This is a genomic window from Microbulbifer zhoushanensis (assembly GCF_021729055.1).
GTDB classification, from domain to species: Bacteria; Pseudomonadota; Gammaproteobacteria; order Pseudomonadales; family Cellvibrionaceae; genus Microbulbifer; species Microbulbifer zhoushanensis.
In genome coordinates this window covers 57672-115342 of sequence record NZ_JAJSAO010000008.1, presented here as the reverse complement: position 1 = coordinate 115342, position 57671 = coordinate 57672, and the positions used below count along the sequence as shown (strand labels likewise).

Here is a 57671-nt window from a genome sequence, read left to right as displayed (position 1 = left end):
TAATCCCGATCTTTGCGCTGGCCAATGCGGGAATCCCGGTCGACAGCTTCACGAGCTCGGATGCAGTGCTTAATCCCATCACCCAGGGGGTGATCCTGGGACTGGTGTTCGGCAAGCTGGTGGGTATTGTCGGCGCCACCTGGATCGGCTGGAAGCTGGGGCTGGGCCGGCTGCCCCGTGCTGCCAGTTTCCACCACATCATCGGGGTGGCACTGCTGGGGGGTATCGGTTTCACCATGTCGATCTTCATCGCCGAGCTTGCGTTTTACGGCGAAGATGAGTTGCTGGTGCAGGCCAAGGCCGGCGTGCTGCTGGCGTCAGTGGTGGCCGGTGTCGCGGGCTACCTGGTATTGCGCAAGGCGCCGGTGTCCGACGAGCTCAGTACACTTACCGATACAGACGAGGGTGAGGAAATGACGCCAGCCGAGGCCGCCGAGCCGGGCGGTGCCGGGGATCAGGGGCGCTGATCGGGAACGCCGCTGCCGCGGATCTCACCGACCAGCCGCTGCAGGCGCTGGAAGTGGCTGCCTTTCCAGTAAATGCGGCGGCAATCCCCGCACTGCAGGAAATCACCGTAGTAGCGCCGGGTGCGCGGTTGCAGGTATTCCTCGATCGCCTGCCTGGCGACCGGCGATAGCAGCCCGTTGCAAACCATGCAGCGAGTGAAAGGGCGCAGCATGCTGGCCAGCCGGAAATGCCCTGCCACCTCGTGCAGTTGCCGGCGTGGCCGGGTGGCTCGCACATAGTAGCCACGGCGCAGTGCCTTCCGTTTCAGCAGGTCGCGGTCGCGGGTCAGCAGGGTGCGGTCCTGCTCCAGGGAAATCTCCAGCAATTGCCGGTCGTGGTAATTGCCCTCAAACAGGCTGTCGAAGCCCAGCAGGCGCAGGTAGCGGGCCAGCCGGCCCAGGTGGCAGTCCAGCACAAAGGCGGGCTCCGGGAGGGGCGGCGGCACCAGCCTGTATTCGTTGCCTGCCTGTGGATAGACCTGCACCTGGTCGCCATCCTCCAGCTGGTAGCCGAACCCCACCACCTGGCCGCCCACCACGATCCTGTCCACTTCCACATGGGGTACGCCCAGGCTCTCGATAGCGTCCTTGACCGCGCCCGGGTAGTCCCGCTCCAGCAGGATCGGGCGACCCCGCCGGTGAGCCGGCAGGAAATCCTCCAGGCTGCCAGAGAATTCGAACTGGGTGCGGACCATGGTATGGGGGTTTCCGGGACGGTCACCACGAGTGTAGTCTGGGGACGGTGATCCCGTTGATGCGGCCAGGTTGGCAAACGGGGTGCCAGTTATCGTCCAGCGGTGGTACATTGGTCCTTATTTGGCATCATTTGCCTGCCCGGTAAACCTGCTCCGCTGCTGCGGCAGGCGACTAAAAAATAATGACAAGAAAACGATTGCTGTCACTGTTCTTCGTCCTTGCGATCCCGGTACTGCTCGCCCAGCTACCGGCCGTCCCTCCTGTGGAGGGTGCCGCCGGGCCAGCGCCGCCAGTGCTGGAAAAACTCAATGCACCCGTCGCCGGGGCGGCCAACCTCGTGTCCATCCAGCCCTGGTTGCAGCCAGCCGATTACATTGATGGGGCTCAGCTGCACCGCAAGCTGCATGGCTACCTGGCCCGGGCCGATCGGGAGGGCTGGCTCGGCCCGCGCACCGTAGTGGTATTCCCGGAGCATATCGGCACCTGGCTGGTGGCCTCCGGGGAGGGGTTGCTCACTTTCCGTGCAGGCGGTACTGCCTCTGCCATGGTATGGGCGGCGCTGGGTAACCTGCCCACATTTTCCAGCGCTCTCTATCGGGAAGTGGCCGCAGGCGACACGGCAGATCCCTTCGCCGCAGCCCTGTTCAACGCCAAGGCGGAGGTTATGGCCAGTGAATACCAGGAGGTATTTTCCGGGCTCGCCACAAAGTTTGGGGTGACGGTCGTTGCCGGGTCCATCGTGCTGCCGGACCCCGCCGTCGATGGGCAGTCGATCCAGCCCGGTGACGGCCCGCTGTACAACAGTAGTTTCGTATTCGACGCCGGTGGGGATATCCATGGTCCGGTGCGCAAAGTCTACCCGATTGAGAGCGAACTCCCCTTTACGCGTCCCTCCCGGGCACCACTGCCGGTATTTGATACCCCGGCCGGTCGCCTGGCCGTCCTGGTCTGCGCTGACAGCTGGTACCCGGATACCTGGGCCCAGGTGTCCGGGGCGGATCTCGTCGCGGTGCCATCGTTTTCCACGCCCAGTGGCATATGGGCACAACCCTGGCAGGGCTATAACGGCGCGGGCGCGCCGCAAGACGTAGACCCCGGGGATGTGGGTCATATCAGCGAGGGCGAAGCCTGGTACCGCTACGCCCTGGCCGGTCGCGGCCGGCACCTGCGCGGGGGCATCAATACTTTCCTGCGGGGCGACCTGTGGGACCTGGGGGATGACGGTCGTACCACAGCCGTGGTGCACGGGCGCGTGCTACAGGGAGCACAGCGGGATGGTGCGGTAATTTCCAGCATCTGGCTGCCACCGCCAGGCCGCAGTGGGCTTACCCCGGAAATGGCAGACCAATAACAGCGTTTGGGCAGGAGAAGCGCGATGGAAGAAGTCGATGTGGCAATTCTCGGGGGCGGTATTTCCGGGCTGCAGGCCGCCCGCCTGTTGCACCGGGATTATTCGGTGCGCGTGCTCGAGGCACGCGACCGGGTAGGGGGGCGGCTGCTCAACCATGTTTTTGCCAATGGCGACACGGTGGACCTGGGTGGCCAGTGGCTCGGCCCGGGCCAGGAACGGATGTATCGCCTGGTAGAGGAACTGGGGGCGGTGACCTGGCCCCTGCATGACGAGGGCGACAACCTGCTGTTCCTGGACCGGGGGGCGCGCCGCTACCGCGGTACTGTCCCGCGGATCAATCCGTTCGCCATGGTGGACCTGGGTATGGCCATGGCCCGCTTCGAGAAAATGGCCCGTTCCATCGATCCCTCCACCCCCTGGGCCCATCGCCAGGCAGCCCACTGGGATGGCATGACACTGCAGACCTGGATCCGGCAGAACTGCCGGACCCGCACCGCCCGGCGCCTGTTTGCTGTGGCGGTGGGCGCGGTCTTTGCTGCCGAGCCCGGCGATATCTCCCTGTTGCATGCCCTGTTTTACGCGCGTTCCGGGGATTCCCTGGAGAAGCTGTTGGCAGTGACCGGCGGCGCCCAGCAGGACCGGGTGCGCGGGGGGACGGCCGGCCTGTGCGAGCGCATGGCAGCGGGGTTGGGGCCAAGTGTGCGGCTCAACAGCCCGGTCGAGAGTATTAGCCGGACCGCGGACCAGCGCCTGCAGGTGCATTACCGCGGGGGCGCAATCCTCTGCCGGCGACTGATCATCGCCATTCCCCCCAACCAGGCCCTGCGCATCCGCTTTGAGCCGGAATTGCCGGCCTGGCGTGACCAGGCGCTGCAAAGAATGCCGGCAGGAGCCTGTATCAAGTGTATCGCCCGTTACGACCGGCCCTTCTGGCGCGATTCACAATTGTCCGGCCAGGTGACCAGTACCCGGGGGCCGGTGCGGGTGACATTCGATAACTCCGAGCCGGGAAGGGATTCCGGCCTGCTCATGGGATTCCTCGAGGGCGATGCCGCACGACATTACAGCGCTATGGCACCCGATGAACGCCGGCAGGTTGTGCTGGACTGTTTTGCCGGCTTTTTCGGCGAGCGGGCTCGTTCACCGGAGGAATATATCGACAAGGACTGGAGCAGCGAGCCCTGGACCCGCGGGTGCTACGCCGCTTATTTCCCCCCGGGCGCATGGACCCGCCACGGTGAGCGCCTGCGGGAACCGAACGGGAACATTCACTGGGCCGGTACCGAGTTCGCCACGCGCTGGTACGGCTATATGGAGGGTGCCCTGGAGTCCGCCGAGCGGGCTGTGCGCGAAGTGAAGTGGATGATGCTGCCAGCCGGGGCCGAACATGTGTGACACGCTGGTGTACCGCGCTGGCGACACCACCTGGCTGGCCAAGAACAGCGACCGCGACCCCCTGGAGGCGCAGCGGGTTGAAGTAATCCCGGCAGTGCGCGGCGACAGTGCTTCAGTTCTCCGCTGTACCTGGGTTGAAATCCCGCAGGTGCCTGATCGCTATGCTTGCGTAGTTGGCCGGCCGGCATGGATGTGGGGCGCGGAGATGGGGGTGAATGAATGTGGTGTAGCCATCGGTAACGAGGCCATTTTCTCCCGGCGGGTAAAGCGTGCCGGTGTGGCCCTGCTGGGGATGGACCTGGTGCGCCTGGCCCTGGAACGGGCCGACAGCGCCGCAGCGGCGCTGCGGGTCATCGTCGACCTGTTGCGGGAATTCGGGCAGGGCGGCCCCGCCGGTTTCAGCCAGGAGGAATCGCGACGTAATGTGCGTTATGACAACAGTTTCCTGATTGCCGACAGGACGGAAACCTGGAAGCTGGAAACTGCCGGGCGCGAATGGGTGGCCCGGCGGGTAAAAAAGTATGACGCCATCTCCAACGGGCTGACCATTGGCAGTGATTACGAACTTGCCAGCGAGGCGGTTCGCGAACGGGGCGGCCGTTTTGATCGTGACAACGACACCCGCCTGCTGCCTTTTTTCGGCGCCACACGCCGTCGGCGCGGCGCCGCATTGCAGGCGCTGAATGCGCTCGAGGCGGATAGTGTTGGCTTTGCGGATTTTGCCGGTATCCTTCGCCAGCATCGATACCGGCAGCCTGGTGGCAACGCGGACCTGTGCATGCATGCGGCACCATCCGGGTCCCTGCTTCCCTGGCTGCGGCCATCACAGACTGCCAACGCCATGATTGTCGCGCTGGGGCAGGGCGCTCCGCGGATTGCCTTTACCGGAACTGCGCTGACATGCAGCAGCCTGTTCAAGCCGGTAGGCTTTGCCGGGTGCTGGTACGTATGTGAGCGCGACGGCTGGGAGCGGCACCGGGCGTGGTGCGCGCAGTGGATCGATCGTGAGCCCGTTCGTCGCCGGGAACTACAGCCCCAGCTGGAGGAGGCCGAGCGGGCTGTCTTTGCCGCCCTCGAACGCGGCGATAATCGTGTGGCGGACCAGAGGGCACGCTACTGGTCCGAAAGAGTTTTTACCGGGAAACCACTTCCGGAAAACCGTGGATACATCATGCAGGAGCACTCATGACCATTCGCAACCTGGCTTGCTTCATTTTATTTTCTCTCCTGACCCTGGCTGGCTGCGGTGAGCGACCGGCAGAGAGCGCGGGCGACCAACCCGTGTCAGAACCTGGCGGGGAGAGCCGGGTGGATATAGACCAGTTGGCGCGAGAGTACGTAAAGCTGGTGCTGGAACTGGGCAACCACGACAAAAGCTATGTCGATGCCTATTACGGCCCCGAGGCGCTGCGCACCGAGGCGGGATCCAGTGATGCCAGTGCCGCCGAGCTGGCCGAGCGGGCCGCAGAGCTGATCGACCAGTTACCGGGGGATATCGAGCCGGGCGACGATATGGACACACTGCGGCAGCACTACCTGAAAACCCAGTTGCGCGCGCTCCGGGCACATGCCGAAACACTGGCGGGCGCACGTGAGCGGACCTTTGAAAGTGATGCCCGGCAGCTCTACGACACCCGGCCGCCGAAACGCGAGCTGGCCGAGTTCGAGCCGGTGCTGGCGGAACTGGAGAAAATACTACCGGGAGATCAACCACTGCATCTCCGTGTCAAAGAGTTCAAGGAGCGGTTCGCAATCCCCGCAGACAAGCTGCCGGCGGTATTCGATGCGGCCATCGATGCCTGCCGTGAGCGGACCCGGCAGTATATCGAGCTGCCGGAAAACGAGGATTTCGAGCTGGAATATGTCACCGACAAGCCCTGGAGCGGCTACAACTGGTACCAGGGGGACGCCCACAGCCTGATCCAGGTAAATACCGAGCTGCCGGTGATGATCGACCGCGCTGTCGACCTGGGTTGCCACGAGGGTTACCCGGGCCACCACACCTACAATGCCCTGCTGGAGCAGTCGCTGGTAAAGGACCGTGGCTGGATTGAATACAGTGTCTACCCGCTGTTCAGCCCGCAGTCCCTGATTGCCGAGGGCAGCGCCAACTACGGTATCGAGCTGGCTTTCCCGGGCGGGGAAAAACTGGAGTTTGAAAAGAGTGTGCTCTACCCCCTGGCGGGGCTGGACCCGGCAGATGCGAAAAAATATGCCCGGGTGCTGGAGCTCCAGGAGCAGCTGGGCTTTGCCGAGAATGAGATCGCGCGCCAGTATATCGACGGCGAGATCGATGGTGGGAAAGTCGTGGAACTGTTCCAGGCCTATGGCCTGCGCAGCCCCGAGCGCGCCGCCCAGCGCAAGCGCTTTGTCGACACCTATGGTGCCTACGTAATCAATTATAACTGGGGCAAACAGCTGGTGGCTGACTATGTGGAGCAAGCCGGCTCCCCGGAAGAACGCTGGCAACGGTTTGCGACCCTTCTGTCCTCACCGCGACTGCCATCCTCGCTGGACTGGTGACAGCGAGCAGTCATCAGCGGTGGACTGCGCCCCAGCCCGTGGCAGCCTGGAACGGGACCTCCATAAGGGCGCCGCTACCGCTGTGCATCCGGGTTGTGGCGCAGAGAACCTTTGCGCTGACCCGCTGATTCTCCCTGTCGATATGGGTACCGTTGATGAGTAACCGATTTTTATTTGTGCTGCTGGTTCTGCTCCTGGCCAGCGCTTGCAGTCGCGATTCCAGCGATGATTCTGCCCGGATGGCTGAACCAGCCGGGCAGAGTGCGGCGCTCAAGGTCGCGGACATCCAGCGCCAGCGCACAAAGTACCTCGCATATACCCATTCTGTTTCGGTGGAGTATGCGGTGGATGAGCTGGAGGAACGTTACGAGTCATTGCTGGCATGGTGTGCCGACGATGCGAAGTACCGCTGCACCCTGCTGGATAGCCGCTTGAATACCAGCAATTATGTCAGCGGGCGGATCGAGGTGCGCTTGCTGCCGGGAGGCGTGCCGGCATTGCTGGAGGTGGCCGCGGGCGGCGGTACTACAACCGGGCGTTCCACCAGTATTGAGGACCTGGGCGACGCCATCGTGGATAACCAGAAGCGGGTGGAAATGCTGCGGGATTACCGCGCCCGGCTGGAAGTGTTGAGCGAGCGCACAACCGACGATATCGAGGCTCTGGTCAAAGTGGCATCGGAGTTGGCCCGGGTCCAGTCCGACCTGGAAATGGCCGAGGGCAAGCGCAGCCGGCTGCTGCAACGGGTGGAGATGGACCGGGTGCAAATCCAGCTGTTATCGCTGTCGCAGAAATCGTTTGCGCAGCCCATTGCCGGGGCATTCCGCAGCTTTGGCGGGCAATTGTCGGAAGGGATAGCCGATACCGTGACGGCAGTGGCCTACCTGTTGCCGTGGATGCTGCTGGGATTGTTCCTGCTCTACCTGGCGCGCCTGGTATGGGTTCGTGTGCGCCGGAAGCATCACTGACAGGGTGATGGGTGTTGGTTGGAAATTGGGCGATCGGGTAAACTGCGCCCAAAATCAGATTCAGGAGTGGTTGTGAACGAATTCATTGTCGATGTCACGGCGGAAAACGCCCAGCAGGTGCTGATCGAGGAATCCATGAAACGCCCGGTGGTGGTGGACTTCTGGGCCGACTGGTGCGAACCCTGCAAGCAGCTGATGCCGGTGCTGGAAAAACTCGCCTCCGAGTATGCCGGCCAGTTCCTGCTGGCCAAGGTCAATGCCGATACCGAGCAGATGCTGGCGGGGCAGCTGGGCGTGCGCAGCCTGCCCACGGTGATGGTATTGAAGGAAGGCCAGCCGGTGGATGGCTTCGCCGGTGCCCAGCCGGAGAAGCAGATCCGCGAGATGCTGGACAAGTACCTGCCCAAGCCCTGGGACCTGAAACTGGAGCAGGGCAAGGCGCTGGTGGCTGAGGGAAAGCTGGACGAGGCCCTGCCGGTACTGCGCCAGGCCTACGGCGAGTCCGGCGAGCGCCAGGATATTGCCAAGCAGCTGGCGGCGGTACTGCTGGAGCAGAATCGCACCCAGGAAGCCGAGGAGGTACTGGGCAAGATCCTGCTGGCAGACCAGGACAGCGATTACCAGCAGCTGATGTCCCAGCTGGAACTGAAGCAGCAGGCGGCGGAAACCCCGGAGATCAAGTCCCTGCAGGAGGCGCTGGAGAGCAACCCGGGCGATTTCGACACCGCCTATAAGCTGGCGGTGCAGTACAGCCAGGCCCATCGCACCCAGGAAGCACTGGACCTGCTGCTGGATATCCTGCGCAGCGACATCAATTACGCCGATGGTGCGGCCAAGCAGGCCTACCTGGATATGGTCAAAAGCCTGGGAGCGGGTGACCCGCTGGCGACCCAGTACCAGCGCAAGCTGATGACACTGCTTTACTGATAGTTGTTCCCTGTTGCCAGGCCGGGCGGCAACGGCCCGCCTGGCTTGCCGCAAGTATTCCGCGACCCACTCACGGGCCGCGGTGTCCGACACGATGACTCCCCGGAGGCGGTACTGACACCATGTACAAACTCTGCGTTTACATTCCCGAGACCCACCTCGAACCCGTCAAGCAGGCCCTGTTCGTCGCCGGTGCCGGCCGGATCGGCGACTACGACAGTTGCTGCTGGCAAGTAGCCGGCACCGGCCAGTTCAGGCCACTGCCGGGCAGCCAGCCGTTTATCGGCCAGAGCGGTGAGGTGGAACAGGTCAATGAATACCGGGTGGAGCTGGTCTGTGCCGACGACCTGGTGGATGAGGCGCTGGCGGCGATGCGCGCGGCCCACCCTTACGAGGAACCCGCCTTCGACCTGTGGAAGCTGGACGACCGCTGTAACTGAGCACGCCAGCCCCGACCGTGCCGCCAGGGAAAAAGCATGCAGCATAACAACACGATAATCGCCAAAAGGAATTACCCATGCAGGCACCATCGGTCCGCTATCTCTGTTGCCTGGTTATTTTACTGGTGATGGGCTGCGAGCAGCAGTCGGGCAGTGCCGGAGCAGTACCGCTGGAGAGTGAGCCCCGACTGGTGCGGCTGCCATATACCAGCCAGGCGGACGGTGCCGAGCGGGAATTCTTTGTCTACCTGCCCCGGGGCTACGAAAACCATCCGGGCCGGAAGTGGCCGCTGTTGCTCTTCCTGCATGGCAACGGTGAGCGGGGCAATGGCCGGGATGAGCTGGATTTCACCCTGGTCCACGGCCCGCTCTACGAGGCCTGGATCCAGAAACGCGACCTGCCCTTTATCATCGTGGTGCCGCAACTGCATATGTTCGGTATGGACGAGAAAGTCCCCTATATTGCCGACCGCTCGCGGGAACAGATTCCACAGCGACTCGCAGATGGTGGTCCCGAGCGCCTTTATATGGGGGCCCGTGGCGAGATGGGACCGGGGAAAGAAGTCGCCGGCTGGGAGGAGCGGCCGATTGGCTTGCCCCTGGGCTGGGACAGGGTGGAGACAGACCTGGTGCAGATGCTGGACCAGGTCGCATCGGGGTACCGGGTCGACAAGCGGCGGGTTTACCTGACTGGCCTCAGTTACGGTGGCTTCGGCAGCTGGTATATGGCCAGCCGTTACCCCCAGCGTTTTGCCGCGGTGGCGCCGGTAGCGGGCTGGGGCCACCCGGACCTGATGCCGTCAATCGCTGACAACAGCCTGCCGGTATGGGCCTTTGCCGGCGGTCGCGACCGGGTTGTCGACAAGTCGGATTTTTACGCCGGTATCAACCGCCTGGAAGAACTCGGGGGCGACGTGCGCTTCACCGTGCACGAGGATATGCCGCACGATGTGTGGGTCCGCGTCTATGCGGGGGAGGACCTTTACCGCTGGCTGCTGGCCCAGTCGCTGGATCGGCGGTGAAGGCGGCCGGGACGGCCGCCATGTATTCGTGGTTTGCCCGGCTCACAGCTTCCGCGTAATCACACCGCGGTGCAGGGGGTAGCGTCCCTCGCGGCGATCGGCGAAGTAGTGCCCCAGGGTCTCTGACATAATCGGGAAGGCGATCTCGTCCCAGGGAATCTCCTCTTCCCGGAACAGTTCCACTTCCAGCGACTCCGGGCCGGCACCGAAGTTGGTGTCGGTCAGCTCGCCGCGGTAGATCAGGTAAACCTGGTTGATATGCGGAATGTCATACACGGTATACAGGTCGTCTACGCGGATATTGGCTCGCGCTTCTTCCCAGCTCTCCCGCAGGGCACCTTCCTCGCTGGTCTCACCATTCTCCATAAAGCCTGCCGGCAGGGTCCACAGCCCCAGCCGGGGTTCGATGGCACGCTTGCACAGCAGCACTTCGTCGCCCACGTAGGGCAACACGCCGACGATTACGCGTGGGTTGATGTAGTGGATTGCCCCGCAGCCGCCGCACAGGTGGCGGGGCCGGTCGTCGCCTTCGGGGATGGAGAAAGTGACGGCATCGCTGCCGCAATGGCTACAGAATTTCATGGCGGCATTATACGTGCGAGTTTCCCCGGCGTCAGCGCCGGTGCGTATGGCTGGGGATATCGGGATTGGCTCAGGCCCCGGGAGGCTTCTATGGTGGACTGTCGAGTCGCACTACCTTGAAACCGGTATAGCCCAGCAGCAGACTCAGGATCGGGCTGGCGATATTGAATATGCAGAAGGGCAGGTAGACCAGGGTGGGCACGCCCAGCACTGCTGCCATAAAGGCGCCGCAGGAATTCCAGGGGACCAGCGGCGAGGTGACTGTGCCGCAGTCCGCGGCCAGGCGCGATAGGTTCTGGGGCGCGAGTCCGCGCCTGGCAAACTCGGCGCGGTAGACGCGCGTAGGCAGGACCAGCGCGATGTACTGGTCACCGGCAATGATATTTAGGCCGAAGGCGCTGGCGAATACGGTCAGGAACAGCCCGCCCGTGGTTTTGGCGCGGTCGATCAACGGATCGATCAGGCGGTGAATCAGCCCGAATTCATCCAGCAGGGAACCGAAGGTGACCGCGCCCATAATCAGCCACAGGGTGAACAGCATACTGGCCATGCCGCCGCGGGACAGCAGCTGGTCTACATCGGCAATGCCCGATTCCATACTGAAACCGCTGGCCATGGCCAGCCAGGTTGCCTTGATGGCCTCCACGATGGAGAGCCCGGAATCTTCGCCGACGAACCCGGCGTAGACCTGCGGCTGCAGGAAAGCGCCAAGTACTCCTGCAAACAGCGCGGACAGCAGCAGGCTGATGGACGCCGGGTACTTGCGGATCGACAGCCATACCAGCAGGGCCAGAGGCAGCAGGTTCAGGATGGTGATGCGGTAAATGCCGTTGAGCGCCTCCAGTTCAACGGCGCTCTGCAAATCGCTCTGGCCCGGTGCCTCCACCCGGCCGAGTCCCAGCAGGGTGAATACAACCGCCGCCAGCAGGAAGGCCGGTACCGAGGTCCACATCTGGTTGCGGATATGGGTATAGATGTCGACCCTGACCATTTGGGCCGCCAGTATGGTGGTCTCCGATAGCGGTGAGTTCTTGTCACCCAGGTAGGCACCGGATATCACCGCCCCGGCGGTAATCGCGGTGGACACCTCCAGCATCGCGGCGATCCCCACCAGGCCTACCCCGATGGTTCCGGCGGTGGTCCAGGAACTGCCGATCGACATGGCGATCAGGCCGCAGATAATGGCCGTGGCCACGTAATACCAGGTGGGTGAGAGAAACTGGATACCGTAATAGACCAGGGTGGGGATGGTGCCGGACAGGTTCCAGGTGCCAATCAGCGCGCCCACCGCCAGCAGGATAAAAATGGCGCTGGTAATCGATCCCATCGCCGCCTGGCCGGCCTTCTGCACCGTCTCCCAGCGATGACCGTTCTTCATCGCAATCAGTGCCGCCACCATACAGCAGATGATGAGCGCTGCCTGGATGGGACCGTCCAGGGCCTCCATGCCAAACAGTGCCAGGGAGCTGCCGATCAGCAGCGCCAGGGCAACGAGGGGAATGAAAGCATCAGCCAGTGATGGCTCACGCACCGGAGGTGCATTGTTGCTCTTATCCATCCGTTTCTATTAACCCGCTGACGCAGGCCCGGCGAGAACAGGCCCGCAAGGTGTCAGAAATCCACCGGGTCACGCACGATGGGACAGGTCATACAGTGACCGCCACCGCGGCCGCGGCCCAGTTCGGCACCCACAATGGTGACCACCTCGATACCTTCCTTGCGCAGGTAAGTGTTGGTGGTGGTGTTGCGATCGTAGGCAAACACCACACCAGGCCTGGCGCAGACCAGGTTGTTGCCGCTGTCCCACTGTTGCCGCTCGGCGGCGTAGGCGTCGCCGCCCGTTTCCACCACGCGCAGTTTCTTGAAGTTGAGTGCCCGCGCCACCACTTCGGTAAAGGGCTTGTTCTCGAGGGTGACATGGAGGCTGCCCCTGGAATCCCCGGGCCGGATTACCACCGGGCGCACCTGGTCCATGATTTCCGGGTACAGCGTTACCAGATCCCGGTCGGCGAAAGTAAAGACGGTATCCAGGTGCATGGCGGAGCGCAGCCTGGGCATGGCCGCGACAATCACCTGTTGTGCTGCACCCTTTTCGAACAGTGCCGCCGCCAGCTGCGAGATCCCCTGGCGCGAGGTGCGCTCGCTCATACCGATCAGCACCACACCATTGCCCACCGGCATCACGTCGCCACCTTCCACCGTAGCCAGCCCGAAGTTGGTATCCGGATCGCCCCACCAGACTTCGAACTTTTCTTTCTTGAAGTCCGGGTGGAACTTATAAATAGCGGTGGTCAGGAAAGTCTCTTCCTTGCGCGCAGGCCAGTACAGCGGGTTCAGGGATACCCCGCCGTAGATCCAGCAGGTGGTGTCGCGGGTGTAGAGGGTATTGGGCAGTGGTGGCAGCAGGTACTCGGTGGCGCCATGGGCTTCCCGTGCCAGCTCGAAGAACTCGGACTGGCTGAACTCATCCGGCAGGTCCATTACCGACAGGCCCCCGATCAGGAATTCCGCCAGTTTGCGCGGCTCCAGGCTTTCCAGGTAGGCCCTGGTTTCGTCCATCAGGCTGAGGCCCACGTTGTTGGGGGTCACCTTGCGATCCAGCAGCCATTTTTTGGCTTCCGGTACCGCCACCGTCTCCGCCAGCAGGTTGTGCATTTCCAGCACTTCGATATCAAAATCCCGCATCTTGGTCATGAAATCGAAGTGATCCCGCTTGGCGTTCTGGACCCAGAGCACATCATCGAACAGCAGGTCGTCGCAGTTGGTGGGCGTCAGGCGCATATGGGCGAGGCTGGGGGCGCAGACCATAACCTTGCGCAACTGGCCCACTTCAGAGTGGACGCCGAGTGTGGCTTTGGATTCCGGTTTGGCTTTGGCCATGTGGCGAATCTCCGGTTTACAGCGTAATGGCGCCGGTGACCAGTGCGTAAATACCCACGATGGCCCCGAGTACTATGGCTGAGAAGAGCACCAGCTCGATTGGCGTGAACGTCCGCAGCTTGAGTTCGCGGCGGGCAAAAATAAACAGCAGGCTGCCGGGGGCCAGCAGTATGCAACCGAGCAGCACGTACACCAGGCCCCCGGCGATAATCATGAATATTGAGTAAATACAGGCAATGGCAGCGAATGCCATCTCGCGGCGGCGGAGCCGTCCCGGGTCCGATTCGTAGGTCTCCCGCGTCAGTCCCAGTTTCAGGCCATAGGCGGCCACCAGCAGGTAGGGGATCAGCGTCATGGAACTGGTCATTTCGAGGGTCAGGTCGAACGCGTACTGGGCAAAGATGGTCAGGATCAGGAAGATCTGCACCAGGATATTGGTCAGCCACAGGGCCGTCGACGGCACGCCGTTTTTGTTTTCGTGACCGAACGCTTTCGGTACCAGCTCATATCTGGACGCGGTAAACAGTGCCTCTGCACATAACAGGGTCCAGGCCAGGTAGGCACCGAGCACGGAAACGATCAGGCCGGCACTGACAAACACGGCGCCCCAGGTTCCTACCACCGCATGCAAGACGCCGGCCATGGAGGGTTGGCGCAGATCGGCGATCTCCGGACGGAGCAGGACGCCGTAGGGCAGCAGGGTTACCAGGATCATCAGGCACAGCACGCCGAGGAACCCCATCACCGTGGCCCAGCCCACGTCGGCGCGATTTCTGGCGTAGCGGGAAAACACGCTTGCCCCCTCGACACCGATAAACACGAATACGGTAACCAGCATGGTGCGTCGCACCTGCCCGATTACATCGCGGAAATTGTATTCACCACCACCCCAGAAGTTTTCCACGAACAGGTCTTTCTTGAACGCAAACGCCACGATCACAATGAACATGATGATGGGGATGATTTTGGCTACAGTCACGATCTTGTTGATAAAGGCGGCTTGCTTGACTCCCCGCAGGATCATGAAGTGGATCGACCACAGCACGATGGATGACACAAAGACTGCGGGAACGGTGTTGCCTTCACCGAAGGCCGGGATGGCGGCGCCGAGTGTGGACTTGATCAGGATAAAGTAGGTGGTGTTCCCCAGGCAGCTGCCGGCCCAGAAACCGAATGCGGCGATAAACCCCGGGTAGTTGCCGAATCCTTCCTTCGCGTAGGTAAAGATACCCGCATCCAGGTCCGGTTTTCGCACCGCCAGGAACTGGAATACGAAGGCCAGCATCAGCATGCCGGTGCCGGCAATGGTCCAGGCAATCAGTGCGCCGAAGGGGCCGGTGGCGTTCCCGAAGGTGGCTGGCAGGGAAAATATCCCCGCGCCCACCATGGAGCCCACCACCATGCCCATCATGGTGGTGCGATTCAGGTAGCGCTCTTGCTCTGAGGCCATCGGGAATACCCACCAATTGCTACAACAGCAAGTGTAGATGGTGTGGTTGCATGTCCCGCACTTGCATCAATATTCCAGCGGGAAGTAAAAATGGCGTTATCCAGTTCATCTGCGTACCCGGCCATTCCGCACCTGGGCCCTGGCGCCAAAGGCACTGCCCGGGCGGGCTGTCACAGGCAACATCTATAGTTGAAGGATGAACAAGGCCTTCGGGTATGGTGACAGTCCGGCCATGAACTCCCGCATTCAGATCCCCGGGTTGTGCCTGGGTTTGCTGGCGATCATGCTCGCTGCCTGTGGTGACCGGGGACCGGAGCAAACCGCGCCACCCCCGCCGCCGGTGGAGATACTCTCTGTGCGCGAGCAACCGGTCATTCCCCGGTTCGAGTATGTCGGCCGGGTCGAGGCCACCGATGAGCTGCAGGTAAGGCCACGGGTGGAGGGCAATATCCAGGGGCGCTACTTTGAGGAAGGCAGCCTGGTCAGGGAAGGCGAACTGCTTTACGAGATTGATCCGCAGCCGTTTGTTGCCACGCTGGAAAATCGCCGCGCCGCCGTCTCCAGGGCCCGTGCAGCGCTGGAGGTGGCCGAGCGCAACTATGGGCGCGGGCGCGAATTGGTGCCGAAGGGCTTTATCAGCAAGTCGGATTTTGACCGGTTGAAGGGGGATTTTGAGCAGGCCCAGGCCAGCCTGAAAGAGGCCAGGGCTGACGTCAGCACGGCGGAACTCAATCTTTCCTACACGCGCATTTATGCTCCCCTGACAGGTCGCATCGGGCGGTCCGCCTTTCCCGTTGGTGCTTTGGTGGGACCGCAGTCGGAGCCGCTCGCGACCATACTCAATACAGACCCGGTATTCGTCTTGTTCGAGGTGCCAGAGGATAGGGTGTTCTCGGTCCAGATTACCGCGGAGCGCCGCGCCCAGGCCGGGTTGCGGCCGGAACAGCGGGATATCCGCATCGAGCAGCCGGACGGCAGTTTTTATCCCCACCCCGGCACCATTGCTTTTGTCGACAACAAGGTCAACCCGAATACCGGCTCTGTGGCGGTCCGGGCCGAGTTCCCCAACCCGAACCAGTTGCTGATCCAGGGGCAGTTTGCCCGTGTGTCAGTCCGGGTCTATGGCGGCAGCGAACAGGTCAAGCCGCTGGTGCCGCAGTCGGCGGTGCTGGAAGACATGCAGGGGCGCTATGTATTCGTCGTGGACAGCCAGGATATTGCGCATCGCCGGTACCTGGAGCTGGGCCAGCGTGAGGGGGAACTGTGGGCTGTGGAAGAGGGCCTGAAAGCCGGCGAAACCGTGATCGTCAATGGGCTGCAGCGGGTGGTCGCGGAGCAACCGGTGGATCCCCAGTCCTCCGCCCGTAACCCCTATGCCGACTACCGTGCCGGAAGTCGCGAGGGCCCTGGGCGCGGGGCAAGTGGTGAGAAGGATAAGCGGGATGGGTCCGGCATCGGCAAAGACCTCGTGCCTACGGACAGCAAGTAGGCGGTCGCCGGCGCAGGCAGCGGCGGGATGCAGGGGCCGGGGTGCGGCCAGGCGACAGGGAGATGGAATTTTGCCGACAGGGAGTGGACTTTTTTGATCAGCGCATTTTTCATCCGGCGGACCAGGTTCGCGTTTGTGATTTCAATCCTGATCACCCTGGCGGGGCTGCTGTCCCTGCCACTGCTGCCCATTGCCCAGTTTCCCGACCTGGCCCCGCCGACCGTCACCGCCACCACCCGGTTTGACGGCGCCAGTGCTGAGGTCATGCGGGACAGCGTGGCGGTACCCCTGGAGGCGGAGGTTAACGGCGTTGAGGACATGCTGTACATGTCCTCTTCCAGCGGCAATGACGGCAGTTACCGGTTGACGGTGACCTTCGAGAGCGGCACGGACGAAGATATCGCGCAGGTCAATGTGCAGAACCGGGTGCAGCAGGCCACACCCGCGCTGCCGGAAGAGGTGCGCCGCAATGGCGTGATCGTGCGTAAGCAGTCCAATACCATGCTGCTGGTGGTCAACCTGATCTCCCCCGAGGAAAAATTCGATGAACTCTTCCTGGCCAACTATGCCCAGATATTTATCCGCGACGAGCTGGCACGGGTACCGGGGGTCAGTGACGTCAGTATTCTCGGTTCCCTGAATTATGCCATGCGCATCTGGCTGAACCCGGACCGGATGGCAGTGCTGAATATTACCGCGCAGGATGTGATCAATGCGGTACGCGCCCAGAATATGCAGGTCGCCGCCGGCCAGATCGGCTCACCGCCGATCGGCAAGGACCAGCAGTTCCAGTACAACATCCTCGCCCAGGGGCGGCTGGTGGATGTGGAGGAATTCAAGGATATCAGCCTGCGGGCCAACCCCGCCGGTGGCATGGTGCGGATGAAAGATATAGCGCGGGTGGAACTGGGGAGCGAGTTCTACAGTGCCTATGGCCGCCTGGACGGCAAGCCGGCGGCGGTGATCGCGGTCTACCAGCTGCCGGATGCCAATGCCCTTAACGTGGCCGAGGGCATCCGGGAACGCATGGCGGTGCTGAAAGAGCGTTTCCCGGAGGGACTGGAGGCGGAAATACTCTACGACACCACCGAGTTTGTCAGCGCATCGATCAGGGAAGTCGTGGAGACTCTGTTGATCGCACTGGTGCTGGTAATCCTGGTGGTATTCCTGTTTCTGCAGGATATCCGCTCCACCCTGATCCCCGCCATTGCCATCCCGGTGTCGCTGATCGGTACCTTTGCCCTGATGCTGGCATTCGGTATGACCATCAATACGGTCACCCTGTTCGCGCTGATCCTGGCCATCGGCATTGTGGTGGACGATGCCATTATCGTGGTGGAAAACACCCAGCGCCTGATGTCAGAGGGCCTGCCGCCACGGGAGGCTGCGCTCAAGTCCATGGAGGAAGTGACCGGGCCGGTAATTGCCACCACGCTGGTGCTGCTGGCTGTGTTTGTGCCGGTCATGCTGATGCCGGGCCTGACCGGGGGCATGTACCGGCAGTTCGCAGTCACCATCAGCATGGCGGTGATCATTTCCTCCCTCAATGCGCTGACGCTCAGCCCGGCTCTCTGTGCCACCCTGCTCAAGCGCAGTGAGGGCGGCGAAGTGGCCGGGATGAAGGAGACCGGGATTTTCGGTTGGTTCAACAAGACGCTGCACCGGCTGACCAGATCCTATATGGCCATGGTCGCGTTCTGGGTGGCCCGGCCATTGATGGGTGCGCTGTCAGTCGTCGGGATAGTCGCTCTCTGCTACTGGTTGTTTACTTCGGTGCCCTCGGGCTTTATACCGGACGAGGATCAGGGATTTTTCCTGGTCCACGTACAGTTGTCCGAAGGGGCCTCACTGAATCGCACTGGCCCGGTGGTCGAGCAGATCCGCGAAATCATGCGTGCCGAGCCTGAAGTGGCCCACGTGATGGCGGTGCCGGGATTCAATATCCTGGCGAACAATGTCAGTTCCAACTCTGCGTTCATGATCGGGATCCTGCGCCCGTGGGACGAGCGGCCGGAACGCTCCCAGCACCAGATGGCAGTGATGCAACGGGTGCAGCAGAACGTGGCGGCAGTTCCCGAGGCTCGGGTGATGGTGTTTCCAACACCGCCGCTGCCCGGGGTGGGCACCATCGGCGGCTTTGAATTTATCCTTACCGACCTGATGGGGCGTGATGCGTCCGAGCTGGCAGGCGTCCTCTACGATGTCCTCGGCCAGGCCAACCAGCGGCCGGAAATCGCCCAGGCGTTTACCAGTTTCCAGGCCAGCACCCCGCAACTGGAGCTTGAGGTCGACCGGGACAAGGCCCATACCCTCGGGGTGCAGCTGACAGATGTCTACAACACCCTGCAGGCGCAGCTGGGTGGCTTCTACGTCAACGACTTCAACCTGTTCGGTAAGGTTTTCCGGGTCATGTTGCAGGGTGACGAACAGTTCCGCAGCGACGAGCAGGACCTGTCGGGATTTTTCGTCCGCGCCAACAGCGGCGAGCTGGTACCGGTTACCTCCATTGTCGAGATCTCGCCCACAGTGGCCCCCCAGACCATTGACCGCTACAACCTCTATAACAGCGTCACCATCAATGGTGCCCAGGCCCCGGGCTATTCCAGCGGCGAGGCGATGCGGGCCATGGAACAGGTGGCGGAGCGCCTGCCTGCGGGTTACAGCTACGAATGGACCGGGTCCAGCCTGCAGGAAATCACCTCGGGGAATATGGCTCCCATCCTGTTTTCCCTCGCCATCGTATTCGTATACCTGTTCCTGGTGGCGCAGTACGAGAGCTGGATGATTCCGATTGCGGTGATGTTGTGCGTGCCGATCGCCATTGCGGGGGCGTTGCTGGTTAACCTGCTGGCGGGGGCGGTCAATAACCTGTATACCCAGATCGGCCTGGTATTGCTGATCGGCATGGCGGCCAAGAGTGCAATCCTGATCGTGGAGTTTGCCGCGAACGAACGCGATGCCGGTAAGTCCGTGGCCGAGGCGGCGATAAGTGCCACCCGCCTGCGGTTCCGGGCCGTGCTGATGACGGCGTTGTCGTTTGTGCTGGGAGTGATGCCGCTGCTGGTGGCCTCCGGCGCCGGGGCGGCCAGTCGCATTTCGCTGGGGCTGGCGGTTTTCGGGGGCATGACTGCAGCGGCGATTTTCGCCACATTACTGGTGCCGGTTTACTACGCGCTGGTGCAGTCCCTGCGGGAGAAAATCAAGGGCGGGCATATTCCGGCCACGCACCGGGCGGGCCCGCCAGCGGAACCCTGAATCCTGGCCGGAAAATGTGGTCTCAGGTGTTGCTTGCCGTATAGTAAGTACAGGTGAACTGCATACCGTGCCCGGGGCACGTGCTGAAGGTGAGAAGACAATATTACGATGCTGGACAAGATCGAGCGTAGATTCCGCCATTTCCGGGACAAGTTGGAGTCCCGGGTGCCCGCCGCGCCGGACCTGAGTGGTCATGCCGCGGTATTGCTGGCGCTGACCGAAGAGCCTGACCCGGAAGTCATTCTCACCCTGCGATCCGCCCACCTGTCGACGCACTCCGGTGAGGTTTCCCTGCCGGGTGGGCGCTGGGAAACCGGGGATGCATCCCTGCTGCATACGGCCCTGCGGGAAACCGAGGAGGAAATCGGCCTGCCAGCGGAAGCGGTGCGGGTGCTGGGGCCGCTGTGGCCGCGCAGCACCCGTTGGAACGTGCACGTGACGCCCTGGCTTGGGGTGGTCTCACCGGACGTGGCACTGGTACCGAACCCGGGAGAGCTGGACGCGATCTTCCGCGTGCCGCTGTCGTTTTTCCTGGAGGACCCGCGTATCCGCACGGACCAGATCACCATCGATGAGCGGGCCATCTACCTGCCGGCCTACCAGTTCCAGGAATACGAAATCTGGGGCTTTACTGCCGGCATCCTGACCGAGTTCCTGGTGAAGATCCTCGATGCCGATATTTCCCACCGCAACGATGTGCCGTTGCGGGCACTGAACTGACTTAATCCTCCCGGAGCCGCGGGAGCCCGCAGGCGGGCGAACGGTGCTTCTTGAGCCTGCCGGAACCCGGCGGGCCAGCTTCCGCGGCGGCTGCAGCCAGCGATTCCGGGCCGTATACTGTGGGCCGGTTTCTCCCGAGTTTTACTATGCCCAGACCCAAGTCCGCGGTCGCCCTGGAAGATGTGCACTGGGGCGCGCTGAAAACCCTGTTTCCCTACCTGCTGGAATTCCGCCGCGCGGTGGTGCTTGCGCTGCTGTGCCTGGTGGGCGCCAAGCTGGCGAGTGTGGGGCTGCCTTTTATCCTCAAGCATATCGTCGACGACCTGGATGCCGCCGGTGGTGCGGCTGCCGCGATCGCGTTGCCACTGGGGCTGTTGCTGGCCTACGGCGCGGTACGCTTTTCCAGTGTGCTGTTTGGCGAGCTGCGGGATACCATTTTCGGCCGGGTCACCGAGCGCGCCCAGCGGCGTATCGGGCTTGAGGTCTTCCAGCACCTGCACCGCCTCGACCTGGACTTTCACCTCAACCGCCGCACCGGGGGCCTGTCGCGGGATATCGAGCGCGGCATTTCCGGTATCGGTTTCCTGATGCGCTTCATGGTCTTCAACATTGTCCCGACCCTGCTGGAAATCGGCATGGTGGCAGTGCTGTTGTGGTGGAATTACAGCGGCGTGTTTGCGCTGCTGGTACTGGGTGCGGTGGTGGTTTACATCGGGTTCTCGGTAGTGGCCACTGAATGGCGGACGCGTTTTGTGCGTGAGCTGAATGAGGCTGAATCCCGCAGCAGCAGCCGTTCCGTGGACAGCCTGCTGAACTATGAGACGGTGAAGTATTTCGGCAATGAGCAGTACGAGGCTGGCCACTACGACGTGGAACTGGCCCAGTGGGAGCAGGCGCGGCGCAAGAACCGGCTGTCCCTTTTCGGGCTCAACGCCGGCCAGGCAGTGATTATCGCCACCGCGATGACCGCAGCGATGGTGCTGGCCGCTGCGCGGGTCACCCAGGGGCAAATGACCATTGGCGACTTTGTGCTGATCAATGCCTTTATGATGCAGATTTTTATCCCGCTCAACTTCCTCGGCTTTGTCTACCGGGAAATGAAGGGCTCCCTGGCCAATATCGAGAAAATGTTCTCGTTGCTGGAGGTGGCGCCAGGGGTGAAGGATATGCCCGGGGCAGGCGAACTGCAGGTAACGGAGGGCCAGGTGGAATTTGAGGCTGTCCGGTTTGGCTACCGCCCGGACCGGGAAATCCTCAAGGGAATCACTTTTACCGTGAAGCCAGGCCAGAAAGTTGCCATTGTCGGTGCCAGCGGCGCCGGCAAGTCGACCCTGTTCAAGTTACTGTTCCGTTTCTACGATGCCTCTGCCGGGCGGATCCTGGTCGACGGGCAGGACATTCGTACCGTCAGTCAGGCTTCCCTGCGTCGCGCCATCGGCGTGGTGCCGCAGGATACCGTGCTCTTCAACCAGTCACTGCTGGAGAATGTCCGCTACGGCCGTGTCGATGCCAGCGATGAGGAAGTGCTCGAAGCCATCCGGCACGCCCAGCTCTACGGTTTCATCAGCCAGTTGCCGGAGGGCGCCAACACCCTGGTGGGGGAGCGGGGGCTGAAACTCTCCGGTGGCGAACGCCAGCGGGTGGCGATTGCCCGGGCCCTGCTCAAACACCCACCAATCATGGTCTTCGACGAAGCCACCTCCTCCCTGGACAGCCGCTCAGAGCGAGGCATCCTGGAGGCACTGCGGCAGGTGGCCCGGGAACAGACCACCCTGGTGATTGCCCATCGCCTGTCCACAGTGGTGGATGCGGACGTGGTCCTGGTCCTGGACGAGGGGCGTATCGTGGAGCAAGGCAGCCACGAGCAGCTGCTGCGACAGGCGGGTCACTATGCTGCCCTCTGGCGTATGCAACAGGAGCAGGGCGAGGAAGGTGCTGTGGTTGATCAGGAATTGAACAGTGTGTCCCGGGACCACTGAACCCTGCGGCCACATTCTTGATAATTGGGCCGCACCGCTCTAATGTTGCGAGCCGTTGCAAAGATAACGATAGGCAGAGGCCCATATGAAGACTGCAAAATTTGCCACCGCGCTACTGGCGCTGGCTGTCATGAGCGCCTGCTCCCCCCGCGGGGAGCAGACCGAGGTAATCGAGGAGACCGGTACCGCGGTCGAACAGACCCAGGCGGAGCCCTCCGAGCAGGAAGCTGCCGAAGCCAATGGCCGCTTTGATATCTATGTTCCGGTTGAGCTGAACGCGGACCTGTCCGACCTCTCGGACGACCAGCGGCAGATGATCGGCCTGCTGATCGATGCCAGCCAGATCATGGATCGTCTCTTCTGGCTGCAGTCATTTGGTCCCGCAGAAGAGTTGCTACCGGGCATCGAGGACAGCGCCAAGCGCGAGTTTGCACGGATCAACTACGGTCCCTGGGACCGGCTCAACAACAACGAGCCATTCATCGATGGCTACGGCCCCAAGCCGCCCGGTGCCGAGTTCTATCCGGAAGACATGACCAAGAAGGAGTTCGAGCAGTGGCAGCAGCCGGGTAAGGATGGCCTCTACTCCCTGGTACGCCGCGACCAGGATGGCAACCTGAAGCTGGTGCCTTACAGCGAGGCCTACAAGAGTGACCTGGAGAAGGCTGCGGAAATCCTGCGCCAGGCGTCCGAGCTGGCCGAGGACGAGCAGTTTGCCAATTACCTGAGCATGCGCGCCGACGCGCTGCTGTCTGACGATTTCCGTCCCAGCGATATGGCCTGGATGGACATGAAGGACAATGAAATCGACGTGGTGATCGGCCCGATCGAGAACTACGAGGACCAGTTGTTCGCCTACCGCACCGCGTACGAGTCCTACGTCCTGCTGAAGGACATGGAGTGGAGTGAGAAGCTGGCCAAGTTCGCCGCCTTCCTGCCCGAGTTGCAAAAGGGCCTGCCGGTGGATGACAAGTACAAGTCCGAGGTGCCGGGCACCGATTCCGACCTGAACGCCTACGATGTAGTCTTTTACGCCGGCCACAGCAATGCGGGTTCCAAGACCATCGCCATCAACCTGCCCAATGATGAAGAGGTCCAGCTGGCCAAGGGCACCCGCCGCCTGCAGTTGAAAAACGCCATGCGCGCCAAGTTCGACAAGATCCTGGTACCCATCAGTGAAGTACTGATCGCCGAGGACCAGCGCCAGCACATCACTTTCCCGGCTTTCTTCTCCAATACCATGTTCCACGAGGTGGCACATGGACTGGGGATCAAGAAAACCGTGACCGATGGTAGCAATGTGCGCCAGGCGCTGAAGGAAACCTCGTCGGCGCTGGAAGAGGGCAAGGCGGATATCCTTGGCCTCTACATGGTGACGCGCCTGCACGAGAAGGGCGAGATCGAGGAAGGGGAACTGATGGACAATTACGTCACCTTCCTGGCCAGTATCTTCCGCAGCGTGCGCTTCGGTGCCGCCAGTGCCCACGGCAAGGCCAACATGATGCGTTTCAATTACTTCAAGGAGCAGGGCGCATTTACCCGCGATCCGGAAACCGGGCAGTACAGTGTGGACTTCGACAAGATGCAGGAAGCCATGACCAGCCTGTCCAACCTGATCCTGACCATCCAGGGTGACGGTGACTACGAGAAATCGAAGGAGCTGCTGGACAGCAAGGGCGTCGTTGGCGCCGAGCTGCAGGCCGACCTGGATCGCCTGTCTGATGCGGATATCCCGGTGGACGTCACCTTTATCCAGGGTAAGGAAGTGCTGGAACTGAAGTAAGGTCCCATAAACCCCTCCCACAAAAAACCCGGCATCACTGCCGGGTTTTTTGTTTGTAATCGCCTGCTGTAGGAGCGGCCCATGGCCGCGACCAGCGGTCGGACAACCCCGGGGCTGCAGCTGCCTTGATGGAAGCTCCGAAGTATTTCGCTGCGCCCGATGTACCCCGGTAAGGCCACCGCAGCGGGAACTGGCGGCGCTACGTGAGCGAAACAAAACCGGCCCCCGGCTGCTGCCCGGGAGCCGGTTGCCGATCAGCGGTTGATCGGGGCCAGGCAAGCCATGTACACATCCAGCTGGTTCACTTCGGTGGGCAGGCTGCCAAGGCTCAGCCGTACCCGGTCGAAAGGCTGTACCGAGTTGATAGTGATCACGCGCTGGTTCACGGCACCGTCCACATCGAAGACCACCAGAGAGCTGCCTGTGCCGCTGTCACCGGTGGGCTGGCCGCCAAGCATGGTGCTGATGCGTACGGTTTCCAGCAGCACCAGGTCCAGGAGAGAGGCAGGCTTCTCCACCAGGAAGCCTATGCGATGCCTGCCGGACAGCACCGTGGTCTTGGTCACATCGATATAGGCACCGCCACCGGCCCCAGCCGATACCTCGATCCGCGCGGCATCGGTGATCACATCGTTGGTGACCCGGCCAGGGCTGGTAACCGAGCATTCCAGGCAGGGAGTGACAATGCCGTGGGCCAGCTTGGAATCACTGGTGGTAATCGGCTGGAAGTCGCCGACTGACTCACAGGTGGCCGCAAGGCCGTTGTCGCAGGCATCGCCGATACCATCATTGTCGAAATCGTCCTGCTCTGGGTTGGCAGTCTGCGGGCAATTGTCCTCCTCGTTGGCCACCCCGTCGTTGTCCACATCGGGGTCACAGGCATCCCCGATACCATCGCCATCCGCGTCGAGCTGGTTCGGGTTGGACACTGCCGGGCAATTGTCGTCCCCGTTGTCCACGCCGTCGCCGTCGCGGTCCAGGTCGCAGGCATCGCCCGGGCCGTCACCGTCCTGGTCCGACTGGTCCGGGTTGTAGTCGACCGGGCAATTGTCTTCACTGTCGTTGACGGAATCGCCATCCAGGTCTTCGTCACAGACGTCACCGAGGCCGTCCCCATCGGCATCCGCCTGGTCATTGGCGGTCATGGGGCAGTTGTCCTCATCGTTAGGGAAGCCGTCGCCATCGACATCGGCGTCGCAGGCATCGCCGACACCGTCGCCATCGAGGTCGTCCTGGCCGGCATTGGGCTCCGCCGGGCAGTTGTCCTCGCCGTCATCCAGGCCGTCATTATCGGTATCACTGTCCGCATCGCATGCGTCGCCGATGCCGTCGCCGTCCTGGTCAGCCTGGTCGAGGTTTGCCTCACCGGGGCAGTTATCGCGGTCGTCGGGGAGGCCATCGCCATCGCGATCATCGTCGCAGGCATCGCCGGTGCCATCGCCGTCCAGGTCCGACTGCTCTGTATTGGCAACCAGCGGACAGTTGTCGGTGTCATCCTCGATACCGTCATTGTCATCGTCGCTGTCACAGGCATCGCCCTGCGCGTCGCCGTCGGTGTTCAACTGCTCTTCGTTGGCGAGTGCGGGACAGTTATCCACGTCATCACCGACCCCATCACCGTCCTCATCGCTGTCACAGGCATCGCCGTACTGGTCGCCGTCGCGATTGGCCTGGTCGGAATTGGGAATATAAGGGCAATTGTCGTCCTCATCGGCGATCGAGTCGTTGTCGTCGTCACTGTCACAGGCATCGCCGATACCATCATTGTCGGTGTCGGCCTGTGAGGGATTGGCAACCGCCGGGCAGTTATCGCCGGTATTTTCATCGCCGTCGCCATCGCGGTCGGTATCACAGGCATCACCGATACCATCGTCGTCCTGGTCCTGCTGGTCGGCATTGGCATCCTCGGGACAGTTATCGGCTTCGTCAGGTACGCCATCTGAATCGCTGTCGGTATTGTCGTCGCAGGCATCACCGAACCCGTCTCCATCGGTGTCCTGTTGGTCCTCGTTGGCAACAGAGGGGCAATTATCAGCGTCATTGTCGACATTGTCCCCGTCGACATCATCATCACAGCTGTCGCCGATTCCGTCGCCGTCCGCATCGGTCTGCTCGGCATTGGCATTGAGCGGACAGTTATCGTTCACATCATCGACACCGTCGTTGTCACTGTCTTCGTCACAGGCATCTCCGTTGCCGTCACCATCTGTGTCCTGCTGGTCTGCATTGGTAATCAGGGGGCAGTTATCGCTGCTGTTCTCGGTGCCGTCGCCATCGGTATCGCTGTCGCAGGCATCACCGGTGCCGTCGCCGTCAGCATCGGCCTGATCGCGATTGGCGGTGGCGGGGCAGTTGTCGCTGTCCTCGGCGATGCCATCACCATCGCTGTCGGTGAAGTCATCACAGGCATCACCAATGGAGTCATTATCCGTGTCCTCCTGCCCGGGATTGGGTGTATCAGGGCAGTTGTCCTGCGCGGTGGGGGTATTGTCGCCATCGTGGTCGTTGTCGCAGGCGTCGCCAATGCCGTCCCCGTCCAGGTCTGCCTGGTCCTCGTTGGCCGTGGCCGGGCAGTTGTCTGATCCATCGTCGACGCTGTCGCCATCATCATCTTCGTCACAGGCATCACCAGTACCGTCGCCATCGGTGTCGTCCTGCTCCGGGTTGGCCACGGCCGGGCAGTTATCCGCGCCGTCGTCGAGGCCGTCATCATCAGAATCACTGTCGGCATCACAGGCATCGCCAATGCCGTCGTTGTCCTGGTCCTCCTGGCCCGGATTTGCTGCCATGGGGCAGTTATCCAGGCTGTCGGTGACCTCATCACCATCGGTGTCATTGTCACAGCTGTCGCCGGTACCATCGCCATCGAGGTCATCCTGATCACTGTTCGCGACCAGCGGGCAGTTGTCGGCACTGTTCCCGACGGTATCGCCGTCGATATCGTTGTCGCAGGCATCACCGGTACCGTCGCTGTCACCATCGGCCTGGTCTGGATTGGCGGTCGAAGGGCAGTTATCGGCACTGTTGTCTATACCATCTCCATCCCGATCGCTGTCACAGGCGTCGCCGCTGCCATCGCCGTCGGCATCGCCCTGGCCGGGATTAGCCATGTCCGGACAATTGTCATCCTGGTCCGTGATGCCGTCGCCATCGGTGTCCAGCGGGGCCGCGGAGGCGCTGTTGAAGGTGGTTGTCTCCCTGCGACCGCTCTCATCCGCTGTGCAGGCGTAGAGAAGGGTGAGCGATGCAAAGAGAAGAAAGATCGGGAAGCGCATCATGCGGGTTTCTCCGGAGCAGGTTTTTGTTGTCTGCCCGGGGCGGGAATCTGGCGTAGATGCAATGGTCGGGACCACACAAACCGGCGTCCCTGCACGGTTGGTGACTTCAGCCTGAACAGCAACTTCCCTGTCGCCCCTGGCACGCCGCCGGGTGGATCTGGATCCCGGCGGCTTTCCTTTGCCTATAGAAAATTTTCTTTATTGCGTGATGGCTTTCTAATCTAAAGTGTGATTTGTGTCTATATGTTGGCGTCAAAGCTAACGAGTGTTGAACCTGGCGATATGACTATTTGTTGTTAACTGCCTTTCAGGTTGGCCCCCTCGTTTGGCCGCCTGACTTCTCTGCCGGTTCGGTTGCCGGGGCGGCGTTCAGTGCTGTGCCGGTTTCGCGACAGGTCAGTGTTCGATCCTGTGGCCAGGCGGGCATAGCACAGCAATCCGCCTGCGGTCATGGAGGTGGGACTGGGGCCAGGCACGGCAGGTAAATGTCTAATTGGTTTACAGAATATGGCAGGCCGTCGAGTCGAACCTCGACAGCATCGAAATCCGCGTCGGTTTTGAATGTTACCAGGCGGCGAAAACCGGACTCACCCTGTAGCCTGAACACCAGCAGCTCCCGGCCGTGAGCACGCTCGCCGGTGTCCACCCCGTCGAGTAATGTCCGCAGGGTGAGGCCTTCGAGGATTATGCGATCAAGGTGCAGGGTGGCGGACTCGAGGATAAAGCCGGCCCTGAAAGGTCCCGTATACGCCTCATTGGTATCCACTATCCGGATAAAAGCGCTGCCCGCCGAGTCTATGGGTACCGCCAGGCGCCCGGCATTGGCAAAGAAATCATCGGGAACGTTTTCCGGGGTGAATACCGGGCACAGGGGGCAGTCGGGACCTGAGCCCACGGTGAAATCAATATCGAACCCGGAGAGCGCCCTGAACCCACCCCGGTCGCCACAGGAGACCGGTTCATTGGTGTCGCATACGTCCCCCAGGCCATCATCATCAATATCCTCCTGCCCGGTATTGGCCTGGAGCGGGCAGTTATCGGAGGTATTCCCCACGCCATCGCCGTCGAGGTCGGCATCGCATAGGTCACCGATGCCGTCATTGTCGCGGTCGGCGCCGTCGGCATTGGGAATGTCCGGGCAATTGTCCGCCGAATCCGGAATGCCGTCCCCGTCCCGGTCGGTTTCGCAGAGGTTGCCGTCGCCGTCGTCGTCATCGTCGAGCTGGTCCGCGTTGGCGGTAAACGGGCAGTTGTCGGTGCCGTTGGCAACCCCATCGCTATCAAGGTCGTTGTCGCAGGCATCCCCACGGCCGTCCAGGTCGATATCGGACTGCGCTCCATTGGCGATGTCCGGGCAGTTGTCGCGGTCGTCGCGGATACCGTCGCGGTCCGCATCCGGCCGGACTTCCTCGCAGGCATCCCCGATCCCGTCGTTGTCGTCATCTTCCTGTTGCGGGTTCGGGATATCGGGGCAGTTGTCCTCTGAATCCAGCACCGTGTCATCATCGCGGTCCGGGGTCGGTGCTGCACAGGCATTGCCAATGCCGTCCCGGTCGCTGTCTTCCTGGCCGGGATTGGTTGTGTCGGGGCAGTTGTCCTCACTGTCTGCGATGCCATCCTCATCCCGGTCCAGGCCCTGCGGCGTGGGGTCGCAGGGATTGCCGCGACCATCGCCGTCATCGTCTGCCTGGCTGTTATTGGCAAGAAGGGGGCAGTTGTCGTTGCCGTCCTCCCGGCCATCGCTGTCGTCATCCCTGTCGCAGGCGTCGCCAAGGCCATCAGCGTCCGTGTCGCGCTGGTCGGGGTTGATCACCAGCGGACAGTTGTCATCGCTGTCGGGAAAGGTGTCATTGTCGTCATCCGGGTCGCAGCTGTTGCCGAAACCGTCCCTGTCCGGGTCCGGCGGATTGGCGAGGTCGCTACCGGGGCAGAGATCGGGACCGTCGCCGGGAGGAGAAGCGCCACAGAGGTCACCAACGCCGTCTGCATTACTGTCGGCCTGGTCGGGGTTGGCAAGGCCCGGGCAGTTGTCATTGTCGTTGGCCACACTGTCGCCATCCCGGTCGCGGTCGCAGGTGTCGCCCACCAGGTCATTGTCGAGGTCGGCCTGGTCGGCGTTTGCCTGAACCGGGCAGTTATCGTCGATATCATCGATGCTGTCGCCGTCATCATCCAGATCACAGCGATCTCCCAGGCCGTCACCATCGCGGTCGGACTGGTCTGTATTGGCGCGCAGGGGACAATGGTCGCTGCTGTCGCGGATCCCATCGCCGTCGTCATCGTTGTCACAGGGATTGCCGAAGCCGTCACCATCCAGGTCGGCCTGGAATTCGTTGGGACGATCGGGGCAGTTATCCAGCGGGTCCGGGACCCCGTCCAGGTCCGAGTCGACTTCCTCATCACAGGGGTCGCCGATGCCGTCGCCATCGCTGTCTCCCTGTAGGTCGTTGGTGTTGTCAGGGCAGTTGTCGAGGGCGTTGGTAAAACCGTCGCCGTCGCGATCGTTGTCGCACACATCGCCGATACCATCCTCGTCCAGGTCCAGCTGCACAATATCGGGAATACTGGCGGGCTCGCGGTTGGGGTTCAGTGGGCAATTGTCGACGTCGTTATTGACCCCGTCGCCATCGAGGTCACGATCGCAGGAGTCGCCGATGCCGTCTCGATCCTGGTCGGCCTGGCTGGGGTTGTGGGTATCCGGGCAGTTATCGGCATCGTCCTGAACCGAGTCGTTGTCGGTGTCCTGTGGCGGTGCGGGTTCCGGTGTTGTCGGTGGACTGGCTGATGGCGGGGGATCACAGGCGTCGCCGTCACCATCGCCATTGAAGTCGGCCTGGTCGGGGTTGGGGGTTGCGGGGCAGTTGTCCTGCAGGTCGATGATGCCATCGCCATCGGCATCATTATTGCGCGGGCGGCCGTTGTCGTCGTCCGAATCGAATATGCAGCCGGACAGGACGAGCGCAACCAGGACAACCAAAGCCCGTAAACGGAACATCTAAACAACTCCGGGCACATTATCCCTTGTGCCATCACTTCCCTGTGCTCCGGCGACAGCAGCCGGGGCGAATCTCCCGGACCCCTCTTCAGGTTTAGGAGATATCTGCCGATGTGTCGAAAAGGAGGTGGGAGCGACATAGGGGGCGGGCAGCCAACCGGGCATCGTATCCATCATTAAAGCGTTATCCCGGTACTGGATAACTCACCCTGGCTTTGCACCCCCCTGCCGCCATCACCGGGGCTTGCTGGCGGTGGTTAGGCCCTGTTATCACGTCCGGGCCTGTCAGTTCCGAATGTGACTCGTCACCCGGCTGGAATACCCATAGACTGGCCCCATCTGAAGAGGAGTTGCCAGTGGCCCTGTCCCGTGAAACCTGTTCCCGTGCCCGGCTGGCCCGGGACCAGAGATTTGATGGTCTGTTCTACACCGCGGTAAAAACCACGGGTATTTTCTGCCGCCCGATCTGCCCGGCCCGGGCACCCCTGGAAAAGAATGTTGAATACTTTCGAACAGCGGCCGAGGCGGCGACAGCCGGGTACCGGCCGTGCCGGCGATGCCGTCCCGATGCTGCGCCCGGCAGTCCCGCCTGGGGCCTGGTGGGTACCACCGTGCAGCGGGCGCTGGCCCTGATGCGCAGTGAGCGCGAGGGGGCGTCAGTAGAATCGCTGGCGGAACGGCTGGGAATCAGCAGCCGTTACCTGCGGCGACTGTTCAACGAGCACCTGGGTATGAGCCCACTGCAGTACTGGCAGGTGGAACGGGTAATGTTTGCGCTGGGACTGTTGCGTGAGACACGCATGCCCGTGGGCCAGGTGGCGTTCGAGGCCGGCTTCAACAGCACGCGCCGTTTCAATGCGGTTTTCCAGCAGGTATGCCACCGAACCCCCACGGAGGTGCGAAAGGAGACCCGGAGCGGGACTGCGGTCCGGGGTGGGATCCGGTTTTACCTGCCTTACCGGCCGCCCTTTGACTGGCAGAAGCTGCTGGACTTTTTCCGTGCCCGGGCACTCAGGGGAATCGAAGAGGTAAACGACGGGATATACCAGCGGAGCTTTTGCCTGGAGGGCGGTGGGCCAGGTGTGCTGAGGGTCAGCGACGATGCGGCGGCGCACCGCCTGGTGGTGGAGCTGGATTCCGGCGATGGGCGGGGCCTTTTTGTCCTCAACCAGCGGTTGCGCCGGTTGTTTGACCTGGACGTGGATACCGGTGAAATCGGGCAGGTACTGTCTGTGGACCCATTATTGGCACGGCAGCTGGAGTTGTTGCCCGGGGTGCGGCTGCCGGGCGCCTGGGATCCGTTTGAGTACGCCTTGCGGGCGATTCTGGGCCAGCAGATATCGGTCGCCGCGGCGACAACCATAGCCGGGCGGCTGGTGGAGCGTTACGGGGGGCGCTTTGTGGATACCAGTGGCCGGCAGTGGCGGCTCTTCCCGGGGGGCCGGGAACTGGCCGGGGCGGATTTCGAGGGCCTGGGGGTGACACGGGCGCGGGCGGCGACCCTGCGGACTTTCGTGGCGGCGACCCTGGAAGGGGGGGTGGACTTCACCGAGACCGACCTGGAGCGATGGTGTGCGCAGTTGACTGCATTGCCGGGCATCGGCGACTGGACCGCGCAGTACATAGCCATGCGCGGCTTGTCGCTGCCCGATGCCTTCCCGGCGTCAGACCTTGGTATCCTCCAGGCGCTGGGGGAGGGCGGCGAGCGGGCCTCGCCGGGTGCGGCCAGGAACCGGGCGGAGCAATGGCGGCCCTGGCGGGCTTATGGAGCATTACTGCTGTGGCAATCGCTGCAAACTGGGGACAGTGAATGATTGTTTACGAGATTTATCCTACCGTGCTCGGTGATGTCTGTGTCGCCGCAGAGGACAGTGGCCCACAGGCGGCACTGGTGGCGCTGGGCTTCGTCCGCGACGGCAGGTGCCCGGGGATGGGGCCCGGGTGGCAGCGGGGGACGTGCGCCCTGACGGACATGGCGTCGACCCAGCTGGGGGAGTACCTGGACGGTCGCCGGCGGGCTTTCGAGCTGCCGCTGCAGCCCCCCGGCACGCCTTTCCAGCAGCGTGTCTGGGCCGCCCTGCAGGATATCCCCTACGGCGAGACCCGGAGCTACCTGCAGCAGGCGGAAGCGCTGGGTAACCCCAGGGCGGTCCGTGCGGTTGCGCGGGCCAATGGCGCCAATCCCCTCGCCATCGTGATTCCCTGCCATCGCGTTATCGGCGCCGACGGCACCCTGACCGGCTACGCGGGAGGCCTGGAACTCAAGGCCCGCCTGCTCAGCCTCGAGGGCGCCCGCTTTTCCAGGCAGGGCGTACTGCTGTAGGCGGTGGGGCACAGGTGGGCCCGGACCTCCTGCCGGCCCCGTCTCCCCGGGCGGTCCCTCCCGACCACTTTTCCAGCCACTTTTTCAGGCATTTCCCCCCTGCGCCATTTCCTCCCCCGAATCGTGCGCAAGCCGCTGGCAATGACCGGCCACGGGCGGGATAATGGCCGCTTGAGAAGATCCACAGCCGGAGGCCAGATGCTGTACAGACTGGGTGAAAACCAGCCAGAGCTCGAGGGTGAGGGGCATTACATCGCCCCGGGTGCCCATGTGATCGGCAATGTGCGAATGCTCAGTCGCAGCTCGGTGTGGTTCAACGCAGTGGTGCGCGGTGACTGTGATCGCATCACCATCGGCGAGGATAGCAATGTCCAGGACGGTGCGGTGCTGCACACTGACCCGGGTATCCCGTTGACGATTGGTACCGGGGTGACGGTGGGCCACAAGGCAATGCTGCACGGCTGCGAAATCGGTGACTACACCCTGGTCGGCATCAACGCGGTTATCCTCAATGGCGCCAGGATCGGTCGGGGCTGTGTGATCGGTGCCAATGCGCTGGTCACCGAGAAAATGGAAGTCCCGGATTTTTCCATGGTCCTGGGGAGCCCGGGCAAGGTGGTCAAAACCCTGGACGAGTCGATGCTTGAGCTGCTGAAGGCCAGCAGCGATCACTATGCTGAAAACGGCCGGCGCTTCGCCGAAGAGCTGGTTGCCCTCGACTCGCCATGACCGTGAAAGTCCAGAATCCCGTGTCTACCGCAACGCCGGCAGCTGGCAAACCGGTAAAATCCCCCTGCATCTCGGTCTGTGCCCTCAACGCGGAAGATATCTGCGAGGGCTGTTTCCGCACCGGCACGGAGATCAGCCGCTGGGGCAATATGAACAACGACGAGCGGCGCTCGGTGTTGCAACGCTGTACCGAGCGCGCCCGGCAGATGGGCCGGCTCTGGTAGCCTGGCCGCTAAAATTTCGCAAGGTAAAGCGCATTCGGGAAATAGCTGTCCGTCGGGAAACCCCGTGACCCGGATTCCCCACGTCGCCAATGGCCGTGGCAACGGGGGCAGTGATGGGATGCGCGCAAGAAGAATTCAATACAGAAGAATATGACCCAACCCTTTGTTCACTTACGAGTCCACTCTGAATACTCGCTGATCGACGGCCTGGTGCGGATCAAGCCGCTCGTGGCCCGCGCCGCAGAGCTGGAGATGCCGGCCGTGGCGCTCACGGACCAGACCAATTTCTACGGCCAGATCAAGTTCTACAAGGCCTGCCTGGGCGCCGGGATCAAGCCCATAACCGGTGCGGATTTCTGGCTCAGTGAGGGCGGTGAGGAGCAGCCGACACTGATCTCGCTGTTCGCGATGAACACACGGGGCTACCTGAATATCACCGAGCTGATCTCCCGCGCCTGGATGGAGGGCCAATACCACGGCAACGCCTATATCCGTCGCGAGTGGCTGCCCGAGTACGCCGAGGGAGTGCTGGCATTGTCCGGTGCCCGGTACGGGGATGTGGGCCGTGCACTGGTTGCCGGCCGCACCGCCCAGGCTGAGGACCTGGCCCGGCAATGGGCAGGGGTTTTCCCCGGCCGTTATTACCTGGAACTGCAACGCACCGGCCGCCCGGGAGATGAGGATTACCTGCATGCGGCAGTGGGCCTGGCCCAGCGGTTGCAACTGCCGGTGGTGGCCACCAATGATGTACGTTTCCTCGAGGAAAGTGAGTTCGAGGCCCATGAGGTGCGGGTGTGCATTCACGACGGCCGTGCCCTGGACGACCCGCGCCGTGAGCGCCGCTATTCCCCGGAGCAGTATTTCCGCACCGCGGAGGAAATGCAGGAGCTGTTCAGCGATATCCCCGAGGCATTGCAGAACACCGTGGAGATCGCCCGGCGCTGTTCGGCACCGATCCAGCTGGGTAAGTATTTCCTGCCGGAGTACCCGATTCCCGAGGGTATGACCGAGAACCAGTTCTTCGAGAAGATCTCCTTCGAGGGGTTGGACGCGCGACTGGAAACCATCCTCGACCAGTCGGCCCCGGACTATGCCGAGCGCCGCACCGCCTATGAAAACCGGCTGCGGTTCGAACTGGACATCATTATCCAGATGGGCTTCCCGGGTTACTTCCTGATCGTGATGGACTTTATCCAGTGGGCCAAGGACCACGATATCCCGGTGGGGCCGGGGCGGGGTTCCGGTGCCGGCTCGCTGGTGGCCTACGCCCTCAAGATTACCGACCTGGACCCGCTGCAGTACGACCTGCTGTTCGAGCGATTCCTCAACCCGGAACGGGTTTCCATGCCCGACTTCGACGTCGACTTTTGCATGGAGAAGCGCGACCGCGTGATCGGCTATGTGGCCGACAACTACGGCCGCGATGCGGTGAGCCAGATCATTACTTTCGGCACCATGGCCGCGAAGGCGGTGGTGCGGGACGTGGCCCGTGTCCAGGGCAAGTCTTATGGCCTGGCGGACAAGCTTTCCAAGATGATTCCCCCGGACCCGGGCATGACCCTGGAGAAGGCCTTCGAGCAGGAGGAGATCCTGCGCGAGTTCCTCGATGGCGACGAGGAGGGCCAGGAAATCTGGGAGATGGCCCTGCAGCTGGAGGGCGTGGCCCGGAACGTGGGCAAGCACGCCGGTGGTGTGGTGATAGCCCCTACCAAACTGACCGATTTTGCGCCGCTCTACTGCGACGAGACCGGCGCCGGCCTGGTGACCCAGTTCGACAAGAACGATGTGGAGGATGCGGGCCTGGTGAAGTTCGACTTCCTCGGCCTGCGCACCCTGACGATCATCGACTGGGCCAAGGATATGGTCGACGAACAGCGTGCCCGCGAGGGCAGGGAGCCGCTGGTCATCGAGGCACTGCCGCTGGACGACGCCGAAACCTACAAGATGATCAAGCGGGCCGAGACCACCGCGGTATTCCAGCTGGAATCCCGCGGCATGAAGGACCTGATCAAGCGCCTGCAGCCGGATAACCTCGAGGACATGATCGCCCTGGTGGCCCTGTTCCGCCCGGGACCGCTGCAGTCGGGCATGGTGGATGACTTCATCAACCGGAAGCACGGCCGCGCCCAGGTGGCCTACCCGGACGCCAAGTACCAGCATGAGAAGCTCAAGCCGATCCTGGAGCCCACCTACGGGGTGATCGTCTACCAGGAGCAGGTAATGCAAATCGCCCAGGAACTGGCGGGTTACACTCTGGGCGGTGCCGACATGCTGCGCCGCGCCATGGGTAAGAAAAAACCCGAGGAGATGGCGAAGCAGCGGGAGATCTTTGCCGCCGGCGCGAAAGAGCAGGGTGTCGACCCGGACCTGGCGATGAAAATCTTTGACCTGGTGGAGAAGTTCGCCGGGTACGGCTTCAACAAGTCGCACTCCGCTGCCTACGCACTGGTGTCTTACCAGACCGCCTGGCTCAAGGCCCACTACCCGGCCCAGTTCATGGCCGCCACCATGTCCTCGGATATGGACAAGACCGACAAGGTAGTGACATTTATCGAGGAGTGCCGGGCCATGGGCCTGGAGATGGTGCCACCGGATGTAAACCTGGGTGCCTACCAGTTCTCGGTGGATATGGACAACCGCATTGTCTACGGCCTGGGTGCCATCAAGGGGCTGGGTGAAGGCCCGATCGAGAATATTATCGCCGTGCGCACCGAGGGCGGACCCTTCACCGACCTGTTCGATTTCTGTTCCCGTATTGACCCGCGCAAGGTCAACAAGCGCGCCCTGGAGGCGCTGGTGCGCTCCGGTGCCCTGGATAGTATCGGGCCGGGCGGCGAGGGCAGCGATGGCCTCAACTATGCTCGCGCGGTGCTGTTCAGTGCCGTGGATGAGGCGGTGAAGGCGGCCGAGCAGCAGTCGCGCAACAACAGTGCAGGGATGATGGACCTGTTTGGCGAGGTGGTTCCCACTGCCGCCGAGGGCGATGTCTACGCGGAATTCCGCCGCGCCCGGCCCTGGGGAATCCGCGAGCGCCTCGAGGGGGAAAAGAATACGCTCGGCCTGTACCTGACAGGGCACCCGATTGACGAGTATGAGGACGAACTCCAGCACCTGGTGAAGTCCCGAATTGCGGACCTGAAGCCGGGCCGCGAGTCGCAGAAAGTGGCGGGACTGGTGGTGGCGTTGCGGGTCATGAAGACCAAGCGCGGTGATTCCATGGCTATTGTCACCCTGGACGACCGCAGCGCCCGTATCGAGGCGGCGGTGTTCAGCGAGGCTTTCGGCGAGCATCGCGAGAAACTGGCCAAGGATTCCCTGCTGGTGCTGGACGGCCCAGTGGCCCACGACGATTACAGTGGTGGCCTGAAAATGACCGTCAACGGTGTGGCAACCCTGGACGAGCTGCGCCAGGGCAGTGTGACCGGCGTGCGTCTCAAGCTGGACAGCGCCAGTGCGCCGGCGGGGCTGGCCCAGCGCCTGTCCGCCTGCCTGCGGCCCTACGTGGGCGGTAGCTGTGGGGTGCTAATGGAAGTGGAGCGCAGTGATGCCCGCGGGACATTCCAGCTGCCGCCGGAATGGAAAGTGGAGCCGAACGACCAGATGGTCCAGTCCCTGCGCGAGCTGCTGGGGCGCGACCGTGTGGTACTCGACTATGTTGAGCGGTAAGGTCGGATGGCGGACCGGTGACATTGGACGCCCTGGCCAGGAAGGAGATTACGGACGCCAGAGTGGCCATACTGGCAACGCGGGTCGACTGCCCGGTTCTATGGCGGTAAGCTATGCCGCCATTATCGCCCGGTGGCATTTTTACAGTTTAAAGGCGCGGATTGCATGAATTTCAATTTCCTCGAGTTTGAACAGCCGATTGCTGAGCTCGAAAGCAAGATCAAGGAGCTGCAGCACGTCGGCGACGACAATGAGCTGAATATCGCTGACGAAGTTGCCCGCCTGCGTGAGAAGAGTCGCAGCCTGACAGAGTCCATCTATGCCGACCTGTCCCCCTGGCAGGTGGTGCAGGTGGCCCGTCACCCGCAGCGCCCGTATTCGAAAGATTACATCGAGCGTATGTTCACTGACTGGGACGAGCTCCATGGTGATCGTCACTTTGGTGACGACAGGGCCATCATCTCCGGTATTGCGCGCCTCGACGGCAAGCCGGTAGCCGTGATCGGTGAAGAGAAGGGGCGCTCCGTCAACGACAAGGTGGCGCGCAACTTCGGTATGCCCAAGCCGGAAGGTTACCGCAAGGCCCTGCGCATCATGGAGATGGCAGAGCGTTTCCAGATGCCGGTGCTGACCCTGATTGACACGCCCGGGGCCTACCCGGGGATCGACAGTGAGGAGCGTGGCATCAGTGAGGCCATTGCCCAGAACCTCGCGGTCATGTCCCGGCTGCGTACCCCGATTATCTGCACGGTGATTGGTGAAGGTTCTTCCGGCGGTGCACTGGCGATCGGCGTGGGCGACCAGCTGAATATGCTCCAGTACTCCACCTACTTTGTGATTTCCCCGGAAGGCTGCGCCAACATCATCTGGAAAACCGTCGAGAAGGCACCGCTGGCGGCGGAGGCGATGGGCGTGACCTCCAGCGTGCTGGAAGAACTGGGAATCGTCGACGAGACCATCGAGGAGCCCCTCGGTGGCGCCCACCGGGATCCGGGCGCTATGGCGTCGCGCCTGCAGGAGCGCCTGGTGGAGCAGCTGGACCAGCTGCGCAGGGTGCCGATCGACGAGTTGCTGGAGAAGCGCTACCAGCGCCTGATGAGCTACGGCAATATCACCTGACAGCTAGTCCCTGGTAACGGGTAACCACTAAAAAAGCCACGGCAGGTTTCCCTGCCGTGGCTTTTTTTATATTCGCCCCTTGTGTCTCCTGCCGGGTCGCTGGTCCCCGGCCCGGCCCGGTCAGGGCTTGTCGGCTGCCAGCGCCAGGGCCACCGTGCCCGGGCCCAGGTTAATACCGCCGGAGAGGCTCATCACCGAGTGGTAAATTTTCACATCGTTTTCTGCCGCGGCGGTCTTCAGCAGCTGGTAACCCGGCACTTTCTCCAGGTCCTCCAGTTTCCCGGCGATACTTACCATCACAATCGGCATCAGCAGCTCCCCGCCGCGAATCTTGTCGGCAGCCAGCCGGAACAGGGCTTCGGTACAGCGATCGTAACCGCGCAGGGTGTTGGTGACGGTACTGCCCTCATGGTGCATGGACAGGATCGGGTTCAGTTTCAGCAGGCGCGCGGCCATGGCCTTCAGCCAGCTGATGCTGTTTTCGTTCTTGCTGCGTGCCCGCTCGCGTACATAGTAGACGTCGCGGATTGCTGCGTAACCATGGACCTTGCGGCGGAATTCCTCGGTGCGTGTGGCAACCTGGGCACCATCGAGGCCGCGGCGGATCAGTGACAGCGTGTACAGGGCCAGCAGCCCCTGGCCAGAGAACAGGGAGTGGGTATCCACGGTGTGGACTTGCACTGACCCGTTGGTTCCGTGAGCGGCCAGGTTCTCTGCTGCCGCCACCGCATTGGCGTAAGTTGGACTGTTGGCAGCATTGATGGTCTGTACCACGATATCTGTCTGGCCCTTCTGGACCAGGCCCCGCAGGGTGTTCTCTATTTCTGCAGTGGGGGCGGGGCCGGTAACAATCTGGTGGGAGCGATCAACCAGGGACAGGGTATAAAAGTGAGCCATCTGCGCAGGGTTGCGCTGGTCACCGAAGACATCCTTGCCCACGCTCACGGTATGGGGCAGGACCGGGATGGAAAATTTGCGCAGAAACTCATCCGGAAGATCGCATCCGGAATCCACAACTAGCTGGACCATGTATGACTCTTGTTCAGATTTTTCTGGAATTTGTGGTGATTGTCCTTTGCGCGGAATTTATCACTTGCGTTCGGGCAAGCCCAGCGGATATGCACTGTTGTACTTTTCGAACAATAGAGTCGGAAGATTTGGCCCCATGTTGCCAACCGAAGGGGTAAACGTGGGAAAAAGTTTTGTGCCGGGAGGGGAGGTGCGGGCGGCATCCGATGCCGCCCGCCGGGGGATCAGCCGGGCATCTGTTCCAGTTCCAGGCCCGCTGTTTCGTTAATCCAGCGCACCACAAACAGCACTGACAGGATGGCGAAGAACATGTAGACGGAATAGGTACCGGCGAGACCGATAGCCGCCAGCATGGCGGGGAAGCTCAGGGTGATGGCAAAATTGGAGCCCCATTGTGCGAGGCCTGCCACGGCCAGGCCGGAGCCACGCACCTGGTTGGGGAACATCTCGCCCAGCATCACCCACATCACCGGGCCCCAGGAAAAGTTGAAAAAGAACACATAGGCGTTGGCAGCGGTCAGCGCCAGCAGTCCCATCTGGTCTGACAATACCAGCTTGCCGCCCTGGTCCAGGCTGGCACTGCTGAAGGCGACCACCATCATCGCCAGGGTGACAGCCATGCCCGCTGAACCAAAGAACAGCAGCGGCTTGCGGCCAATGCGATCGATCAGTCCCAGGGCCACCAGGCAGGCGCCAATACTGACGGCACCGGAAATAATATTGATCATCAGGGCATCGGATTCGGAAAAGCCCACGGATTGCCAGAGCACGGCGCCGTAGTAGAACACCACATTGATGCCCACCAGCTGCTGGAACACGGCCAGCCCGATACCAACCCAGATGATGCCTCGAATCCTGCCGGCGCTGTCCAGCAGGTCGGCAAAACGGGGCCGGTGATCCTCTGCCACCGACGCCTGCACCTCACGCAGTTTCGCGTCTGCTGCGCCCTGTCCGGGGTAAAGTCGGCCCAGCTCAGTACGGGCGCGGCTGTCCTGTCGTGAAATTACCAGGTAGCGGGGGCTTTCAGGAATCCATACCAGAGCCACCAGGAATACGGCCGCCGGTAGCATTTCCACCCAGAACATCCAGCGCCAGGCTTCATAGCCATACCACCATTCCGTCATTGCGGATCCCGCCACCTGGGCCAGCAGGTAGTTGCTGACAAAAGCCGAGAACAGGCCGGAGATGATCGCCACCTGCTGGATGGTGGATAGCCTGCCGCGCCAGGCGGCAGGTGCCACCTCGCTGATGTAGGCCGGGGACAGGACGCTGGCGGCGCCGACAGCAAGGCCCCCAAGAAGCCGGTAGATCACGAACTCCAGCGACGAGGATGCAATGCCCGAGCCCCAGGCGCTGACGAGGAAGAAAATGGCAGCCAGTAACAATAGTCGCTTGCGGCCCCAGATGTCCGCCATTCTGCCGGCGCTGAAGGCGCCAACAGCACACCCCAGCAGCATGGATGAGACATTGAAACCGGTGCCGACACTATTGGAGTCGAAGGCGTTCTGGAGGCCGTCGATGGTGCCGTTGATCACACCGCTGTCAAACCCGAACAGGAAGCCGCCGATTGTGGCCACGCTGCAGATCAGCAGGATGAATGCGAGGGGGGGGGACTCCTGTACTTCGGTGTCGCCCCGGTTTACTTGGCTCTCAATCGCTTCCATTGGCGGGCTCCCGTTGATTTATTGTGTTTTTGGATATGATTGTCAGTTTCACGGGATTCTAGCGGCGCTGACCGGCCAGTTATTGTAAGCAGTTGCTCTTTCGGGCCGGCCTGCCCCGGCGTAGGCCCGGCTGGGCGCATCAGCATGCGATGCTGCACAAAAATATGGCGCCCTATCCGTCTGAATATGCCAGGCACTTGAGTTGATGAGTGGTAGCTGGCCGTAATTCGCTGCCAGCCGGGCCCGGGGACTGCATTGTTGTACACTAGGCGCGGGAAAGCGCCGGGCCGGAGTTGCCGGCACTTTCACAGTTATTCAAGGGCTGCAGGTATTCAAAAGCCGGGCCTGCCTGAAGGTTGTACATGGAGCGCCCGGCGCGGGGGAATATGCAGGATCAACTCGACGTATTGCGCCGGAACCTGGCGTCGGTACTGGCGGAACACCCCTGTACGGGGCGCCGCTGGGTGGCGTTGAGCGGGGGGCTCGATTCCTGTGTGCTGCTTCACCTGCTCAACGCGCTGGGCGAGCCCTGCCACGCGATTCATATCAACCACCAGCTCTCCCCCAATGCCGGTGAGTGGCAGGCCCATTGCCGCGGGCTGGCCGAGTCGCTGGGTATCCCGTTAACCACTCGCAGTGTCACCGTAGATGACAATGGCCGCGGGCCGGAGGAGGCAGCCCGGCGCGCGCGCTATGCCGTTTTTGCGGGGCTCCTGCGGGAGGGCGACCAGCTGCTGACAGCCCACCACGGCGACGACCAGGCGGAAACCTTCCTGTTGCGCCTGTTGCGCGGAGCCGGTGTACAGGGGCTGGCCGCAATGGCGGCCACTCGCCCGCTGGGCGCCGGGGTGCTGGTGCGTCCCCTGCTGGGCTCTGGCCGGGCAGAGCTGGAGCGTTATGCCCGGGCAGCGGGGCTGGCCTGGGTGGATGACGAAAGTAATGCGGATACACGTTTTGATCGCAACTTCCTGCGCCGGGAGGTGATGCCCCGGCTCCGCTCCCGCTGGCCGGTGCGCGATCGGATCGGGCGTGCCGTTGCCAACCTGGGGGAGGCCGCCGAGTTGCTGCGGGAGCTGGCCCGGGAGGATCTCCAGGCCTGTGGCCTGCGCCGAGAGCGCAGCGGGGAGAGTGTTGACCTGGATCACCTGGGCACGCTCAGCCAGGCGCGGTGCAAGAACCTGCTGCGCTACTGGGTACACGGTCGAGCGGGCGATATGCCGGCGGCGGTTCAGCTGGCGGAGCTGTTGCGCCAGCTGGGCGCTGCCCGGGAAGACCGCCTGCCGGCGGTGGAGCTGGGCCCACTGTGCGCCCGGCGTTATCGGGGGCGCCTTTACCTGCTGCCGCCCCTGGCGCCGATCGATCCGGGCCTGGAGCTCGCGTGGTCCGGAGAGGCGGAGCTGCAGGTTCCGGGGGCCGGAACAGTGGTCCCCCGGCGCGGTTGGCCCCCCGGGGATTACCGGGTGCGTTTCCGTCGCGGCGGTGAGCGGGCCAGGCCGGTGGGCCGGGGGCATTCCCAGACCCTCAAGAAGCTGTTGCAGGAGTACGGGCTGGAGCCCTGGCTGCGGGAGCGGGTTCCGCTAATCTTTGAGGGGGAGCAGATGCTGGCGGTCGGTGACCTGTTCCTGTGCCAGGGAGATAGGGAAGGCTCCCTGCCTGGTACACCGGGATGGCAACCAGAGACGTTTTCTGATTGAGCAGATCTGCGCATTCTGGTAGTCTGGCGTCCCATCTCGAGGCAGAGGAATACGCCAGCCGGCGTGGCCTGTGCCAGCCCCGCAACCCGATTCCATCGGGCATTCAGATTGACCAAGGTTTTGCATGACGCGCTATATTTTTGTAACCGGTGGCGTGGTTTCCTCGTTGGGGAAAGGTATCGCCTCCGCCTCCCTGGCCGCTATCCTCGAAGCCCGCGGCCTCAAGGTCACCATCCTCAAGCTTGACCCCTATATCAACGTTGACCCGGGCACCATGAGCCCGTTCCAGCACGGCGAGGTCTACGTGACCGAAGATGGCGCCGAAACGGACCTGGACCTGGGGCACTACGAGCGCTTCATCCGCACGCGCATGTCCAAGCGCAACAACTTCACCACCGGCCGGGTGTACGAGACTGTGCTGCGCAAGGAGCGCCGCGGCGACTACCTGGGCGGCACCGTGCAGGTGATCCCGCATATCACCGATGAGATCAAGCGCCGCGTGCTCGAGGGCGGTCGCGACGTGGATGTGGCCATCGTCGAGATCGGTGGCACCGTGGGGGATATCGAGTCCCAGCCGTTCCTGGAATCCGTGCGCCAGCTGCGGGTGGAGCTGGGCCTGAACCGCGCGCTGCTGATTCACCTGAGCTATGTCCCGTTTATCGCCACTGCCGGCGAAACCAAGACCAAGCCTACCCAGCACTCTGTGAAAGAGCTGCGCTCCATCGGCCTGCAGCCGGATATACTGCTGTGCCGTTCCGAGCGCGAGATCGACGAGGACTCACGCCGCAAGATCGCCCTGTTCACCAATGTCGAGGAGCGTGCGGTGGTGCCGCTGCCGGATGCCAAGACCATATATAGTGTGCCGCGCCTGCTGCATACCTATGGCCTCGACGATATCGTGGTGGAAAAGTTGCAGCTGGAATGTGCCGCGCCGGACCTGTCCGAGTGGGATGGGGTCGTCGATGGCAAACTGAACCCCGACCACGAAGTGAAAATTGCCATGGTCGGCAAGTACATGGAGCTGCTGGATGCCTACAAATCCCTGATCGAGTCGCTGACCCACGCCGGTATCAAGCACCGCTGCAAGGTGGATATCGACTTTATCAACGCCGAGGACGTGGAGTCCGAGGGTGGTTTGGAACTGATCAAGGGTGCCGACGCCATCCTCGTGCCGGGTGGTTTCGGTGAGCGCGGCCTGGAGGGCAAGCTCGAGTCCGTGCGCTATGCGCGCGAGAACGGTATTCCCTTCCTGGGCATCTGCCTCGGCCTGCAGTCCGTGGTGATCGAGTACGCCCGCAATGTACTGGGCCTGAAAGAGGCCAACAGCACCGAGTTTGATGCCAACACCAAGCACCCGGTCATCGGCCTGATTACCGAGTGGATCGACAGCGAAGGCAAGATCGAGAAGCGCGATGAGCAGTCCGACCTGGGCGGTACCATGCGCCTGGGTGGGCAGGAGTGTCGCCTGGCCAAGGACAGCAAGGCGCGCGAGATCTACGGTGCAGATGTGATTGTCGAGCGCCACCGTCACCGTTACGAGGTCAACAATAATTACGTTGATCGCCTGCAGAAAGCGGGCCTGAAAATAGGTGGCTGGTCTGCGGACGACACCCTTGTGGAAATGGTCGAGCTGCCGGAGCATCCCTGGTTCATGGCGTGCCAGTTCCACCCGGAATTCACCTCGACGCCGCGCGATGGCCATCCGCTCTTCGAGAGTTTCGTCGCTGCAGCGATGCGCCAGCACGACAAGCAGGACTAATAAGTTACAGGGCCCGCAGGGGCCCTCGCGGATATACCACCTCCCCCCGCCGTCGCGGGGTGGGTGAGGCAAAGGGAAGAAAATGAAAACGATTGAAGTCGGAAAAGCCCGGGTTGCCAACGACAGGCCCTTTACCCTGTTCGGCGGCATGAATGTGCTGGAATCCCGCGACCTGGCCATGCAGGTTGCCGAGCACTATGTAAAAGTCACCGAGAAACTCGGCATTCCCTATGTGTTCAAGGCCTCATTTGACAAGGCCAACCGCTCGTCCATCCATTCCTACCGGGGTCCGGGTATGGAAGAAGGGCTGAAGATCTTTGAGGAAATCAAGCAGACCTTCGGCGTCCCGCTGATCACCGATGTGCATGAGTCCTACCAGGCGGCTCCGGTGGCAGAGGTGGTGGATGTGATCCAGCTGCCGGCTTTCCTCGCCCGCCAGACCGACCTGGTCCAGGCCATGGCGGCCACCAATGCGGTGATCAATGTAAAGAAACCCCAGTTCATGAGCCCGCCGCAGGTTAAAAACGTGGTGGAAAAATTTGCCGAGGCAGGTAACGAAAAAGTCATCCTGTGTGAGCGCGGTGCCTGCTTCGGATACGACAACCTGGTGGTGGATATGCTGGGTTTCCGTACCATGATCGATGCTTCCGGCGGCGCACCATTGATTTTTGACGTGACCCATGCGCTGCAGATGCGGGATCCGTCCGGGGCTGCGTCCGGTGGCCGTCGTGCGCAGGTAACCGAGCTGGGACGTGCCGGCCTGGCGGTGGGTATCGCCGGCCTGTTCCTGGAAGCGCACCCGAATCCGGACAAGGCCCTCTGTGACGGGCCGAGTGCCCTGCCGCTGGAAAAGCTGGAGCCTTTCCTGGCCCAGATGAAAGCAGTGGACGACCTGGTGAAGGGCTTCGAGCCGCTGGATACCAAGTAGCGCCGGAACAGAACAAACAGTTGGGGCGACTGCCCCTGTGAGCAAACAGATTCAATTCAATAACTTTCAACATGGAGCCTGTTAATGAGCAAGATCGTTGCTGTCAAAGCCTTTGAAGTGCTGGATTCCCGTGGTAACCCCACCGTCGAGGCGGACGTTGTCCTGGAGGACGGTTCCGTCGGTTCCGCCTGTGCACCCTCCGGTGCATCCACGGGCTCCCGCGAGGCGCTGGAGCTTCGCGACGGTGACAAGGGTCGCTACCTGGGCAAGGGTGTGCTGAAGGCGGTTGAAAACATCAACACAACGATCGCCGACCTGCTCAAGGGTATGGACGCCACCGACCAGCGTGCGCTGGACAAGGCAATGATCGATGCTGACGGCACCGAGAACAAATCCACGCTGGGCGCCAATGCAATCCTGGCGGTTTCCCTGGCGGCGGCCAAGGCCGCGGCGGCTTCCAAGAATGTTCCGCTTTACCAGCACATTGCGGAAGTTAACGGCACGGCCGGTGAATACACCATGCCGGTGCCGATGATGAATATCCTCAATGGCGGTGAACATGCCGACAACAATGTGGATATCCAGGAATTTATGATCCAGCCGGTTAAGGCTGCTTCCTTCTCTGAAGCCCTGCGCCAGGGCGCTGAGATTTTCCATTCCCTGAAGAAAGTGCTGTCCGCCCAGGGCCTCAATACTGCCGTCGGTGACGAGGGTGGTTTTGCCCCGAACCTGCCGTCCAACGAAGCGGCCCTGAAGGTAATTGCCGAAGCAGTGGACAAGGCCGGCTACAAGCTGGGTGAAGATATTACCCTGGCCCTGGACTGTGCCTCCTCCGAGTTTTACAAGGATGGCAAGTACGACCTGTCTGGTGAGGGCAAGCAGTTCGACAGCGCCGGTTTTGCCGATTACCTGGCGGACCTTTCCGCTAACTATCCCATCCTGTCCATCGAGGATGGCATGGATGAAGGCGACTGGGATGGCTGGAAGATCCTGACCGACAAGATCGGTGACAAGGTGCAGCTGGTAGGTGACGACCTGTTCGTTACCAACACCAAAATCCTGAAAGAGGGCATCGACAAGGGCGTGGGCAATTCCATCCTCATCAAGTTCAACCAGATTGGCTCCCTGAGCGAGACCCTGGACGCGATCAAGATGGCCAAGGATGCGGGTTACACCGCGGTTATCTCCCATCGCTCCGGCGAGACTGAAGACACCACCATCGCCGACCTGGCGGTGGCCACAGCTGCCGGCCAGATCAAGACCGGCTCCCTGTGCCGCTCCGACCGCGTGGCGAAGTACAACCGCCTGCTGCGTATCGAGGCAGAACTGGATGGCAAGGCCCCGTATCGCGGTCGCGCCGAATTTAAATAAGATCCGGCGCATGAAAGGGAGAGCCCGGCGTTCGCCCTGATCGATGGTTTGCACCGGGTGGGGCGGGCTGGAGGTTCGCCCCTGCTGGTATCGATTATTGAAACTGCGTAGATTCTCTATGAAATGGCTGCTGGCTTTCCTCCTCGTCACCCTGCTTGTCATGCAGTATCGCCTGTGGGTGGGCGAGGGCAGTCTGGCGGAAGTTTCACGTCTCCAGCGCCAGCTGGATGAGCAACGACAGAAGAACGCGGCGCTGTTGCGTGAAAACCGACAGTTGTTGCGTGAGGTGCGCAGTGTCAAGGAAGGCACCGAGGGCGTGGAAGCCAAGGCGCGTTACGACCTCGGCCTGATCAAGGAGGGAGAAACACTGTTTATCTTTCTCGAGCCGGGGGAGGGCAAGAACCAGTGATCTCCGACTTCTGGGTAGTAGTTCCCGCTGCGGGCGCAGGCCGGCGCATGGGTGCTGACCGGCCCAAGCAATACCTGCCGCTGCTGGGCAGGCCGCTTCTTTCCCTTACATTGCGCAACATCCTGACCTGGCCGGGGCTGGCCGGGGTTGTGGTGGCAGTGTCCGACGATGACCCCTACTACGAGCATATCCCCGAATCCTTGGATCCCCGCGTTCACCGGGTGACCGGCGGTGCGGAGCGCGCACATTCCGTGCTCGAGGGGCTCAACTTCCTGGCCGGCAGGGTCGCGCCGGAAACCCAGGTGCTGGTACACGATGCGGCCCGCCCCTGTATCTCCCTGGATGATATCCATGCGCTGCTCGATGATGAGGGTGAGCCGATGGCACTGCTGGCGCAGAAGGCCAGTGACACCCTGAAGCTGGGCGTGTCGGAGGGGGACTGCGAGCGGGTGGCCGAGACCCTGGACCGGACGCATATCTGGCAGGCGCAGACACCCCAGCGCGCACCACTGGGAGAATTGCAGCGCTGCCTGCGCAGGGGCCTGGAGCGGGGCGAGGGGATTACCGACGAGGCCAGCGCGCTGGAGCTGGAGGGCCATCGCCCCCGCCTGGTGGAGGGCCGCAGGGACAATATCAAGGTAACGTTGCCCGCGGATATCCCGCTGGTCGAGGCGGTCCTGCGGTTGCGTTATGCAGCGACGGAAACCAGTCGTTGAGCAAACTGCCGGGTTGGTTTCGGGTAAGCAACAGAGAGAAGAATCGCGAGTGAGTATTCGAATTGGCCAGGGCTTCGACGTACATGCCTTCGGAGAAGGGGACCATGTCATTCTTGGCGGTGTCAGGATTCCCCATAGCCGCGGGCTTGTTGCCCACAGCGATGGTGATGTATTGCTCCATGCGCTGGCCGATGCTCTCCTGGGGGCGCTGGCCCTGGGGGATATTGGCCATCACTTTCCCGATACCGACAGTCGGTTTGCCGGCGCGGACAGTCGCGAGCTGCTGCGACACGTGGTTGGGGAACTACACCAGCGCGGTTACCGGCTGGGCAATGCCGATTGCACCCTGATAGCCCAGAAACCGAAAATGGCACCCCATATCGCGGAGATGCGGGCCAATATTGCCGCTGACTGCGCTGTCGGCACCGCCGACGTGAGCGTAAAGGCGACTACCAGTGAGCGCCTGGGTTTTACCGGTCGGGGTGAGGGCATCGCCGCCATGGCCTCGGTGCTACTGGAGCGCGCACATGACTGAGCAGTGGGACCTGGATTGGCCGCGCGCACTGGGCGGCCCGGTGATCCACGCCGAATTCCGGCGCGAACCCGCGGACTTTGTCGTGGAGGAGCTGGCTGCCCCGACCCTCGCCGAGTCGGGTGAGCACGTCTACCTGCAGGTTCGCAAGCGTGGCGCCAACACCGGCTGGGTTGCGCAGCAGCTTGCGCGGGTGGCCGGCGTGGCACCCCGGGACGTGAGCTATTTCGGTCTCAAGGATCGCCATGCGGTTACCACGCAGTGGTTCAGCGTCTGGCTGGCACAGAAACCCGAACCCGACTGGAGCGGTGTGGTCAATGAAGAGATTGAGCTGCTCCAGCACGGACGCGGCGCGCGCAAATTGCGTCGCGGCGAGCACGCGGGCAACCGCTTCCGGATCCGGCTGCGTGATGTGCGTGGCGATCGCGATGCAGCGGACAGGCTGATCGGTCGTCTCGCTGCCGGGGTCCCGAATTATTTTGGCGAGCAGCGCTTCGGGCGCGAGGGCGGCAACCTGTCTCTGGCACGGCGGCTGGCAGAGGAGGGCGGGCGCAGTCGCAAGAGTGAGCGGGCTTTTGCCATGTCGGCGGCCCGCAGCTGGCTTTTTAACCAGGTGGTGGCGCGTCGGGTGCGTGAGGACAGCTGGCGGCAGTTGATGGACGGGGAGCCCGAGAGTATCCCCACCGGCCCCCTGTGGGGGCGCGGCAGGAATCCGGCCGGCGCTGATCTGGCCGAGCTCGAGGCTGCTGCGATCGAACCCTGGCAGTCCTGGTGCGACTGGCTGGAGCACTGTGGCCTGAAGCAGGAACGGCGGCCCCTGGTGCTGGTTCCGGAGGGACTGCAGCACGAGTGGCTGGGGGACGACCTGGAGTTAACGTTTGCACTGCCGGTCGGTGCTTTCGCCACCGCGGTTCTGCGGGAGCTGGCAGAACTGGCCAACGTTGCGGATGCCGCCATAAAATAGACGACAACAAAGAATCATAACCGGCGACAGGCCGGCACGCCGACGGGCCCCGGGGCCCGTCGCCAGTTGAAAGGGACACTATGGACCGCTTGAAACGCGAAGGGCTGGGGATGACGTCCCAGCGCACCCGCAATCGCCTGATACAGCGCCTGCGGGAAGGGGGAATCCAGAACGACGACGTGCTGGAGGTGATGGCATCCACCCCGCGTCACCTGTTTCTCGATGAGGCCCTTGCCATCAGGGCTTACGAGGATACCTCGCTCCCCATCGGCTACGGCCAGACTATCTCCCAACCCTACATTGTCGCGCGCATGACAGAGTTGCTGTTGAGCCGGGCAAAATCCCTGCACCGGGTGCTCGAAGTCGGTACCGGTTCCGGTTACCAGACAGCTATTCTCGCCCGGCTGGTGGACCAGCTGTATTCCGTGGAACGTATTGCGCCCCTGCTGGGGCAGGCACGCCGCCGGTTGCGGGAGCTGGATATTTACAATGTGGAGACACGGGTAAGCACTGAGGGTTTCGGCTGGCCCGAGAAAGGTCCCTACGATGCGATCCTAACAGCTGCCGCCCCGTCCACCGTGCCAATGGAACTGAAAGGGCAACTGGCGCCGGATGGGGTGCTGGTGATCCCGGTAGGTACCGAGCGCCAGTTCCTGACCCTGGTGACCAGGCGTGAGGATAGCGACCGGTTTGAGGTGGAGCGGCTGGAGCCGGTCCGCTTCGTGCCGCTGTTATCGGGAGTCATCCGCTGATGCCGGGCCAGTCACTGAAGAGCCGCTACTGGGGCGTGGTACTGCGGGGCATGGGTATGGGCGCCGCGGATGTAGTGCCAGGTGTTTCCGGTGGCACCATTGCGTTTATCACCGGCATTTACGGCGAACTTCTCGACAGCCTGAGCCGGATCGGCCCGCACTGCCTGACAGTGCTCAGGCGCCATGGCCCGTTGGTGGCCTGGCAGTACATCAATGGCAACTTCCTGCTGGCACTGTTCTGCGGCGTACTGCTGAGTGTCTTCAGCCTTGCCGGCTTGATCGGCTACCTGCTGGATCACTACCCGATTGTTGTCTGGGCTTTCTTTTTCGGCCTGATCCTCGCTTCCACGGTCCCTATCATGCGCCAGGTGCCACGCTGGAGCTGGTCGGTGGTGGTCTGCCTGGCGCTGGGTATACTGCTGGCGGTGGGCGTGAGCGAGCTCCGCCCCGGGCAGGTGTCTGCAACCCCCCTGAACCTGTTCCTCTCCGGAGCGCTGGCAATCTGCGCCATGATACTGCCCGGTATATCGGGTTCCTTTATCCTGCTGCTGATCGGGATCTACCCGCGGGTACTTGAGGCTGTGCATGAATTACAGGTCGCAAGCCTGTTGTATTTCGCCGCCGGTGCGGTAACCGGACTGATGTTGTTCAGCCGGCTGTTATCCTGGTTGATGCATCATTTCCCGGCCCGCACACTGGCATTTCTCGCTGGTGTTTTGATGGGAAGCCTGAAAATCGTCTGGCCCTGGAAGCTCCCGGACGAGGCGGTGGCGACGGGGGACAAGTTGACCCCGCTGTTGTCCAACGCGCTGCCCGGGCGTTTTGCCGGGGAAACCGGCGCCGAGCCTCTGGTGTTGCAGGCCATGGTGGCGGCCCTGGTCGCGGTCCTGCTGGTACTGGCAGTGGACCATTTGGGCAAGGCAGTGGATTCGACGCACAAATAAGGGGCGGAAAAAGGCACTTTATTTGGCTGTGACCTGTTTCAGGTCGGACAGGCAGCGTTTTCTATGGGTTTCGGGCACAATTTCGGGACATTTTTTTATACACTTTTTCCATAAATGTCCCGGGTTGATGTAAAAAGAGAATAATGGAATGTCACTTGATTCAACATTTTAAACACTGCGAGTGGCGCGACAATGGTTGTGATTTTGGTCACAAATTTCATTGTGTGTTTAAAATATTAACCTTAGTCATGCTGGCGGCAGTAATACCCGGCTGTGCCAGTCCTGCGGCTCCTACCAGCTCCCTGGCCCAGCCCCCCAGTATCCGCATCGGCCACCACATCGTGAGCAAGGGCGAGACACTCTATTCCATCGCCTGGCGCTATGGCCGTGATTACCGGGAGCTGGCAGCGCTGAACGGGATCAGTGCTCCCTACAGTATTTATCCCGGCCAACGACTCAAGCTGCAGGGCAAGCCAGTGCAAACGGTGTCCCGCCCGCAGTCGCGCACCCGGCCCCGTCCACAGCCGCACCCGCAACCCCGGCCGGAGCCCAGGGATCTGTCGAAGCCCGTGGTCACTACCATTGCCAGCGCCCCGGTCAGCAAGGCGGAACAGGAAAAGCCTAAGGCGCCAGTTCGCTCAAAATCCTTGACACCCAAGCCGGTTAAAAAACCGGCGGCGACGCGGACTGCCGGACAGATCCGCTGGCAGTGGCCTGTCCGGGGCAAGCTGATCAGTCGATTTACTTCCGGGGATCCCCTGCGCAAGGGAGTTGATATTGCCGGGGAAAAGGGGGACTCTGTCCATGCAGCAGCCGATGGCACTGTGATCTACGCGGGAAGTGCGCTGAGAGGTTACGGCAACCTGCTGATCGTCAAGCACAGCGAGGAGTTCCTCAGTGCTTATGCCCACAATCACAAGCTTCTTGTGAAAGAGGGCAGCGCGGTGAGAGCGGGGCAGAGGATCGCGGAACTGGGTTCAAGTGGTACCAGCCGCAACAAGCTCCACTTTGAGATCCGTCGCAACGGTCAGCCTGTTGACCCCATGACCTACCTGCCATAGCCCAACTGGACCGAAGGCTCTGCAAATAAAAATGGATTTTTGTTTGTACCACTTGAGGTAGTCACCGGAGTAGTGACGGCTGCAAGGTCGGCATCGAGATGGTCCTTCCTTGTAAGCGTACCCGCGCCCTCCCCAGCGGTCGTCCCGACCCGGTGACTGTCGCGCCGAAAGTAATCGGGCCCCGGCTCCGCTTGCTCCAGGTGCGGCTGATAATGGCATAGTACAAGGAGTTGGGGAAATGGATGCACAACGGCAACACCAGTCTGTGACTGGCGACGCAGATCTTCCTCCGGAGTTGGCAGCAGATCAGTCAGGCCAGAAAGTTCAAGATAAATCTTCCACAGAAGCGAAACCGAAAAGCGGGCGCCGTCCCGCAAAAAAAACGGCAAAAAAGAGTTCTGAACCTACCCCCCTCAAGCCTCGAGCGCGCAGGACTGAAACCGATACCCACCTGCAGAAAAATCTCGATGCGACACAGCTTTACCTGAATGAAATTGGCTTTTCCCCGCTGCTGACGGCGGAAGAGGAAGTGTATTATGCGCGCAAGGCCCTCCGCGGTGATGCCGCAGCGCGCAAGCGAATGATCGAGAGTAACCTGCGACTTGTGGTCAAGATAGCAAGGCGCTATGTCAGTCGCGGGCTGGCCCTCCTGGACCTGATCGAAGAGGGCAACCTGGGCCTGATCCGCGCAGTGGAAAAATTCGACCCTGAGCGGGGTTTCCGCTTCTCCACTTACGCCACCTGGTGGATCCGCCAGACTATCGAGCGGGCGATCATGAACCAGACCCGCACCATCCGCCTGCCGATCCATGTGGTCAAGGAGCTCAATGTGTACCTGCGTGCTTCGCGGGAACTGGCTCAGAAGCTCGACCACGAGCCCTCGGCTGAAGAAATAGCCACGCTGCTGGAAAAACCGGTTGAGGATGTGGAGCGCATGCTCGGCCTGAATGAGCGGGTTACCTCGGTGGATACACCCATCGGCCCGTCTTCGGAGAAGACGCTGGTCGACACCATTCCCGACCAGCACGAATCGGATCCGGCCGAGTTACTTCAGGACACCGACCTGTTCGACAGTATCAACCGCTGGTTGGGTGAGCTCCCGGACAAGCAATGCGAAGTGGTTTCCCGTCGGTTCGGCTTGCGCGGTTATGAGGCCAGCACCCTGGAAGAGGTGGGTCGTGAGATCGGCCTCACGCGAGAGCGTGTACGGCAGATCCAGGTCGACGCCCTCAAGCGCTTGCGGGAAGTGATGGAAAAGCAGGGGCTGGATGGTATGTCCCTATTCGGCAATCTCTGAACTGAAAGCCGCCCGGCCGGCAGCAATGTCACCGGATCGAGAGCCCGCATCACGGCAACGGATGCGGGCTTTTTTATGTGCGGGCAGGCCGGATTACTTCTGTACCCAGCGGCCGCGGTTATCCTGGTAATAAGCTCCCGGGGGCAGGCGTGCCTCCAGTTTTTCGGCAGCGCGGGCGGCCACCTGAGCAATGGAAATGCCATTGCGCTTGGCAATCGCCGCGTATTCCCGCTTGCGCTTGGCATTGACCTCGTCGACCAGCTTTTCCAGTTCTGCAGAACTCTGGTCCACCACGGCGATATAACCGCTGTTTGCTTCGCCCACCAGCCCCTGGCTGCGGGCGGCGTCCAGCGTAATGGCGACGGCAGGTAGCGCCACCGCGAAAGCCAGGACCATCAGGATGTGCTTCAGTGTTTTCATCATAGGGCTCCTCAGAAAATACCTTCTTCGTCCTCGAACAGGTTTTCCAGCTCCCGGTCCACCTTGACGCGGATCTCGTGCTCGATCTTCACGTTCAGGTTGACGGTAATTGGCTCGCTGGGCGCCTGTACTGCGACGGTCGGCGTACAGCCGGCTGCAATCAGGGCGGCCGCGAACAGCATGGGTAGCAGTCGGCGGTGGGTCATCTGGCACTCCTCGGGTTGATCGCCATGATAGTTTATGGGTGCTAGCTTAACGCAAACTGAACCTGAATCGCCTGCCTTTTCCGCTCCGGTCAATTGGCGCCGATCTGTTTTTCCAGCGCATCGGCCAGGTCGCGGCTGGCCTGCAGGGATCGGAGCATAGCCGGGATATTGTTTTCCAGGTTGAGGTTGATGATGAGGTCGCGGTCCTTGTCCACGGAGGCACTGCGCCCCACCAGTTTCAGCTGCATCTGCATATCGCCACTGGGAGGATACTCGAGCGTGCCACTCAGCGACCGGTAGTCGTAATCCTCCAGCGCCCCGGCGAGCATTTTTAATTGCGGGTTACTGGACAGCATTTCCGGGGAGAAGGCGCCATAGTAGCGAAGGCGGCCACCAGGCGGGCGGGCCTTAACGGTGCCGCGCTCAACCGTGATGCCGCCGGCATCTGTAACCAGGGGAATGGTCGTGTCCAGTACGCCGCTGGCGGCGAAGTTCCCGGCCTCCATTTCGTTGCTCAGTGCCTTGAGGGACAGGCCGGTTATGGACACCTGGCTGCGCCGTGCCTTTCCGTCCAGGTTCCAGGTGATGGAATCCGATTGGACATTGCCCTCCAGCAATTCCGCGTTGAATCCGTTCAACACCAGGTCATTGTCTGCTTCCAGCGACAGGGCAAAGCGGACGTTCTCGATCGGCACACCCACGTCGATACTCTCGACAGCGATGTCCTGGGGCTCCGGCGTAGCCCACTGGCCGTCCTCTCGTTGCAGGGCAATATTTCCGGTAATTCCCACCGCGAAGGACTTGTCGTAGACAGCGGCGATATCACTGAGCTGGGCAGACAGGGTATCGGAGTCGCCGGCCGGCCAGGACAGCCTGCCCTGTACCACCATTTGGCCGGAGACCAGCTCCACGGGTAGGCCTGACACCACATTGCTCAGTGGCCGGTTCTTACTGAACTCCGCATCCGGGAGGGAAAACGTGGCCGAACCGCCATCGCTTGCCAGGTTGTGCATCCATTCCCCGTTGGCGGCGACATGCCCCAGCCTGGCCCGGGTATCACCCCGCAGGACCCGGTCGCGAAGAGAGAAGTGGCCCCGGGCTTCGGAAAATACCTGGTACTGGTCGTTGAATTTCGCGCTCCAGTCATCGGTGCTGTAATCACTCGACAACTGCAGCTTGTCCGGCTGGTACACGAAATCCAGCTGTTTTAGCGCAAGCGAGCCGCCACCTTCCATTTTCCCGGCGCGAAGCCAGGGCAGGGTCACCAGCAGCGCACCGCTGCAGCGGAAAACCTGTTGCGAGTCCCGCATACACGAAAACTTGCCGGACTTCACTGTGGCATTTTCGGCTTCCACTTCGCCGGCCTGCAGTGCGCCAGCGTTAAGCTGTAACTGGCTGCTGTCCAGCTTGCCACGGCCATTTTCCAGGGAGAGAGCTCCCTGCACGGAAAAGCGGCTGTCTTTGATGGACCCGCCGTCCTCACCAGGCAGGTGTATTTCCGGGGCTTCTGCTACCAGTGAAAGTGTGCAGTGCGTAGCCGTATCGAGCTGGCATGCCAGTGACTCCGCTGTTGCCGAGAATCGCCGGGTACCGGAACCATCAGTCAGCGCCATGCTGACGGCCTCGCCGTTCACCGCCATAGGTCCGGGCCAGTGGTCAGCGCTGAACGAAACAGCTTTTGCAAGGTTCAGCGAAATTACGCCCCGTTCCATGGCCAGTGCCGTAAAAACCTGTTGCAGGCTTTCCGGGGTGGTGTCGGTGCGGGAAATTTCTGCTGCTGGCTGGCTGTCCGGCTGGAGCTGCAGATGCAGGTTGGTGATACCACCTGCACCTGCCATCTGCCCGACCGGAGGCAGGGTTGCAGAGGCCTCGAACGGCAATTGCCCGCGTAACTGCCGGATGCCCATCTCCTGCAGCCGGGTAATGAGATCATGGTCGGTGGCCCCCAGCAGGGATGTCGCGGTGGTGAGATCCAGGGAGCCGCTGGCCGAGAGCTGGCTGGCGCCGGCCGTGCTGTGGGCCTGGAGGTTGCCGGATAACAGCTCGTCACCGGAATCGCCGATTGGCGTCAGGCGCACATTGGCAGATCCTGCTGCCTGTTTAACCTGGAGCGGTTGGAGGGTGGTGATGTCCAGCCGGATCGGCTCTTCGGTTGCCAGGGCCATCGCCAGCGGCAGCGGCTTTTGCATCCGGTCCAGGCGGGCTGTTACCTCAATCGTGTCGATCAGCACCAGGATATTCCCGTACTGTTCCAGTGCCACAAGGTTGTCCGGGATATTGCCGCTGAGGCGTGCCTGCATCTCCCCTCGCGGGTCGCCACTGGCCAGGGCAAGGTAGGCCGGACCGAGCTTCTGGGTAAGGGGGGCTGGCAGGGACAGGGCGGTGATGGCGCGCTCCAGGCTCTCCAGGTCGATTGCCAGGGTTAATTCAGTACGCCACTGAGTGGGTGTCGTGTCTGTAAGCGTGGGGCTCGGGTCCGGCGCCAGTGTCCCGCTGAGAGCAACAGCCCGTGAACCCTGCGCGTCGCCCAGGGAGGCCTCCAGCTGCAGAGGTGTTGTCTGTGGGCGCCCCGGATCCAGGTTTGCCATTACCAGCTGGCCGGTCACCCCCTCGCCGGTAATCCGCAGCCTGACCCGCTGATCATCCCCGGTCCGATCAAGCTGTATGCGAAGGGGGTGGTCCGGCGCCCCTGCGGGGACCAGGTGCCGGACGTCCAGGCTGAGTGGCAAGGCCCGCCGCACGATAGCCAGTAGGTCACTGAGGCGGATGTTTTCCGCCAGATTACGGGGCGCAGCAGACCTGGGCGCATTCCCCAGCCTCATGGACTCGACGGCGATCTCGCTGCGCGCGGCCCCCCGCCACAGCTGCCATGGGTGGGACACGGTAATGCCCCGCAGTTCCACCGGTGTGCCACCGGACAGCGTCAGTGATACTTGGTCGATGGCCAGGGTGGCGGGGGAAAGCTGCAGGCCCTCTATGTGGTTGATCCGGGTGTCACCGGCAAGCCAGCTGGCCACCGCGGTTGCCAGCCGGTCCCGTTCGACCCACGCCCAGGCCAGCGCCACTGCCAGCAGGCAACAGATCACTAGCGGCAATGTCAGGCGAGTCCTGGGCACATTCGACCTCTGGTTACAGACGCAGCACAAAGTTGCTGGAAGTTGCCGATGCCGCGCACCGGCAGGTGACAGTGTAACTGTCCGTGAAGGAAATAATAATGCGTGCGGCGCCACAGGGGTTGCCCGGCGACGCCGTCACCCGCCGCTGCAGGGCGACTGGCACCCCCGGGGCGGCGGAGGTTATAGTCTCGGCCTGATACCTGCCGCTCCGCCGCGTGCGGCGACCTGAAGTACCTCTGCAAGTCAAGGGAAGCACTCCATGAAAGATGCCCAGCCGCGCACTGTTTACCTCCGCGACTACCGTGTGCCCGATTACCTGGTGGACGAGACCCGTTTGCACTTCGAACTGCAGCCCCGGGGTACCCTGGTGCGGTCCCGGCTGTCTGTTCGCCGGAACCCGGAAGCCGTAACCCGGGAGATGGGGATGCAGGGAACAGTGGCTCAGGGCGGAGCCCTGCCACCGCTGGAGCTGGAGGGCGTTGAGCTGGAGCTGCTGTCGCTCGCCATTG

At 62.1% G+C, this 57671-nt stretch carries 45 protein-coding genes (2 of these 45 cut by a window edge); 33 read left to right on the top strand and 12 right to left on the bottom strand.

The window, feature by feature from the left end:
• Nucleotides 1-467: the 3' portion of a Na+/H+ antiporter NhaA gene (gene nhaA / locus LVD10_RS16390; protein WP_233005783.1), read on the top strand. It extends 1000 nt beyond the left edge of the window; 467 of the gene's 1467 nt are visible here — the last part of the coding sequence; its start codon lies off the left edge, out of view; the stop codon is at nt 465-467.
• Here nhaA and LVD10_RS16385 read toward each other — a convergent pair.
• Nucleotides 455-1201: a Mut7-C RNAse domain-containing protein gene (locus LVD10_RS16385; protein WP_233005782.1), complete on the bottom strand. Its 747-nt coding sequence runs from the start codon at nt 1199-1201 to the stop codon at nt 455-457. The two genes, nhaA and LVD10_RS16385, sit on opposite strands and share 13 nt — an antisense overlap.
• A 182-nt stretch (nt 1202-1383) precedes the next feature.
• Between LVD10_RS16385 and LVD10_RS16380 the strand changes: the two genes are divergently transcribed.
• The 8 genes from LVD10_RS16380 (at nt 1384) to LVD10_RS16345 (ending at nt 9828) form a co-directional block, all read left to right on the top strand.
• Entirely contained in the window at nt 1384-2553 is a 1170-nt protein-coding gene (locus LVD10_RS16380; protein ID WP_237064335.1) for a carbon-nitrogen hydrolase family protein, read from the top strand.
• 24 nt (nt 2554-2577) lie between these two features.
• Complete coding sequence (locus LVD10_RS16375) at nt 2578-3948, top strand: flavin monoamine oxidase family protein (protein WP_237064330.1); 1371 nt, start codon at nt 2578-2580, stop codon at nt 3946-3948.
• Nucleotides 3941-5137: a C69 family dipeptidase gene (locus LVD10_RS16370; protein ID WP_237064328.1), complete on the top strand. Its 1197-nt coding sequence runs from the start codon at nt 3941-3943 to the stop codon at nt 5135-5137. The genes LVD10_RS16375 and LVD10_RS16370 overlap by 8 nt, the downstream gene beginning before the upstream one ends.
• Complete coding sequence (locus tag LVD10_RS16365) at nt 5134-6471, top strand: hypothetical protein (protein WP_237064326.1); 1338 nt, start codon at nt 5134-5136, stop codon at nt 6469-6471. Before LVD10_RS16370 ends, LVD10_RS16365 begins: the two co-directional genes overlap by 4 nt.
• 155 nt (nt 6472-6626) lie before the next feature.
• The gene (locus tag LVD10_RS16360) at nt 6627-7439 is read left to right on the top strand and encodes a DUF4349 domain-containing protein (RefSeq protein WP_237064324.1); all 813 of its coding nucleotides are present in this window, start codon (nt 6627-6629) and stop codon (nt 7437-7439) included.
• A gap of 72 nt (nt 7440-7511) precedes the next feature.
• Nucleotides 7512-8366 carry a thioredoxin gene (trxA, locus tag LVD10_RS16355; RefSeq protein WP_233005776.1) on the top strand — a complete coding sequence of 285 codons (855 nt, stop codon included), beginning with the start codon at nt 7512-7514 and terminating at the stop codon, nt 8364-8366.
• Between the two features lie 122 nt (nt 8367-8488).
• Nucleotides 8489-8806 carry a YqfO family protein gene (locus LVD10_RS16350; RefSeq protein ID WP_237060074.1) on the top strand — a complete coding sequence of 106 codons (318 nt, stop codon included), beginning with the start codon at nt 8489-8491 and terminating at the stop codon, nt 8804-8806.
• Nucleotides 8807-8883: 77 nt separating this feature from the next.
• Entirely contained in the window at nt 8884-9828 is a 945-nt protein-coding gene (locus LVD10_RS16345) for a carboxylesterase family protein (RefSeq protein ID WP_237064322.1), read from the top strand.
• Between the two features lie 42 nt (nt 9829-9870).
• Here LVD10_RS16345 and LVD10_RS16340 read toward each other — a convergent pair whose 3' ends face one another.
• The 4 genes from LVD10_RS16340 to LVD10_RS16325 all read right to left on the bottom strand — a co-directional run bounded on the left by LVD10_RS16340 (nt 9871) and on the right by LVD10_RS16325 (nt 14740).
• The gene (locus tag LVD10_RS16340) at nt 9871-10410 is read right to left on the bottom strand and encodes an NUDIX hydrolase (protein ID WP_237064320.1); all 540 of its coding nucleotides are present in this window, start codon (nt 10408-10410) and stop codon (nt 9871-9873) included.
• An 88-nt stretch (nt 10411-10498) separates the two neighbouring features.
• Nucleotides 10499-11968: a Na+/H+ antiporter NhaC gene (nhaC, locus tag LVD10_RS16335; protein ID WP_233005772.1), complete on the bottom strand. Its 1470-nt coding sequence runs from the start codon at nt 11966-11968 to the stop codon at nt 10499-10501.
• Between the two features lie 53 nt (nt 11969-12021).
• Nucleotides 12022-13290: an arginine deiminase gene (gene arcA, locus LVD10_RS16330; protein WP_233005771.1), complete on the bottom strand. Its 1269-nt coding sequence runs from the start codon at nt 13288-13290 to the stop codon at nt 12022-12024.
• A gap of 16 nt (nt 13291-13306) precedes the next feature.
• Nucleotides 13307-14740 (bottom strand): basic amino acid/polyamine antiporter, encoded by a 1434-nt coding sequence (locus LVD10_RS16325; protein WP_237064318.1) that lies wholly within the window; start codon nt 14738-14740, stop codon nt 13307-13309.
• A gap of 232 nt (nt 14741-14972) precedes the next feature.
• On the opposite strand from LVD10_RS16325, the gene LVD10_RS16320 reads away from it, so the two are divergent.
• The 5 genes from LVD10_RS16320 to LVD10_RS16300 all read left to right on the top strand — a co-directional run bounded on the left by LVD10_RS16320 (nt 14973) and on the right by LVD10_RS16300 (nt 23966).
• Entirely contained in the window at nt 14973-16229 is a 1257-nt protein-coding gene (locus LVD10_RS16320; RefSeq protein ID WP_233005769.1) for an efflux RND transporter periplasmic adaptor subunit, read from the top strand.
• Between the two features lie 93 nt (nt 16230-16322).
• Nucleotides 16323-19484, top strand: a complete 3162-nt coding sequence (locus tag LVD10_RS16315; RefSeq protein ID WP_255774780.1) for an efflux RND transporter permease subunit — start codon at nt 16323-16325, stop codon at nt 19482-19484.
• A gap of 108 nt (nt 19485-19592) precedes the next feature.
• Nucleotides 19593-20204, top strand: a complete 612-nt coding sequence (locus LVD10_RS16310) for an NUDIX hydrolase (protein WP_233005767.1) — start codon at nt 19593-19595, stop codon at nt 20202-20204.
• A 146-nt stretch (nt 20205-20350) separates the two neighbouring features.
• Nucleotides 20351-22183, top strand: a complete 1833-nt coding sequence (locus LVD10_RS16305; RefSeq protein WP_237064314.1) for an ABCB family ABC transporter ATP-binding protein/permease — start codon at nt 20351-20353, stop codon at nt 22181-22183.
• An 85-nt stretch (nt 22184-22268) separates the two neighbouring features.
• The gene (locus LVD10_RS16300) at nt 22269-23966 is read left to right on the top strand and encodes a DUF8614 domain-containing protein (protein ID WP_237064312.1); all 1698 of its coding nucleotides are present in this window, start codon (nt 22269-22271) and stop codon (nt 23964-23966) included.
• Between the two features lie 254 nt (nt 23967-24220).
• On the opposite strand, the gene LVD10_RS16295 is transcribed toward LVD10_RS16300, so the two are convergent.
• Together LVD10_RS16295 and LVD10_RS16290 are read right to left on the bottom strand one after the other, a co-directional pair.
• Nucleotides 24221-27244: a thrombospondin type 3 repeat-containing protein gene (locus tag LVD10_RS16295; protein ID WP_237064310.1), complete on the bottom strand. Its 3024-nt coding sequence runs from the start codon at nt 27242-27244 to the stop codon at nt 24221-24223.
• Between the two features lie 448 nt (nt 27245-27692).
• Nucleotides 27693-30239: a thrombospondin type 3 repeat-containing protein gene (locus LVD10_RS16290; protein WP_237064308.1), complete on the bottom strand. Its 2547-nt coding sequence runs from the start codon at nt 30237-30239 to the stop codon at nt 27693-27695.
• A gap of 356 nt (nt 30240-30595) precedes the next feature.
• On the opposite strand from LVD10_RS16290, the gene LVD10_RS16285 reads away from it, so the two are divergent.
• From LVD10_RS16285 to LVD10_RS16260, 6 genes are all read left to right on the top strand, one after another.
• Nucleotides 30596-32053 (top strand): AlkA N-terminal domain-containing protein, encoded by a 1458-nt coding sequence (locus LVD10_RS16285; protein ID WP_237064306.1) that lies wholly within the window; start codon nt 30596-30598, stop codon nt 32051-32053.
• A complete protein-coding gene (locus tag LVD10_RS18015) occupies nt 32050-32562 on the top strand; it encodes a methylated-DNA--[protein]-cysteine S-methyltransferase (RefSeq protein WP_305080596.1) in 513 nt (170 codons plus the stop codon). The genes LVD10_RS16285 and LVD10_RS18015 overlap by 4 nt, the downstream gene beginning before the upstream one ends.
• 198 nt (nt 32563-32760) lie before the next feature.
• Complete coding sequence (locus tag LVD10_RS16275; RefSeq protein WP_233005761.1) at nt 32761-33291, top strand: gamma carbonic anhydrase family protein; 531 nt, start codon at nt 32761-32763, stop codon at nt 33289-33291.
• Nucleotides 33288-33515, top strand: a complete 228-nt coding sequence (locus tag LVD10_RS16270; protein WP_233005760.1) for a DUF1289 domain-containing protein — start codon at nt 33288-33290, stop codon at nt 33513-33515. Before LVD10_RS16275 ends, LVD10_RS16270 begins: the two co-directional genes overlap by 4 nt.
• 150 nt (nt 33516-33665) lie before the next feature.
• On the top strand, nt 33666-37181 hold the full coding sequence (gene dnaE, locus LVD10_RS16265; protein WP_237064304.1) for a DNA polymerase III subunit alpha: 3516 nt from the start codon (nt 33666-33668) through the stop codon (nt 37179-37181).
• Between the two features lie 165 nt (nt 37182-37346).
• The gene (locus LVD10_RS16260; protein ID WP_233005758.1) at nt 37347-38300 is read left to right on the top strand and encodes an acetyl-CoA carboxylase carboxyltransferase subunit alpha; all 954 of its coding nucleotides are present in this window, start codon (nt 37347-37349) and stop codon (nt 38298-38300) included.
• 120 nt (nt 38301-38420) lie between these two features.
• Here LVD10_RS16260 and LVD10_RS16255 read toward each other — a convergent pair whose 3' ends face one another.
• Nucleotides 38421-39329, bottom strand: a complete 909-nt coding sequence (locus LVD10_RS16255) for a DegV family protein (RefSeq protein ID WP_233005757.1) — start codon at nt 39327-39329, stop codon at nt 38421-38423.
• Between the two features lie 224 nt (nt 39330-39553).
• On the bottom strand, nt 39554-40993 hold the full coding sequence (locus LVD10_RS16250; RefSeq protein ID WP_233005756.1) for a sugar porter family MFS transporter: 1440 nt from the start codon (nt 40991-40993) through the stop codon (nt 39554-39556).
• A 386-nt stretch (nt 40994-41379) separates the two neighbouring features.
• On the opposite strand from LVD10_RS16250, the gene tilS reads away from it, so the two are divergent.
• The 12 genes from tilS (at nt 41380) to rpoS (ending at nt 53420) form a co-directional block, all read left to right on the top strand.
• A complete protein-coding gene (tilS, locus tag LVD10_RS16245) occupies nt 41380-42687 on the top strand; it encodes a tRNA lysidine(34) synthetase TilS (RefSeq protein WP_233005755.1) in 1308 nt (435 codons plus the stop codon).
• Between the two features lie 124 nt (nt 42688-42811).
• Complete coding sequence (gene pyrG, locus LVD10_RS16240; RefSeq protein WP_233005754.1) at nt 42812-44446, top strand: CTP synthase; 1635 nt, start codon at nt 42812-42814, stop codon at nt 44444-44446.
• Nucleotides 44447-44528: 82 nt separating this feature from the next.
• Nucleotides 44529-45374: a 3-deoxy-8-phosphooctulonate synthase gene (gene kdsA, locus LVD10_RS16235; RefSeq protein ID WP_233005753.1), complete on the top strand. Its 846-nt coding sequence runs from the start codon at nt 44529-44531 to the stop codon at nt 45372-45374.
• An 84-nt stretch (nt 45375-45458) separates the two neighbouring features.
• Nucleotides 45459-46745 (top strand): phosphopyruvate hydratase, encoded by a 1287-nt coding sequence (gene eno, locus LVD10_RS16230; RefSeq protein ID WP_233005752.1) that lies wholly within the window; start codon nt 45459-45461, stop codon nt 46743-46745.
• Between the two features lie 118 nt (nt 46746-46863).
• Nucleotides 46864-47154: an FtsB family cell division protein gene (locus tag LVD10_RS16225; RefSeq protein ID WP_233005751.1), complete on the top strand. Its 291-nt coding sequence runs from the start codon at nt 46864-46866 to the stop codon at nt 47152-47154.
• Nucleotides 47151-47870 carry a 2-C-methyl-D-erythritol 4-phosphate cytidylyltransferase gene (gene ispD, locus LVD10_RS16220; RefSeq protein WP_233005750.1) on the top strand — a complete coding sequence of 240 codons (720 nt, stop codon included), beginning with the start codon at nt 47151-47153 and terminating at the stop codon, nt 47868-47870. Before LVD10_RS16225 ends, ispD begins: the two co-directional genes overlap by 4 nt.
• A 55-nt stretch (nt 47871-47925) precedes the next feature.
• Nucleotides 47926-48405: a 2-C-methyl-D-erythritol 2,4-cyclodiphosphate synthase gene (ispF, locus tag LVD10_RS16215; protein ID WP_233006668.1), complete on the top strand. Its 480-nt coding sequence runs from the start codon at nt 47926-47928 to the stop codon at nt 48403-48405.
• Nucleotides 48398-49366, top strand: a complete 969-nt coding sequence (truD, locus tag LVD10_RS16210; protein WP_237064303.1) for a tRNA pseudouridine(13) synthase TruD — start codon at nt 48398-48400, stop codon at nt 49364-49366. Before ispF ends, truD begins: the two co-directional genes overlap by 8 nt.
• An 80-nt stretch (nt 49367-49446) precedes the next feature.
• Nucleotides 49447-50118, top strand: a complete 672-nt coding sequence (locus LVD10_RS16205) for a protein-L-isoaspartate(D-aspartate) O-methyltransferase (RefSeq protein ID WP_237064301.1) — start codon at nt 49447-49449, stop codon at nt 50116-50118.
• A complete protein-coding gene (locus LVD10_RS16200; protein WP_237064299.1) occupies nt 50118-51062 on the top strand; it encodes a DUF368 domain-containing protein in 945 nt (314 codons plus the stop codon). The genes LVD10_RS16205 and LVD10_RS16200 overlap by 1 nt, the downstream gene beginning before the upstream one ends.
• Before the next feature lie 224 nt (nt 51063-51286).
• On the top strand, nt 51287-52123 hold the full coding sequence (locus tag LVD10_RS16195) for a peptidoglycan DD-metalloendopeptidase family protein (RefSeq protein ID WP_233005746.1): 837 nt from the start codon (nt 51287-51289) through the stop codon (nt 52121-52123).
• Between the two features lie 238 nt (nt 52124-52361).
• The gene (rpoS, locus tag LVD10_RS16190; RefSeq protein WP_233005745.1) at nt 52362-53420 is read left to right on the top strand and encodes an RNA polymerase sigma factor RpoS; all 1059 of its coding nucleotides are present in this window, start codon (nt 52362-52364) and stop codon (nt 53418-53420) included.
• 93 nt (nt 53421-53513) lie between these two features.
• Here the strand turns inward: rpoS and LVD10_RS16185 are convergent, their stop codons facing one another.
• From LVD10_RS16185 to LVD10_RS18070, 3 genes are all read right to left on the bottom strand, one after another.
• Nucleotides 53514-53840, bottom strand: coding sequence for a YdbL family probable chaperone protein (locus tag LVD10_RS16185; RefSeq protein ID WP_233005744.1), 327 nt, complete (start codon nt 53838-53840; stop codon nt 53514-53516).
• An 11-nt stretch (nt 53841-53851) separates the two neighbouring features.
• On the bottom strand, nt 53852-54046 hold the full coding sequence (locus LVD10_RS16180) for a YnbE family lipoprotein (protein WP_237064297.1): 195 nt from the start codon (nt 54044-54046) through the stop codon (nt 53852-53854).
• An 89-nt stretch (nt 54047-54135) separates the two neighbouring features.
• The gene (locus tag LVD10_RS18070) at nt 54136-57162 is read right to left on the bottom strand and encodes an intermembrane phospholipid transport protein YdbH family protein (RefSeq protein ID WP_237064295.1); all 3027 of its coding nucleotides are present in this window, start codon (nt 57160-57162) and stop codon (nt 54136-54138) included.
• 259 nt (nt 57163-57421) lie between these two features.
• Here LVD10_RS18070 and pepN point away from each other — a divergent pair, with 259 nt between their 5' ends.
• Nucleotides 57422-57671, top strand: the 5' portion of a protein-coding gene (pepN, locus tag LVD10_RS16170) for an aminopeptidase N (protein WP_233005742.1). Its footprint extends 2420 nt past the window's final position; only the first 250 of its 2670 coding nucleotides appear in the window; the start codon lies at nt 57422-57424; its stop codon lies beyond the right edge, outside the window.

Coding starts and splice junctions, on each gene's coding strand:
- LVD10_RS16365 (WP_237064326.1), top strand. CDS start 5,134: ATGACCATTCGCAACCTGGCTTGCTTCATTTTATTTTCTCTCCTGACC.
- LVD10_RS16275 (WP_233005761.1), top strand. CDS start 32,761: ATGCTGTACAGACTGGGTGAAAACCAGCCAGAGCTCGAGGGTGAGGGG.
- LVD10_RS16340 (WP_237064320.1), bottom strand. CDS start 10,410: ATGAAATTCTGTAGCCATTGCGGCAGCGATGCCGTCACTTTCTCCATC.
- nhaC (WP_233005772.1), bottom strand. CDS start 11,968: ATGGATAAGAGCAACAATGCACCTCCGGTGCGTGAGCCATCACTGGCT.
- LVD10_RS18015 (WP_305080596.1), top strand. CDS start 32,050: ATGATTGTTTACGAGATTTATCCTACCGTGCTCGGTGATGTCTGTGTC.
- LVD10_RS16260 (WP_233005758.1), top strand. CDS start 37,347: ATGAATTTCAATTTCCTCGAGTTTGAACAGCCGATTGCTGAGCTCGAA.
- pyrG (WP_233005754.1), top strand. CDS start 42,812: ATGACGCGCTATATTTTTGTAACCGGTGGCGTGGTTTCCTCGTTGGGG.
- LVD10_RS16370 (WP_237064328.1), top strand. CDS start 3,941: ATGTGTGACACGCTGGTGTACCGCGCTGGCGACACCACCTGGCTGGCC.
- LVD10_RS16385 (WP_233005782.1), bottom strand. CDS start 1,201: ATGGTCCGCACCCAGTTCGAATTCTCTGGCAGCCTGGAGGATTTCCTG.
- LVD10_RS16380 (WP_237064335.1), top strand. CDS start 1,384: ATGACAAGAAAACGATTGCTGTCACTGTTCTTCGTCCTTGCGATCCCG.
- rpoS (WP_233005745.1), top strand. CDS start 52,362: ATGGATGCACAACGGCAACACCAGTCTGTGACTGGCGACGCAGATCTT.
- LVD10_RS16325 (WP_237064318.1), bottom strand. CDS start 14,740: ATGGCCTCAGAGCAAGAGCGCTACCTGAATCGCACCACCATGATGGGC.
- LVD10_RS16225 (WP_233005751.1), top strand. CDS start 46,864: ATGAAATGGCTGCTGGCTTTCCTCCTCGTCACCCTGCTTGTCATGCAG.
- LVD10_RS16345 (WP_237064322.1), top strand. CDS start 8,884: ATGCAGGCACCATCGGTCCGCTATCTCTGTTGCCTGGTTATTTTACTG.
- LVD10_RS16255 (WP_233005757.1), bottom strand. CDS start 39,329: ATGGTCCAGCTAGTTGTGGATTCCGGATGCGATCTTCCGGATGAGTTT.
- LVD10_RS16375 (WP_237064330.1), top strand. CDS start 2,578: ATGGAAGAAGTCGATGTGGCAATTCTCGGGGGCGGTATTTCCGGGCTG.
- dnaE (WP_237064304.1), top strand. CDS start 33,666: ATGACCCAACCCTTTGTTCACTTACGAGTCCACTCTGAATACTCGCTG.
- eno (WP_233005752.1), top strand. CDS start 45,459: ATGAGCAAGATCGTTGCTGTCAAAGCCTTTGAAGTGCTGGATTCCCGT.
- LVD10_RS16305 (WP_237064314.1), top strand. CDS start 20,351: ATGCCCAGACCCAAGTCCGCGGTCGCCCTGGAAGATGTGCACTGGGGC.
- LVD10_RS16360 (WP_237064324.1), top strand. CDS start 6,627: ATGAGTAACCGATTTTTATTTGTGCTGCTGGTTCTGCTCCTGGCCAGC.
- kdsA (WP_233005753.1), top strand. CDS start 44,529: ATGAAAACGATTGAAGTCGGAAAAGCCCGGGTTGCCAACGACAGGCCC.
- LVD10_RS16310 (WP_233005767.1), top strand. CDS start 19,593: ATGCTGGACAAGATCGAGCGTAGATTCCGCCATTTCCGGGACAAGTTG.
- LVD10_RS16200 (WP_237064299.1), top strand. CDS start 50,118: ATGCCGGGCCAGTCACTGAAGAGCCGCTACTGGGGCGTGGTACTGCGG.
- LVD10_RS16185 (WP_233005744.1), bottom strand. CDS start 53,840: ATGAAAACACTGAAGCACATCCTGATGGTCCTGGCTTTCGCGGTGGCG.
- LVD10_RS16300 (WP_237064312.1), top strand. CDS start 22,269: ATGAAGACTGCAAAATTTGCCACCGCGCTACTGGCGCTGGCTGTCATG.
- LVD10_RS16270 (WP_233005760.1), top strand. CDS start 33,288: ATGACCGTGAAAGTCCAGAATCCCGTGTCTACCGCAACGCCGGCAGCT.
- truD (WP_237064303.1), top strand. CDS start 48,398: ATGACTGAGCAGTGGGACCTGGATTGGCCGCGCGCACTGGGCGGCCCG.
- LVD10_RS16350 (WP_237060074.1), top strand. CDS start 8,489: ATGTACAAACTCTGCGTTTACATTCCCGAGACCCACCTCGAACCCGTC.
- arcA (WP_233005771.1), bottom strand. CDS start 13,290: ATGGCCAAAGCCAAACCGGAATCCAAAGCCACACTCGGCGTCCACTCT.
- LVD10_RS16180 (WP_237064297.1), bottom strand. CDS start 54,046: ATGACCCACCGCCGACTGCTACCCATGCTGTTCGCGGCCGCCCTGATT.
- LVD10_RS16290 (WP_237064308.1), bottom strand. CDS start 30,239: ATGTTCCGTTTACGGGCTTTGGTTGTCCTGGTTGCGCTCGTCCTGTCC.
- LVD10_RS16295 (WP_237064310.1), bottom strand. CDS start 27,244: ATGATGCGCTTCCCGATCTTTCTTCTCTTTGCATCGCTCACCCTTCTC.
- LVD10_RS16205 (WP_237064301.1), top strand. CDS start 49,447: ATGGACCGCTTGAAACGCGAAGGGCTGGGGATGACGTCCCAGCGCACC.
- tilS (WP_233005755.1), top strand. CDS start 41,380: ATGCAGGATCAACTCGACGTATTGCGCCGGAACCTGGCGTCGGTACTG.
- LVD10_RS16320 (WP_233005769.1), top strand. CDS start 14,973: ATGAACTCCCGCATTCAGATCCCCGGGTTGTGCCTGGGTTTGCTGGCG.
- LVD10_RS16250 (WP_233005756.1), bottom strand. CDS start 40,993: ATGGAAGCGATTGAGAGCCAAGTAAACCGGGGCGACACCGAAGTACAG.